The organism is Thioclava arctica, from assembly GCF_040892615.1.
GTDB lineage: Bacteria > Pseudomonadota > Alphaproteobacteria > Rhodobacterales > Rhodobacteraceae > Thioclava > Thioclava arctica.
Window position 1 is genome coordinate 1 of sequence record NZ_JBFRYC010000006.1, and the last position, 55,226, is coordinate 55,226.

Below are 55,226 nucleotides of genomic sequence, written 5' to 3' on the forward strand. Positions count from 1 at the left end.
GCCTCATTATAGGCAGTCCAATTCGTTGTCTTGTAGGTCGGTGCTGTCGGTTTGCTCATGCCCATCAGCTACCACACTGGATTCACGACATGAATCCCTACCGGATTTGTGCAACAGAGCCCCGCGCACCCCAGAACGAAGTTACATAGCGGGCGAAACGCATCTCTATCTTGGCCGACAGTATCGACTGAAAGACCTCCCGAATGTGCGAGAAAGCGTAAAGCTCATTCGCGGCTATATCGTGGTTGAGACACTTCGACCGAACCGAACTGACATTACTCGCGAGCTGGTTGAGGGCTGGTACCGCAACCGAGCCCAAGTCAAGTTCGCAGAGCAGGTCGAACAAAGTCTGCAACGTTTCCCGGAGCCCGAAGCATTCCGGCCGAAAGGGATGATCATCCGCCAGATGAAACAACGCTGGGGGTCAATGTCGCCGGCGCACCGTCTCTTGCTGAACCGCCGTCTCGTCGAGGCCCCGGTTGACGCCATCGACTATGTCATCACCCACGAGCTTTGCCACAGCGCTGAGCCGCACCACGGCACTGCTTTCTTTGACCTGCTGGACCGGGTGATGCCGGATTGGGAGCGCCGGAAGCAACGCCTAGAGAGGATAATGGCCTGAGAAATTCCGACGCTAGTCGCCGCTGAATCAAACGAGACCGCTGTCCAAATGAAACCATGTGACCGGAAAATGATAATAATATAATCCACTTGTGGAACTTCACTAAATCAGCGCAGTCAACAGGTCCGGAGAATATCAGCCCGTAGAGAACGCTTTGGGCCCTCTTCGCACCGGGGCCGGTGAACAGCTCCTCGTGCATAACCCTCGAAAACAACGGAAAAATCCGGCCGAAGCCGGATCGGGAGAACAATTTCGCGAGGGCGAGTGGCGGAGAGACAGGGCGCAGGACAGTTTCAACTGCGTCAATTTTTAAATATATATCAGACAGTTACAAGGGCCAATTTTCCCCTGTGCTTCCTTAGGGGCCATTTTGTGTAACCTCTTGAGGGAAGCCTCTCTTCTCTAAAAGCATTCGACTCTCAAATTTAATTCCTTGCCAGTTTTCCGCCTCCACCAGCTTTGAGATTGAAAGATCACGGGACGAATAGGGCCGATGTTTGCTCGAACGGCTCAAGATAAAAAAGCCCGTGGCGCGCATAAGCCGAAGCCTACAATCTTCCCACGCCACGGGCCTTGTCTACTTACTTCGTTGCTTGCGTCGTGGTGGCAGGTGTTGCGGTTCTTCTAAATTCGATACCGCATTTCTTCTGGATGCTAGCCTGCTCAAGCGCGTCAAGTTCACCCTTCAAGCGACCAAGCTCACCCGCATTCTCGCCGTTACCGTGGATGAAGAACGCTGCTGGCCAGAAGAGAACGAGCGCAACGCCCGTCGCAACAGCGTCATTGCTTGCCTTTTTATCTTGAACGCCGCTCACATTCGCGGCTTGGTTCGTGACCCGTTGTGCCTCGGCAGCAATCTGACTGCACGAGTAGGATTGATATTGCATAGGTGAAATATACTGAGGTGCAATATCCTCAGACTTTTTCGCACACCCTGAAATGGCTGTGCCTGCAATAAGCCCAAGAGCAATAAGTTTAGAACGCATCATTATCTCCCTTCCCGTAATGATGCTCGCATAAACTTTATCGCTTGATAAACTTTCAATCCTCTCGGCACGTCACGCGATTATGTGGCTGCCTTCTATGTGATTGTTATGTCACATGATTTATCGCCTACTCTAGTAAAAACACTAACCATCACGCTTCCGCGAGCACCTAGCGGAGGAAATGTGAGAAATCACGCAAAAGGGATTTGACTTAGTAATTTTCATCAATGCGATCTTGGTGTGTGTTGTTCTACAAACATACTCGGTTAACGAGCTTTTCAGTTCTTGGGCTGGAGGTTTTAAGCTCAGGCTGGCTTGAGTGCCCGATAAACAGACCGCTCTGAGACACCTAGAGCCTCAGCGATGGCTCGTTTGCTCATGCCTTCCGAAGCTAGGCGCTGAGCGTCCTGGCGTTTCATCATCGCGACAGGCTTCCGGCCCGTGTATTTGCCTTCGGCCTTTGCCTTAGCAATACCGTCCCGCTGACGTTCCAGCATCATTTCTCGTTCGAACTGTGCGACAGAGCCGAGGACGTTAAGCATGAGCTTTCCGGTCGCCGTCGAAGTATCCAAGCCCAGGTCGATTATCCTCAAGCCTATCCCCCTTGCTTCGAGGTCTTCTACGATCTCTCCTAGGTGCCTCACCGAACGGGCAAGACGGTCAAGCTTGGTGACGACTATGGTATCCCCTTCGCGGGCGAAGCTCAGAGCCCTGTTCAATTCTTCCCTGACAGCCACAGAGCTCACCTGTTCTTCAAATAACCTTTCGCAGCCGACTTGATTCAAAGCCTTCGTCTGGGCTTCGAGTCCTGCCATTTGCTCCAGGGTCGATGTCCGTGCGTATCCGATCAGCATGTCGACGCCTCCTATGTCTGCCAATAGAATCTTAGGAGTTGAGGCGGGCTGTCTGCCAAAAGCCAAAACCAACTCCACTGGCAGGCAAAAGCTCCACATTCTGTCCCTGACATATGGGCAAGCCCTAGTGGCGGAGAGATGGAAGGGTTCCGAGCAAGAGGCTTAAGATTTTCGGATGAGATCTGAAGGGGGTGGGGGGGAAGAAGAAGCGACTTCAAAAAAGGGGGATTTATTGCTGTTATTATTATGATGATTTGACTGAGCCTCAGCTTTCTAGAAGAGCCACTTGGCTCAGGCTGCCCAGCGCAAAAGCACTGCGGTTAGCGCACAAATAAAAAGTTTCGCAAAGCGTACCGTAGCCACGCCGTAATCAAGGGTTGACTACATCCGTATCTAGGATCACGCTCGGCGGAAAAGAGAACAGCATGATTTTAAAAGAAATTAGCATAAGTGATCTGCTAGTAAATCGAGCCAATGATCGTCACGGCGAGTTGGAAAACGAGACAGCGGCTATTTCATGGCTGTTCAACACTCGTGAGACGCATATGAAAAATCTTGCCAAGGACATCGTCGCTGAGAGCAAGATTTTTGAACCACCGCTTGTGGCGCCAGAGAACGGAAAATTCGTGGTATTCGACGGAAACCGGCGGGTAACCTGTTTGAAGGTGCTTGAAAAATCGGCTCGTGCTCCGACGTTGGAGCTTCAACAGTACTTCACCAAGTTACGTGACGGGTGGACTGGTCCATTTCCAGAGAAGGTTCTCTGCCAAGTCGAAGAGGACCGCGATCACATCGACAATATCCTCTATCGTAGACATACAGGCACCTTGAACGGCGTCGGGCAGTCGAACTGGGACGACCGCATGAAAGACAACTTCGTGGCTAGGTCGGGAAAGGCCGTGGGGTTCAACATAGCTGACGAAATTGAAAACAGACTACGCGAGGCGGGCTTACTCCCAGAAAAGAAGATACCGCGCTCGAACCTAAACAGATTTCTTTCGGCGGAAATCATCCGAAACCGGATTGGATTTAGCGTAAAGAAGAAGACTTTCAGCTATACGCATAAGCCAGAAGTCGTTCTTAGAGCATTCGAAAGGCTGGCAGACGACTTTTCCAATGGGCGCATGGTTCTTGGCGACATCTGGGACAACGCAGGTAAACTTGCGTATGTCGAAAGGCTCGAAGCAGAAGGCGTCCTACCCAATGACACGGACTTGATGGACAAAAAACATGAGCCCGACGAACCTCGGCCACCATCTCCAAAACCCAAGCCCCAACCTAAACCGAAGCCTGCCCCGTCGAAGCGAACGACGCTCATACCACAGAAGGACTTCGGAATTCTTTGGATGGGAAAGCAGCAACGGCATCACGCTATCTGGGAGGAACTCCAGTTTCATCTCAACACCGAAAAGCATCCCAACGCAGTTTCGGTGCTTTTGCGCGTATTGCTTGAGCTCGCTATCGAGCACTATGCTGAAACACATGGAGTTGCTATTCATCAAAACGATAAACTGGCGAAGCGAGTTGAAAAAATAGGGAGCGAGCTTTTTGACCAACGGAAAATCGACAAGAAGCAGCATTTAGCGACCAAGAAATTCTCCCAATTAGATCAGTTGGTGTCAGCAGACACTCTGAATCGATATGTCCATTCCCCTAATTTTGCTCCATCAGCTAAGCATCTAGAGGCTCTATGGGACACAATGGCAGATTTTATTGTCGCGTGCCTAAAGGGTTGACATAGGCTGTCGTAAGTACGGCGAATGTCGGCAGCGACTGGCCGCAATGCAGCAGTCGGTAGTCTAAGCTAATAGCCGGTTTGGGCCGTTCGCACCTCATAGCACTTGCCACGACCACGAATTTGCAAAGCCCGCTATCTGCGCATTGCTGCCGTTTGCAAGGATTTCAGAGAAGGACCGCCAGCCAAGCTGTCTTAAAGCTTCAGGCCCTGGAACGTTGCATGTTGCGTTGCGCTTAAGGAAATCAACGCTGCAACAATGCTGTTGCGTCCCTATGATCCTATGAGGAAGACGAAGTCTCTTCCGAATACCCCTATTTGTTTATTTGAAGGGCCATTAAGCCCTCCAAGTCACTTGTTCCGTCATTCTGATGACATGCTTGGAGCTTGTTCAAAACTCTTCGTCAACATCGGCATATAGCTTCTCATCACGAAGCTTCTTAGCGCTCTGGAAGGCCTCATCTACTTCCCTGTCCTTGAGAACCCCTTGCTCTTTGAGCTTGCTAAGCCGCCTTGAAACAGTTCCTTTATTTATCCCTAGCTTTTCAGCGATTTCGTTTTGATTGACGAAATCAAGTGTCTTCAAGGCGATATACACAGGATCTTCTTCGGGATTATCCGGCTCACTATCAGAGACTTCCCAGCCTTTATCTCCAAGCGTCCACTTGCGTGATTCTAAGCGATGATCTCCCTTGCCCCGAAACTTGGTGAAATTGGTATGAAAGCAGGCTTCTCCTGGTGCCACCACCTTAGGGCGCTGAAGTCCCAGGATGACTTCGAAAGTGGTTTCAAGGGCCGTTGATCCTCTCATGCCCTTGCCTCCCTTATTAGCGTGATGAACCAATATCGTGGCAATTCCAGCCCGCTTCATCTGAAGGAAGAAGTCTTGGACCCGCTTGAACTCCGACGACGCATTCTCGTCCTCTAGCGAGTCTGACAGTGTCGTGAAATTGTCTAGTATGATCAGTTCCACGTCTCCAGCCCTTGCCCTCTTCAGAATGCCATTCTGTGTTTCCTCTTCAGTGATGTCGAAGAACTCTGTCCCGACCTCTTGAGCCTGCCTTGCGATGATCTCGAGATTGCGGAGGGCAATCTTAGGGTCGGGAAGTTCCACGGCCCCGCTACTCACGAGCATTTCGATCCGATCTCGGATGTCTTGTTGGTTCATCTCTCCGTCAATGTAGAGAACTTTGCGAGCTTTGGGGGCTGTCCAGTCGGCCACAGTTCCACCCCCAGCAACGGCCAAGGCTAAGCTTAAGCACAGTAGCGTTTTGCCTACCCCTGAGGGTGCCCAGATAACGGCTGTTTCTTCGGTACGCAGCCACGGCTCAATCACGGGCTCCCTCGGTCGGAATCTCGTGGCCAGCAATTCCTCAGCGGTATAGGTCTTTAGTTTCGATAGGTTATCTGTCGACATTATTGTCTTTCCTATAAATTTTGGATTTCCAACACGCCTAAAAACACCTCACCGGAAGGGGTGAAGCGTCTGGTCCTAACATCATGTAACTAGGGCTCAGCGTGTGAAGGCAGCGGGATGCTTCCTTCTAGTCAGGACGTTTGCTGCAACAAGCTGGCTCTGCCCATCTGTATACGCATAGATCGGCTTAAGCCCTTCCATGAGAGACGAAACGAACGCTGCTCTTATCGACCGCTTAAATGCGGGTCGTTCTTAATGTCTTGATTGCGATTGGTGGCATCAGAGAAACCCTGATGACTTAAGCAACGCTAGGAGCCGCTCTCAGCAAGCTGATCTTTTGGCCTGACTATCTTCAGCATGTAGCGTTGCATTGTCTCAAGGCTGTGGCCCTGGCCGTAGCTCTCGCCAACGCCGTCATTCGTCCATCCTCCGATACGATTGGAAAGATCCGAGGGCGTTTCAACGTCCCGAAGCCGATCTCTCAGCGTATGACGGAAGCTGTGAAGCCCTTGCCCTGGTTTCGCAAGGTTGTTGTCCTTCAGCCATTTGTTGAGTGCTGAGGAAGCTGTGCCAGAATTGAAGGGTTTACTGGTGTCCTTGGGCTGGAAGCAGGGAAAAAGGAAATCCCCCTTGGTTTCCATAGCTCGTTTGGCTGCCCAAAGGGCCTCTCCGACAAGAGGAACTTTCCGCTCAGAGCCTTTGGTTTTCAGACCACGGAGTTCATTGGGGCGGATGTAGATATATGGTAATGCCGCATCTAGGAAGACATCGCCCTTCTTCAGACCTATAACCTCAGCAAGCCTTGCGCCTGTGTCCGAAAGCATCGCGATAGCCCAGCGCCTTTGGTCATCCGTTTGCCGACACTTCTCTTGGATAACGTCCAACTCAGCCATGCTGTAGGTGTCTCGAGGCTTTCTTGGCCCCTCATCCCTGTTGGGAATTGTTAACCCATCGAAGGGGTTTGTCATCGAGAGTTCAAATTCTTGAATGCCCGTCCTGATGACTGGCCGGACTTGCGACAGGTACCGCTTCACCGTCTCAGGCCCAACGCCATTGTCGACCAGACGACGAACGAATTCCCTGGCATGCTCTCGGTTGAGATTGTCGAGTGTGATGTCGCCCGTGATCTCCAAGAGCAAATTCCAAGCACGATCAAATTGCTGCTCACCCACGCGATTCTTCGGCCCTTTCCCTAACTCAAAGTGCAGTTCCTTGGCGTCGGAAAGCGTACGCGGGATCTTCTCACCATACAGAATATCTACAGTAAGCTGCTCCTGGGCTGTCAAAGTTGGACGGGGCTCGTAGGGCTCATGGGAAGGGAGGTAGTAGCTAAGAAAGTTGTCGATGGTGGGATCATCTGGCTGGAGCTTTGCATGACCAGGTTTGAGACTAGCTGCTTCTAGGGTTGCCAGTGCAAGCTGAGCATTGCCTTCGGTCTCATGGCGCTCCCTGTATGCCTTCCAAAGAGCATCAAGCCTACGAGTGTGTGAATCTGCCCGGCGACAAGCTTCGGCCTTGTCTGAAGTTTTCAAGCTGAAGAACAATTGTGCGGGAGTTTTGCGGGTATTCGGAGCTTTGTGCAGCTTACGGACATCGCTCGGCACTCTACGCCGATAATAATAGGTCTTTCCCTTTAACTGTAGGTGCTTGCACATGAGCCTAAAGGACCCCGATTCAAACAGGACAATCATCGCTGTGTAACCTCTTGTGTTACCTGCGACAACGCCGAAACGACACCTAACCCATTGAAATCATATATAATAAGGGGGTTTATGTGGCGGAGAGACAGGGATTCGAACCCTGGGTCGGCTCTCACCGACAACGGTTTTCGAGACCGCCGCATTCGACCACTCTGCCACCTCTCCGCGTCAGGGGTCTTCCTGTGGGGCGGATTTAGCGGTCCGCGCGCGCCCTTGCAACCCGTTTTTCGTACAATTCGAAAACTAAGCGGGACGCGCGCGGAAATGCCTGGCTCAGCGCATCCGCAAGGCGCCGTCCAAACGGATCACTTCGCCGTTCAAGTAGCCGTTTTCAATGATGAAACCGACAAGCCGTGCATATTCTACGGGATCGCCGAGGCGCTTTGGAAATGTGACTTCTGCGGCGAGGCTTTCTTGGACCTCTGAGGGCAGCCCTTTGAGCATCGGAGTGGAAAATATCCCCGGTGCGATGGCGCAGACGCGCACCGCCTGACTGGCCAAATCGCGTGCGAGCGGCAGGGTCATGCCGGCAATGCCCGCCTTTGAGGCGGCATAGGCGGCTTGGCCTTTCTGGCCGTCAAAGGCCGCGATCGAGGCGGTATTGACGATGACGCCGCGCTCAGGTCCTGCGTTTTTTGCCATCTCGGCGGCGACCAGACGAAGCACGTTGAAGGTGCCAATCAGGTTGATGTCGATCGTGCGCTCAAAGCTGGCAAGCTGATGAGGGCCTTCACGACCGACCACGCGTTCGCCCGTCGCAATGCCTGCGCAATTCACCAGCGCGTCGATCCCGCCCATCGCCTGCACGGCTGCGGCGACTCCATCGGCCACGCTTTGCTCGGAGGTGACATCCACCGCGACAGCCTGCGCCCCGATCTGCGCGCTATGAATCTTTGCCCCATCCAGATCACGGTCAAAAATTACCACCTGCGCACCTGATTGCGCCAAGAATTGCGCCGTTGCCGCGCCCAAACCGGATGCGCCCCCGGTCACTACAACGCGTAAGTCTGTCAACTCCATGTGAGCCTCCTCGAAATGAACGTATGTTCAATAATCTGCGGAGAAGGCACTTTTGTCCAGCCTTGTCAGATCATTGTGCAGGCGCAGAAATCGGCGGCCGATCACGTCTTGGCAAGTTCCCGCTGAGGCGTGGAACCAAAGCTATTGTAGAACACTTAAACAGGCGTAGATCAGCGAAACGGATCTATCCGAGTAGATCAACGAGACGGATCTATCCGAAAGCCAAGTGTTGGGGATACATCCCTTCAAAGGAGAGAAAAATGAAACGCATTCTTATGAGCTCGAGCGTCCTTGCAGTTATCGGTGGCGCGGCATTCGCCGGCGGCTACACCGCCCCCGCAGCCGCACCCGTTGTGATGGCGGCCCCCGCACCGGTGATGCCGACCGCAGATTGGACCGGCTTCTATGCTGGTGCGCAATTGGGATATGGCAATGCGGATGACGGCGTGAAAGCGACCGGTGTCACCGGCGGTCTTCATGGCGGCTATTTGTATGACTTTGGCAAATATGTTGCTGGCGCCGAGCTGGCATATTCCGGTGCCGATCTCAAAGACACCGCGAACAACAGCAAGATCGACAACTTCACCGATCTCAAACTGATCGGCGGCGTGAAACAGGACAACTTCCTGTTCTACGGTGGCCTTGGTGCTTCGCATATCAAGGGTGATCTCGCAGGCGGTATTTCGGCCAGCGATACGGTTCCGATGGCCACGCTGGGCGTGCGCTACCAAGTACGTCCGAACATGACCGTGGGTGGTGCGATTGATTATCGCAAAGGGAACAACTTTGACGGCACCAATCAGGATCTGAGCCTGACCACCGTGTCGCTGTCGACCTCGTTCCAGTTCTAAGCGATCTGTCGCAACGCGCAAAATTGGGGGCGTGGGCTATGGCCTGCGCCCCTTTTGCATATCAATAATCGGGACGGATCAGGCCCAGTCCGCGCAGATACACTCCGATCCCACTTTCCAGCAGGTCCTCGGGGGCATAGGGCGCGCGGTTGCCCTCGCGGGCATATAGCTCCACCACGCCATGGCTCATCGCCCAGATATGGGCCGAAACCATCGCCACAGGAGGGCGGCGATCGCGGGGCAAATGCGCCATCAAGGCCTCGGTGGCGCGCTCCATCACGCGATCCGCGCGCTCAGCGACCTTTGACAACTCCGTCGAGCGATTGGGGGAGATGCCGCTTTCAAACATCGCCATGTAGTGACCGGGATATTGGCGCGCAAAAGCAAGATAAGCCCGCCCGGTGGCTGAAAACGCCGCCAGCGCCGTGGGTTTGCCATCGTTCCACGCATTTTCCAGTACATCGCCGAAAATCAGATAGCCTTGGCGCGCGCATTCCACGATCAGGTCTTCGCGCCCCTCGAAGTGGCGATAGACGGCTGCGGGGGTGACGCCTGCGCGTTTGGCCGCCTCAGACAGGGTAAAGCCGGTCGGGCCTTTTTCCTCGATCAGCGCCAGCGCCGATGCCACCAGCGCCTGACGCAAATTGCCGTGGTGATACCCTTGCTTAGACATTCAGTATATCGATGCCGCCGCAGATAGATGTATCAACCTTACCAATCGCTTGCGGGTCTTTCTTCGCGTAATCTACCGCGTCCAGAATGGTCTGGATTGCCGCGATACGGGCGCGTTTTTTGTCGTCCGAGCGGATCACCGTCCACGGCGCGTGCTTGGTATCGGAACGCTCCAACGTGTCCTGAATGGCCTCACTATAGGCGTCCCAGCGCTTCAGCCCCTCAACGTCGATCCAGCTCAGCTTCCACTGTTTGAGCAAATCACCCTCGCGCGCCAGAAATCGGCGCAACTGTTCGGCGCGATCCACATTCAGCCACAGCTTAACGAGAATGATCCCGTCATCAACCAACATCTTTTCAAAATCAGGGAGTTGCGCGAAGAAGTGCATGCGTTGTTGCGGGGTGCAAAAGCCAAAAACATGCTCCACCACACCGCGATTGTACCACGAGCGGTCAAACATCGCGATTTCTCCGGCGGCGGGCAGCCAGTCGACATAGCGCTGAAAATACCATTGCGTCGCTTCGGTCTCGGTGGGCTTGGGCAGCGCCACCACATAGGCCGAGCGCGGATTGAGGTTCTGGCGCAAACGTCCGATCGTGCCGCCTTTTCCCGCCGCGTCGCGCCCCTCAAACACCACCGCCAATCGCTTGCCGGTCTCTTTCATATCCCAAAGCATTTTGACCAGTTCGACCTGCAAGGCCTCCATCTGGCGATCATAGTCTTTTCGCTTTAACTCTTCCTTGTAAGGATATGACTTTGCAAGAATATCATCTTTGCCGGCCTGTTCGATCGCTTTGCGTACAGCCTCTGGGGCCTCGTTGCGCAGATAGTCTGTAATCTCGCCGACAAAGGGGATGTCGAGCGGATCTTTGGGCTTGTCCTTGGCCATGTCAGCCTCCTCGTTTGGCGCAGTATGGGGCGCGGCTGGGACCGGTGCAAGACACAGGAGGTGCGCGCAGGGCCATAGGCCGCGCTTCGCGTCTGTCGAACGCAAGAAATGGGCGCGGTCTTTGCTTTCATCTAGCGCCAAATACTCCCGCCGGAGGCACTCTGTCTGGCGCGCTAGCGTCGTGTGGCGCGCGCCTCGACCCGGTCGACCGCGGCAATCACCTGATCGGTTGCGACTTGGGGCGTCATATGGCCGATACCGGGCAGCGAGATCAACTCGGCACCAGGCACCTCACGGGTAAAGGGGATGGCGTGGATTTTCTCGCCCACAATCGTGTCGGCATCGCCATGCACCGACACGACGGGCAATTTCAGATCGGCGTAATCGGGGATCATCCGTTTGATTTGGGCCTTTAACTCGGCGCGCTGGCGTGCGTTCACGCGCATCGTGCCCTCGCGCAGGGTCATGCCGGGGCCAAACCAGCGCGCATAGCCTTGTGGCATCTCTTGGGGCGCAAAGACCGCCTCGACCTCCGAGGTCAGCACCGCAGGGGGCGTCCAGGCAGAAATCAGCGGCACGGCAAGCGCCTGACCCAAGGGCGGGGCCGTGATTTGATAGAGCATCGGCAGCGGCGTGGACCACATTTGCGAGGGGGACGAGACCGGCACAAGGCCGGACAGTGTATCGGGCAGGGTGACCGCCCAGGCAATCGCCACCGCCCCGCCATAGGAATGCCCCAGCACGATCGGTTTGCGCGCCCCGGCCGCGTAACTGGCCTGTTGCAGCAGCTCCGCCTGATCAAAGATCGTGTCGTGATCGGCAGGAAGCGGATCGGACCAGCCAAATCCGGGACGATCTGGCACGAAAACCCGGTAGCGCTTGGCCAGTTCAGGCGCCAAGGCAAAGGTCAAATCCCGCGCCGAGCCCGACGCTCCATGGATCAGCACCAGATCCGGGCCTTGATCGCCCAGTATCACCATATGCACGCGCCGCCCGCCCACAGTGACGAATTCGCCATCAGGCGGATAGCGCGCCTCGGCGGTGCGCGCGCGCCAAATATCCAGGCCCCAAGTGGCCCCGCTCAGCACGAGCGTCACAAGGATCGCACTAGAGACCAATCTCAGCCATGTCATACGGAGTCCCCTGATAGATCTCGTTTATCCAGTTGCCGTAAAGCAGGTGGGCGTGGCTTTTCCAGCGGTTCGTGGGCGTCTGGCTCGGGTCGTTCTGGGGGTAGTAATTCGCCGGCACGTTGATTGGTTTCCCGGATTCAACATCGCGGTCATATTCTTCCTTCAGCGTGGTGCTGTCATATTCCAGATGGTTGAAGACATAGAGCGCGCGATGGGCGCGGTCTTCGACGAGGCAGGGGCCAGTGTCGTCGGAATGCAGCAGCGTAAGCATGCCCGCCGCTTCCAACTCGGAGCGCTTCATCTCGGTCCAGCGGCTAACCGGGATCAGCAGATCGTCCGAAAAGCCGCGCAAGTAAGGCGAGGCGGGCGCGCAGTTGCGATGGCGAAAACAGCCAAAGGCCTTGTGATCAAGCGGATGTTTCGCGACGCCTTGGAAATGATGCGCCATCGCCATGCCGCCCCAGCACACGCCGAAGGTGGAAAACACATGGCTTTGCGTCCATTCGAAGACCTGTTGCAATTCGCTCCAGTAATCGACCTCCTCAAAGGGGATTTGTTCAATGGGCGCGCCGGTGATGATCAGCCCGTCGAATTTCTCGCCCGTCGCCGCGACCTCGCCGAAGGAGCGGTAGAATTCCTCCATATGCTCGGCGGCGGTGTTGCGCGTGACGTGATCGGACATCTTGATCAACTGAAAGTCGATCTGCAACGGCGTCGCGCCGATCAGCCGGGCGAACTGGTTCTCGGTCTGGATTTTCTTCGGCATCAGATTGAGCAAGCCAATCCGGATCGGTCGAATTTCCTGGGACTGTGCGCGCGTGGGCGACATCACCATCACGCCTTCCCGCGACAAAACGTCAAAGGCGGGGAGATTTTCTGGGAGCGTGATAGGCATTTTTTCAGTCTCTTATCGTTTTAAGTTGCTACGGATTGCGGCCCGTTTCGGATCACTCTGGCAGCGCATCCGCGATCAGGGCGGCAAACCCTTTGGCGTCGCGCACACGATATAGATCTTGCGCACGAATTTTCACGCCCCAATTTCGTGCCATCGCCGCATAGCGCGGCTGGCGATGCGCGAGGGCCTGCGCATAGGTCCAGCGCACGAAGTCATCGGGGTCGACCTTGTCCTCGGCCACGCCCTTGAGCGCGCGATATTCGGCCCATTTGCTGGCCAGAAACGCGGGCTGATAATACATCGGTTTGGGGGCGCGATCGAACCGCTCCACCAGTTCGGCGGTATGCGCGTCTGACCCTTCGATCCAGACCAGCAGCAGGTTTTGCGACAACGCATGCAAGATCGGATCGTTCGGGTCGTCGGGCTCGACCACCTCGCAGATCGAGCCGCCACTGTCGCAGACGAAATTTTCGATCCCGTAAATATCTTGCGCGCGATGGATGAAATGCGCGGTGTCGAGCAGGGCGAATTTCTCGGCCTCGCGATGCTCGCTTTGGCGATACATGTAGTCCTCGAAGGGCAGGCCACCCTTGGTCGGATCGCCCGGTTTGCCCAGATAGGTCGAGAGCGGCGCAAGATTATCAAAGGTGATGTTGGAGGCGATATAGACCGAATCCGTGCGCAAAAGCTCTGCTAGAAACGGGTTTTTCATCGCTTCGCGTTTGAAATTATCCGCGATCCGCTCGCCCATATAGCGCGTGCCGATCCGGTAATCGACCGAGTAGTGAAACCAGCCCGCATCGCGCAGCAAATCTGCAGCCCAAGTCTTGCCCAAGCCCGACATGCCAAATAACAGCACGCGTTTGTCTTTGGCCGCCAGCCACTCGTGGCGATTGGAATAGATCATGCCCGGCCCCTCATACCCGTCCGTGTCTTTGCCCTTCCTTAGCGTGCGCAGGCGGGCGCGTCACGGAGTTTTGGGGGCAGGCGGGCGTTGCGCGGGTTTGGCGTTGAGGATGGCAAGGCCGATTGCAAGCAGGATGAAGCCCAGCATCTCCGCCCAGCCCAGTCGCTCGCCGTAGACTGCCCAGCCCGCGACGATCGCCACCGGCGGGATCAGCAGCGTCACCAGCGCCAGATTAGCCGCGCCAGCCAGCGCCAGAATGCGGTAATAGAGCAGATAGGCCAACGCCGAGCAGCCCACCGCCAGCCAGATCATCGCCGCCCAGACCGAGGGCGCAAAATCCAGCTGCGGCACGCCCTCAAACACCAACATCAGCGGCAAGGTCCAAAGCGCCCCGCCTGTCAGCATGCCTGCCGCGGCGACCTCGGGGCGCATCTTGCGGGTCGCAAAGCGCGCATAAGCGCCCGCAAAGCCATAGCTGGTGGCCGCGCCCAGAATGGCGATCTGGCCCGCCGAGGTCAGATCAAACCCGCCAAGTGCGCCGGGCCCAATCGCCACGATGACCCCGGCGAAACCGATCGCAATGCCAAGCGCCTTGCGCGCGCTCAGACGTTCATCGCGAAACACCAAGGCCGCGATCAGCGCCCCGAATATCGCGGTCGAGGCGTTCAGGATCGACGCCAGGCCGCTATCGATATGTTTCTGCCCCCAAACGATCAGCGTGAAGGGAATGGCGTTATTGAGCAGACCCATCACCGCGAAATGTACGATCATGCGCGCATCGCGCCCCACCGGGATGGCGCGAAACGCCACCCACAACCAAAGCAGAACCGCACCAATGGAGACGCGAATGAACACCACGGTGAACACATCCGCCCCCGCGAGGGCTGCACGGTTGGACAGGAACGATGAGCCCCAGATCAGCGCAAGCGCGGCCAGCAAGGCCCAAACGAGCGGGGAGAGCGAAATCGGGGTGGGGGCGGGGTGGTGTTTCATGTGCCAAGCGATAGGGCGCAATCGCGGCGCGCGCCACCCGGAAGTTGCAACAAAGAAAAGCCCCGCGTTAAGGGCGGGGCTTTTCAAGGTCTATCTCAGATCAGGCGAGGATCAGAAGTTGATCCCAACGCGCACGCCCGCACCCCAACCGGAGTTGCCGGAGAAGTCGCCGCCTGTGCCAGCAACGATCGGGTTGGTTTTAGCATCCCCAATATCAACATAGCGAAGGCCGCCGGTGATCTTGATATTATCGGTTGCCTGATAGCTCGCGGCCAGCGAGACCGACTTGTAGCCATCTGTCGGGCCGAGGTTGCCGGTGGTGCCTGGCTGGGTTTTCTCATAGCCAAACATGACCGCGCCCGACCACTGATCGTTGAAGCGACGGCCGACGCCGAGGGTCCAAGAGGTTGAGTTGTTGTTATAATCCACTAGGGCGCCTAGACCGGCGACCTCGTTGTAAGCCGGGGGGGTGATGTTGAACTGCGTCCAATGCACCCAACGCACCGACCCCATCAGTAGCGTGTCTTTGGCGATGCCGGTCTGGAATTCGAGATTGATCGACTCGGGCACCGTCGTCGTGAACTGATTGGTGCTTGCGCCAAGCAGAGTGGGATCCGTGCCCCATTCCGTCGACGTGAACTTGTGGTCGATCTTGGAGTTGTAAGTCAAAGCCACGCGTGCGGCAATCTCTGGCTTTTCCCATGCAACACCGATGACGTAACCGACATCGGTTTCGTTCGAGGTTTTGAGCGAATAAGCGCCGCCAAAGGCCGGAACATTTACCGCGGGCAAGTATGCTTCGCCCTTGGCCTGTTCGATGCGCAGGCCGCCATAAACCGAAAAGTTCTGCGGCAGTTTGTAGCGAACAAGACCGGTGATAGCATTTGAACTGATTGTCGCAGTTGATCCTGCCAGCGGATAGCCAGTACCGGTCGGATACCCAACATTCGCACCGATCGGTTGATCAAGAACGATTGCGACGTCGATTTTGTCGCTCAGCGCCTGCTTATAGCCAAGGCTATAGGTGCCATATCCCGGCGCCATATCGCCTGACGACGACCCATTCAACGAAAAGCTACCCGACACATCGGGGTTGAACCCACCGATGTTGAATTCTGCGTAATTACCTTTTTCAAACAGAATGCCGGTCGATTGCGTGGACCGCTCCACGCCGCCAGCCTGTGCCATCCCGGCGCTCAGCGCCACGACCGCAGCCGTCGTCATAACACGTTTCATGATGTTCCTCTTCCCTAACGTATGTCTTGGTTCCCTAACTAAAATCCTATCATCCAGATGGCGTAGATCAATTCGGCTTGATAGCTGACGCTACGTCCAAATATCATGCTGCCGCGCAGTTTGTGGCGTGCAGGCCACGCTTTTTGACGTCTACGTCACCTTTCGAACTGACAAGTTTAGAAAATCCCGAAGAATCGGGCCGCAGCCAGCGCGATCAACCAGAACGTGCCCAAGGCGGTCGCAATCAAAACAGTGGCCCAAAGGGTCAGGCGAGGGGCCGGAATATGGGGTTTGTGGCGCATCGCTTTCCTTTTCGCGCTGGGGGCAGGGCCTATTAAGCCATCGTTAGGTGAATCCTGTCTTAACGGGGGCATGAGCACGCGAAAGATTACCTTGCACCCCTTTGCGGGGCCCGATTGGCAAAGCGCGATTGAGGCGCTTGCGGGACCGGGCGCGGGTGGGTTGCAGCAATCGGCGACCTATGGGGCGGTGGTGCGCGCGCTGGGGCGTCAGGTCGCGCAGATCGAGATACGCGCAGCCGGGGTGTGTATCGGGCTGGTGCAGTTGATCGCGCGCAAGCGCCTGTGGCTGATATCGCGCGGCCCGGTCTTTGCGCCCGGTGTTGCGCCCGATATCCAGCGCGCCGCTTTGCGTGCCTTGGCGCGCCGGGTCGGGGTCGTGATTGCCACGCCGGGTGCAGACATGTCGGGGTTTGGCCTGATCCCGTTGATCTCGGCGCGCCATCACGCGATCTGGTCGCTTGATCGAACGCCTCAGGAGTTGCGCGCGGGGCTGGCGGGGAAATGGCGCAATCGATTGGCAGGGGCAGAGCGTGCCGGGTTGCGCCTGCATGTTGAGCACGACATTGACTGGATCTTGCGCGCCGATCAGGCCCAACAAACGGCGCGCGGCTACCGGGCGTTGCCTGCGGGGTTCACGCGGGCATGGGCGGCGCAGGCGCGCGCGGACCTGCGCGCGTGGCGCATTGAGGACGACGCCGGGCTGCGGCTTGCGGGGGTGATTGTTTTGCGCCACGGCGCGGGCGCGAGCTATCATATCGGCTGGAGCGGAGCGCAGGGGCGACGCGTCGGGGCGCATAATGTCGGCCTGTGGCAGGCGGCTCTTTGGTTGCGCGATCAAGGCGTTACCCGGTTCGATCTGGGGGATATGAACTCAGAGGAAGGGGCGGGCCGGATGCATTTCAAACTTGGCACCGGGGCACAGCCGCAGGCCTTGGGTGCGACGTATTGGGTTGTCCCAAATTCAGGGTCGCTTGCCTAAATTTCGCCAAAAGAACGCGCTAGCGCTTTGCCCTGGCGTTGAAATCGGTCATTTTGCTCCGCAACGCCCGATTTCAGGAAGAGACAGACATGCCGAGAGAGGCCCAAGAATGACAATCGCCCCCGCCAAGATAACGCCCAAGGGCTTGTTCCGACGCACGCCACCGGCCGCATTCCCACCCATTCTGGGCTTGATGGGGCTGGGGATCGCATGGCGGCGCGGCGTGGATCAATTCGCCTTGCCGCCCGCTTTGGCCGAGGCGTTCTTGGGGGCGGTGACCTTGCTCACGCTGTTTGCCTTTGTCGGCTATTTTGTGAAATTCCTGCGCCGACCCGGCGTGCTGCGCGAAGATTTGCGCGTTTTGCCAGGGCGCGCGGGCCTCGCAGCAATCGTGCTGTCGCTTTATTTTGTGGCCGCAGCGTTGTCGCCTTATTTGGCGGTGGCGGTTGCCGTGTTTTGGGGCGTGATCGCGCTGCATCTGGTCTTCACCTTGGTGGTCATCTGGGATTTGTTGCGCAGCCCAGCCGAGCAGCGCCGTGTCACTCCGGTGTGGCAGTTGATCTTTTCGGGCTGGATCGTGGGCGCGGTGGCTGCGCAAATTTTGAAACTGGATTTTGTGGCGGTCGTGCTGTTCTGGATTTCGCTGCTTTCCGCGGTCAGCATCTGGGTGGTCTCGCTACAGCAGTTTTCGCGCGAAAGCGTGCCGGCCCCGTTGCGGCCCTTGCTGGCGATCCATTTGGCCCCGGCGGCGCTGCTTGGCACGGCAGGGGCAGGGTTTCATGCCGAGGGTATCGCGCAGGCGATGGCATTGCTGTGCGCCGTCTATCTGGCAGGGCTGGTGGTATCTTCGCGCTGGCTGTTGGCCTCGGGCTTTACGCCGCTTTGGGGCGCGCTCACCTTTCCGCTTGCCGCGACGGCAGGGTGCTGGCTGGCCGTTGGGGGCGCTTGGGCCCTGCCGGGCGCGTTGCTTTTGGTGCTGGACACGATCATTATTATCCCGATCGCGATCAAGGTGATCCAGCTTTGGATGAAGGGGCAGCTTGCGCTCAAGACCAACGCCGCGATTGCCTAGCGCGTCTAAGCTGCTTGCTCGGGGGGGTTGCCTTTGTGGTGATTGCGTGAAACAGGAAACTGCCAAACGCATCTGGACCCGGAGATCCCCCCATGCAGATTCGCGAGGCACTCACCTTTGACGATGTCCTTCTTGTTCCCGCAGCTTCTTCCGTGCTGCCCTCGGACGCAGACGTCGCCACCTATGTGACCCGTTCGATCCATCTCAATATCCCGTTGCTGAGTTCAGCGATGGATACCGTCACCGAGGCGCGCATGGCGATTGCGATGGCGCAGGCGGGCGGCATGGGCGTGATCCACCGCAACCTCACGATTGAGCAACAAGCCAATGATGTGAGCCGGGTGAAGCGCTTTGAAAGCGGGATCGTTTACAACCCGATCACCTTGCGCCCCGATCAGACGCTGGCCGATGCCAAGGCCCTGATGGAGCGTTACAACATCACCGGTTTCCCTGTGGTGGATGGCGATAAGCGGGTGGTTGGCATCGTGACCAATCGCGACATGCGCTTTGCGAGCGACGACAAGACCCCGGTTTCGGCGATGATGAGCCATGATAATCTGGCGATCCTGACCGAACCGGCGGATCGCGATCAGGCGCGCGAGTTGATGAAAGAGCGCCGGATCGAGAAGCTGCTGGTCACCGATGGGGCGGGCAAGCTGACCGGGCTTCTGACGCTGAAGGATACCGAGAAATCGGTGCTGCACCCGTTGGCGTGCAAAGATGACAAGGGCCGTTTGCGAGTCGCTGCGGCCTCGACCGTGGGTGATGCGGGCTATGAGCGTTCCTGTGCGCTGATCGAGGCGGGCTGCGATTTGATCGTGATCGACACCGCTCACGGCCATTCCGAGGGCGTGGCGCGTGCAGTCGAGCGCGTGAAATCCTTCCGCGAGGGCGTGCAGGTGGTGGCGGGCAATGTCGCCACGGCCGAGGCCACGAAGGCGTTGATCGGAGCGGGCGCGGATGCGGTCAAGGTCGGGATCGGCCCGGGCTCGATCTGCACCACGCGGATCGTCGCAGGCGTGGGCGTGCCGCAACTGACCGCGATCATGGATGCCGCGGGCGCGGCGGGCGACATTCCGATCATCGCCGATGGCGGCATCAAGTTCTCGGGCGATTTCGCCAAGGCAATTGCGGCGGGCGCGTCCTGCGCAATGGTCGGCTCGGCAATCGCGGGCACCGATGAATCCCCCGGCGAGGTGATCTTGTATCAGGGCCGCTCGTATAAATCCTATCGTGGCATGGGCAGCCTTGGCGCCATGGCGCGCGGCTCGGCAGATCGCTATTTCCAGAAAGACGCCGCCTCCGACAAGCTGGTGCCCGAGGGCATCGAAGGGCAGGTGCCCTATAAAGGCCCGGCGGGCGCGGTGATACACCAACTCGTGGGCGGCCTGCGCGCCGCAATGGGCTATACCGGCTCGGCCACGGTCGCTGACATGCGCGGCGGGTGCAATTTTGTGCGCATCACCGGCGCAGGGCTGAAGGAAAGCCACGTGCATGACGTTCAAATCACCCGCGAAAGTCCGAACTATCGGATTGGGTAATTACTTGAAGTTGTCTAATGAAATGACGCGCAGCTCGATGGGTTGCGCGTTTTTCGTTGCCGTGAACGCAGTGCGAACTCGACAGGACACATCGTGATCTAAGGGCCAATAACTGAAGCAGACTGAAGCAGGTCTGGCGGGACCGATCAGCTCGCGCTTCAACTCGTCTGTGAATTTCGCGCCGGACATCGCGTCGGCCTTGCTTTCAATATTCCCAAGCAAGGCGTCTACAAATCTAGGGGCTATTCAGAGTGATCTACCCCTTTTCAGGGCCGCTCATAAGTCGATACTATTTTGCTGTTTTCATGGGGCAGCAGTAATCTGCTGCTGCTGCCAGATTTCAACAATTTTTGAAGCCAGGGTCAGTGGGTCAAATGGCTTGGTAATCACTTTTGCTGAGCCCAGACTCATCAGGCGCTCCACGTCATCTGCTTGCGCCTTTGCCGTCATAAAGATCACAGGGGTGTTCTCCAAGCCGGGTATGCGCCGCAGTGCCGCCAAGGTGTCTTCGCCAGTCATTCCTGGCATCATAACATCAAGGAGAAACAGGTCGGGAGTAAATTCAGCGGCAACCAAGAGTGCCTCTTGCCCACTAGCACACTGGTGAACTTCCAATTTACCTACGACCTCTAGCGCGATTTGCGTAATCGCACGAATATCGTCGTCATCATCTACATGGAGGATACGCGGCGTATTGAGCTCGACCTGAGTCATTTCGTAGCTCCAAGCTTTTTACTGAAGTGAATTTATCGACCTTCCATGGTTTGTTTCTAACCTTAAGGTTGCAAAATGGCAATGATATTCGACCACTAGGCTAAGTGAAGTCATGCGATAGAATCAGGCTCTGGCGCATCAATAACGTTGAACAGTGCAGCTTGCGATCTGTCCCCGTCCAGTTCGAATATTGGGCCAACGGCCACTGCGGCCATACCGATCCTTTTCAGCCAGCGCTTAAACACTGCGGGCACAATCCCGATGACGTGGTCCGCGCCCAGCTTCCGGGCAGAGGCCGCCATGTGAAGCATCAGTTGGCGTTGCACCACCACCCGCTGTTGAGCGGGGACGCCATCAACCACGAATAGTCGAGTCGCTTCCCATATCTTGTCGGTCACCGGCGCCTCGAAGAACAGAGGGTCGAGAGGCAAACCTTGAAGCAAACCCAATTGCGCGTCGCGGATCATGTAGCTGTGCAGACCGCAACGCGCTGTTGTCGGGGCGATGCGGATACCTGCGAGCACTTTTCCGTTCTGGTGAACGACAATCCAGCGGGCTTCGGGCGTGTCGTATTGGTCGAATTCCATTCCGTCGGTCTCGGGCAGTTGCCAGCCCTTGGCGACGATAAAAACTTCGCGGCGCGCCTTGAGGTACTTGACGAGAAGACTGCCGTGGTGATGCATGTTCTGCATCGAAAGGGTCGTTGTGCGAATCTGGTCGGAAGCCCCGATTAGATTTTCGAGTGGATTTGGGGCTTGCCTTTCTGTAGTGGACGGGCGTGGAGCGTAATGCTTAACTCTACCAGGCGATGTCAGTTCCGGGAACACACGCTTCGCCTTGGCCAGACTCGATTCTCTAAATTGCTCCATGTGCAGCCCCAACCCTCGGTAGAAAATATTGTTTCTTGATAATGCCCTAGTTGCGCGGATACGCCATATTGTTGCCACATCTTGGGCGCAAACTGGCACAGGGTGTGCTTTGCGCGCATCGGTTTAGTGGTTGGCTGCCGACTCCCGGAAGTACAGAAGATATGGAGACGCGTCATGATCACTCGCCTTCGCAGGGCCTTTGTCACCAAGAATACGTTCTTGCTGGTGCGGCAGATGAAAGACTATGCGGCTGTGGGAAAGAACCTCGCCTGGCAGCGGCGGATTATTTTTACCGCCGCGCTAGTGCTCGCAGGGTATTACTATAACCTCATCCTCGCCCTTACCACAGCGGTCCTGATTGCGCTCTCGGAGATCTACGATTCTTTCATTTTCAACCGAATCCTTGCTTGGGACGGTCGCGATGCGGCTGTCACCCGAAAGCTTCTTAACGGTCTTTATGTAGGAACCGCCCTCAGCGCTTCGGTTATCGTTTTTTATGCGGTCGCCCTCGCTATCGACCAAGGGTCCGGCACGCATTTCATGTCATTGTTCTTCCTATTGGCGGCCGCCCTCTTTGCCGCCATGAACAATCATCAGCTCTTGCTCATCCTCTTCATGCGACTGGTGGTGTACGGCATTGCCTTCATCTTTATCCCATTCTGGGACATCTATATCACCAGCGCCCCAGTCGATTCTGAAGCTTGGGCGCAGATGTTCACCAGTCTGTTCGTGTTGTACTTCGTGATCGATTGTTCGCGGATTTATCTTTCGTTCTACCGCGGCAGCTTAGAGCAAATGGAAGCGCTCAGGGTCGAGAACCGCAAATCACAGGAAGCCTACAAAGCAAAAACAGAGTTTGTCTCGACGATGAGCCACGAGCTTCGTACGCCACTGACATCTATTAAGGGGTCGATCGACCTCGCCTGTGCCGGGCACCTCGGCCCACTCTCGGAACGGGCCGAGCAAGTTATGACAATCGCCCAGCGAAATTGCACCCGGCTGATCAAACTTATCGATGAAATTCTGGATCTCCAGAAGATTGAGGCCGGTCGAATGCACTTTTCAATGACAAAGTTCAATGTCTTGAAAGTGATCGATCAGGCTGTGACTTCAAGTGCGCCCTTCGCTGGGCGGCTTGGAGTCCAGCTCATTTTCGAAGACTCCGATCAACCGATGGTGGTGAATGGTGATCCAGCACGAATAGAGCAGGTTCTGACCAATATGATTTCCAACGCCGCCAAGTTCTCTCCTGAGGGAAGTAGCGTGCGTATCCGCGTGGAACCAATTGAAAACTCTGTCCGCGTTTCGGTGATCGACGAAGGTTCCGGGCTATCCGAAGATGATCGCGATCGGGTTTTCGACAAGTTCAGCCAAGTTGACTCCTCCGATACCCGGAAGATCGGCGGCACCGGTTTGGGTATGAACATCTCGAAGCAGATCATTCAGGCGCACGATGGAAACATCGATTACTCGAAGAATTCCATTCGTGGGACTACATTCTATTTTGAGCTTGCCCTAGAAGAATTGCTCGAGGGTGAAGCCGATACGATCTAGGGGGCCGATCTTATGGTGTGAAGGTGCGATCAACTTTCTCATGGACAGCGCCGGCAACTGGTTTTTCGACGATAACGCCCTCTCGGCCGATTGCTGTGCAAGCGCCTGTCGGATGACAAGTTGCATGCCCGAAAGAATGGCGCCTAGGGGCGTAGTCAGTCACTGTCTGGCAAGCGAATGGCAGCAGTCGCCGAGAGGGGGGGGCAAGGCCCATCTGGCCATAGACGCAGCCACACCAGCATCCTCAGCCTGGAAGTGCATATTTACGTAGATGAGAGAGGTCGAGCGAGATGCCGTCTCTCGACCATATTTTCTTTGAACGATGTGGCGCTTACTGAAGCAGAATGCTGTCGATCTTGAGAAACCATCAATGGCTTTCAGGCTTAGCGTTTTTTCAATGATGGGACCGTCTTCTGCGCCGCAAACGCCCGGATTCTGTGCTTGATCGGCACACACCAGAACACCCGCCTCAGGCAGGTCAGAAGCAACAAAACGTAGTAAGATACTTAGTCCTGACGCACCTTACAAACGCTGTAAGCCTGTCCAAATCGATTGGTCCACCTCTGTCCGCACCCAGGCGAGCTGGACCAATCCCCCTTCAGGCATGAGTTGCGTGATACTGCCCTTTTGATGCAAGCCGTGCTTCCGCATTGCAGATGGCATAAAAGATCGCTTTATCGGCGCGATCGGATACACGAACTTGCGGCTGCACCGACGCACCGACCGAAACACTGAACTTGACGTCAAGTTCAACCCCCAACTCCGACGCGCGGCTGTTCAAAAGGGCCTGAGTCTCACCTTCCAGGTCAACAGGTGCCAAGTTATCATCTTGGTTCGACACCAAAACAAAAACCCCGTTTCCAGAATACGCCATTGCAAATTTGCCGGACGCAAAGACCTCGCCAATCGTATCAGCCATATCTGACAGGAACGAAAAGCATTTCGTCGCCGACGTGCGTTGGGATATCAGATCAAACTGATCGAGCTTGACGGCTCTGACGCGCGCATCAGTGGCGGAGAAGACCGACAGCTGCTGCAGATAGTTGCGAATGGACAGGTGTGAGATCAGGTTCGTCACTGACCCAAGAGCTATATCATCGAACAGTTCGGGTTTGATCGCATCGTCTTGCAGTTGCGGAGTGTCGGGCACAACGTCCAGCTGATCGGTTCGACGAGCTTGGCAAAGTTGCGACAGAGCTGACAGGCGAGTTTCGAACTCAGCAATCTCAAACGGCTTGGTCGCAAAGTCGGTAGCGCCTGCTTTGAAAGCTCGCTCTAGATGATCCATATCTCTCATGCCGGTCAGCATGATGATCGGAACATCCTTGTAGGCAGAGCGTTCACGAACATGAGCACATAGATCAATACCGTCCATTCCCGGCATCCGAATATCCAGCACGAGACAGTCGAACGGAGTTTTTCTCGTGATGATAAGATCAAGCGCGGCCTCCGCGGAAGATGCGACCGTGATATCCGCAAAACCGGCATTGCCCGCAATGATAGGGATAAGGCCAAGGATGAACGGGTCATCGTCCACCGCGAGAATGCGCAACGGTCCTTGATCGAGAACATCTGCCGGAAACGCATCCTGGGCAAAGGTCGCCGCTGAACTCTGACTGTCATTCATGAGCAGTGTTTCAGGCTCACCACCCCAGCCAAACAGTCGCTTCACGCGGGCGACCGTCAGCAGACATAGCGACGACAACATTGAGTTACCGCGCAATAATTTTGAGATGATGGTGACAAGGAGGCCAACGGCAGCCCCTGCGATCATATATACCAAAATCATTCTTCCTCTCCCGCTATCGATTCCATTGCCACTTCTGCTGCGAAAATATGCTTGACCTTCACGCTCGTCTTTTCGCTCTCGCTCACGTTCTTCAAATCTTTGTTAAGATTGAATCTTGTTCGAATTTAGGCAAACACATCACAACCTGAGCGCGTGGTGAAATAATTACAGGATAGTTGAGCGCCCCCAACGGCCGACCGAAAGAGTATCGGAACCCTCTCTGGATCCGCGTAAAATTCTAAACTATCCTATGAAATAAGGATAAATTGACCATGTTCTCGGTGCCAATCTCACCTTCAGGTTGCGGACTGATCATCGGATGATACCTCTCAACGGTCACTTCGAGATTTCGCGGGAGGTCTGAAAATGCAGGTTTGGGTTGTAGAACAGCGATGTTGAGGCTGATTGAAACTCCTCGTGATTCTCGAACGAAATGTTAAGAATTCTCGAGCGCCCCCATGGGGTGATTGACCCGCGCCCCAAGTCCCCTCCTGGTTTGCGCGGAGTCCTTGGGGTTAAATCTGTGGCCTCAGGCGGCCATTTTGTCCATCGTCGCTCTCTGCAAGAATTCCCTGGGTGTCAGGTTGCCTGGGGCTGAATGTGGTCTGCGCCAATTGTAGTCCTCCTGCCATTCTGCAAGCGTTTTGCGGGGGCCACTCAAGGTGGCGTCGCCGTCTCAGCAACCAACGCGGCCAAGTCGCTCATTCTAAGCTTTTGTCAGGTTGTTTTTAGGCAGACGGGTCCAAAACGGAGCGATGGCCCTGAAGCTTGTTGCTCCGCGCCAGACCTATCCAGAAGTCCCCGCGGACTTCAGGGTTGCAATGAAGCGTGCCGTGCGCTCTTGGGTTGGGGCGTCGAACAGCTGGCGGGCCGGGCCCGTTTCCACCACATGCCCGCCATCAAGAACGATCACTGTTTCGGCGATCTGCGAAGCCAGCCGCAGATCATGCGTCGCCATCACCATCGTTGTGCCCTCACGCGCGAGCTGGGCCAGCACGTCTACAACTTCCGACGCCAGCTCGGGATCGAGCGCCGATGTGGGTTCGTCACATAAAAGAACACGCGGCGACGGGGCGAGGGCGCGCGCGATGGCGATCCTTTGCTGCTGCCCGCCCGACAGCGTTGCCGGCCAAGCATCCGCTTTATGTGCCATCCCCACCTTTTCCAACAGCGCCATCGCACGAGAGCGGGCCTTGTCGATTGGCCAGTGCAGGACGGTCACGAGCCCCTCCATCACATTCTCGATGGCAGTGCGATGCGGGAATAGCTGAAAATTCTGAAAGACCAAGCCGGTCTGCTGACGGATCAGCTGAATCTGGGTGCGCGTCAGACGGTGCCCCTCAGAGAAGGTCACTTGCGCCTCCCCAATTTCAAGTGTTCCGCTTGAGGGCATTTCCAGCAGGTTGATGCAGCGCAAAAGCGTGCTTTTCCCGCCCCCCGACGGCCCGATCAGCGCTGTCACCGAGCCTTCTTGCATCCTCAGCGAGACGTCGGACAGGACGGTATTTGCGCCAAATGTCTTGGTGATACCCGATAGCTCGATCATCTGCGCTCCTCCAGAAAGCCGCCATACTGGCCAAGGCGCCGCTCAAGCCATCCCTGCAGCGCGGACAGCACTGAGCACAGCGCGAGATAGATCAGTGCCGCCTCGACATACAGGATCAGGGGCTCATAGGTGGTAGCGACAATGCGTTGCGCCGCCTGAAACAGCTCGGGCACGGTAATGGCGGCGGCAAGCGAGGTATCTTTGACAAGCGAGATGAAGCTGTTCGACAGTGGCGGAACCGCGACGCGGGCCGCCTGAGGCATAATCGTGCGTTTCATCGTTTGACGCCAACTCATGCCGATCGAATAGGACGCCTCCCATTGCCCCTTGGGTACGGAAGAGATCACTGCGCGCAAGATTTCGGATGTATAGGCCCCTACATTCAGCGTGAAACCAATCAACCCGGCAACAAAGGCATCCAAGGTGATGCCCAAGCTTGGCAAGCCGTAAAAGATCAGGAAAAGCTGCACCAGCAGCGGTGTGCCCCGGATGACCCAGATATAGAACCGCACGATCCAGACTAGATGGCGTGGACCGAACAACCGGATGACCGCACAGAGTAGCCCCAACGCAAGGCCCAGCGTGAAGGTGATGAGGGTGAGCGGGATCGTGAATGTCAGCGTCGCACGCAAAAGCGGTGCGAGCGAACTCCACATCAATGGCAACCAATCGGACACGCCGGATCCTTTCCGCGGGGCAGGGGGGCCACGCCCCCCGATGCATCTGTTACTTGGAGACGTCTTCGCCAAAATACTCTTGCGAAATTTTCAGATAGGTTCCGTCAGCCTTCATCGCGTCCAGCGCATCATTGATTGCGGCCAGAAGCTCGGGTTGGTTCTTGGCGATGATGACACCAGAGAAATCCGCATTTGGCAGCGTTGCGGCCAGCTTCACGGGGGCGTCCGGCTTGTGTTTTTTGAAATCGAGGAAAGAGAGGCTGTCATTCACGGTCGCATCCGCGCGATGCTGCAAAACCAGCGCGATCGACTGTGCAAACCCGTCTGTGCCGATAAGCGTGGCACCGTTTCGCGTGGCGATCGCTCCGTAATTGCTTGACAGAGACTGGGCTGCGGTCTTGCCATTCAGGTCGGAGAAACCCTTGATATCGGTATCGTCGGCGCGCACAATCAGCGCCGCCTTAGAGGCGATATAGGGTTGCGAGAAGTCATATTTCTGTTTGCGCGCATCCGTGATGCCCACCTCGTTGATCACCGCGTCATAGCGATTGGCATCGATCCCCGCGATCAGGCCATCCCAGCGCCCCTCGAGGAATTCGACTTTCACGCCAAGCCTGGCCGCGATGGCGCGCGCGATTGCGACATCAAAACCGGTGAGCTTGCCGGATGCGTCGTGATAGGTGAAGGGCGGGTAGGTGCCTTCTGTGCCGACGCGAAACACCCCGGCTTTCTGGATCTCGGCCAGAGTTGCAGCTTGGGGCGCGGTTGCGGATATGATTGCGAGCGTGGCGGTGGCAATGAGCGTGCGAACGAGAGTCATCGGCGATACCTTTGTGATGCGTGACAGCACCGATCCCGAGGGAAGCGGCAGACGAGGTCTATTTAAAGTTTGTGAAGGCAGAGTCGATGCGTCAGCCAGGTATTTGATAACATTAGATTTCTATTCCCTTTGGTGACCCGGTTTCGGAACAGGGATCACGCGGGGAAGTGTGCGGCTGACGTTTTTCCCGCCGAGGCGACGCCAGATGAAACGCCGTGCGTGCCCGATTGCGGTTTTGTGCGCCCTGACGATCCCGCCGCTGCCTAAGTGCCGCTGATTTTTCCTCGGGTGAGGCTCGCCATTTCGACTGCAGAGAAGGAGGTCAGGAAAGGCGCCAGTGGCGTGGCATCCCGACGAACAGATCGTGGTGATTGACGGTGTGACCACCATGGTGAAGGTCAAGCCTGTCCCACTGTGCCACAGCCGAATGCCGTTGTCCGGGCCTGCCCGCATGAGATGCCATTGAGGCCCATGTCTAGGCATTCGCCTTCCTTTGTGGTGCCTGAGCGCGGTTTTTTTACGATAACATGAAGTTTGCGGTGGGCACCCGCGGGCTTGCCTCACAGTCGCACATTCATACCGCCGGGCCGAACTCGGTGAACATGTCGATCGCGCAGTCGGAATAGCGGGCCTGCTTGTCGACCACCTCGACGGTGTCAACACTCTGCGCGGCGCGTGCCAACGCCGCTTCGGCCTTGAACAGGTTGAGATCGCCTCGCCGATCTGGATATGCTTTTGGATCCTGTCGAACTCCCATTGGCAGAGGTGGCGCAAGTTGTGCGCATCACTGCGTCCGATGATCCAACATTCCTTTTTACCGGGTCACTCTTGGCCGCGCTTGAGAAGAGCGCGCCTTGAATTCCATTCATCTTTAAACCTTGGATTGGCAACGATGACGCCGCACGTGATCTGCTCGACGGGGATACAAATACCGCCATTTCGATTCATTCGAACGAGATAGAGGAACTCGAAAAAATCACCTTTTTCGATGAAAGCTACGTCGTCGCAATGCGCCGCGATCACACGGCGGCGCAGGGTTTTGACATGGTCAAGTCGCACACATGGCCCGACACCACGATGTGGGGCAGAGGAGACATGCATACGTCACTGAATGTGCCGCTTGCTAATATGGGCCAGCAGCGACGGATCGAGGCCGTGGTGCCATCCTTTCAACTCATCCCCTCGATGCTCGCCCAGACGGACTATATGGCCATGCTGACAAAACACGGGTTTGATCTGAACGCTCCCCCCTCTTTGATAGGCTTTGCGCCGCCGATCGAGAAAGACGGGTTTCCTCTTCATCTGGTTCATTTGGCTAGCCATACGCGTCAAACAAGCGATTGCGGGGTCGAGCACGTTATTGCTGAAATCCGCCGGATCGCTGCGCCGTAGCCTGCTTGTCAGATGATGCCGCCGTTTGCACGTAGGGTCTGACCATTGACCCATGCGCCGTCTGGACCGGTGAGAAATGCTATGACATTGGCGATGTCCTCAGGTGTGCCAAGCCGCTCCAAAGGTGCCATTTTCGACATGCGATCCACGATTTCCTGCGGCTTCCCATTGAGGAAAAGCTGCGTTGCGGTCGGACCGGGCGCCACCGCGTTGACCGTGATCTGCCGTCCACGGAGCTCTTTGGCCAAGATAGCTGTCATCGTTTCGACGCCAGCCTTGGTCGCAGCATAGATGCCGTAGGTTTCGAGTTTCAAACCAACCACGCTGGTCGAGAGGTTGACGATTGTCCCGCCGTTGCGAAGTCGGTTTGCGGCTTCTCGCAGGGCATTGAACGTGCCCTTGAAGTTGGTCGCGACCTGACTGTCAAAGAGTGCGTCGTCGGTTTGGGACAAAGGGGCCAGCTTCATGATGCCCGCATTGTTGACCAGAACGTCGACTCCTCCAAACTCTGCTTCTGCCGCATCAAACAGCCGTTTCGTGGCTGACACATCGGACAGGTTCGCCTGAACAGCAATGGCCCTGCCGCCAGCGGAGCCGATCTTGTCCACGACCTTAAGTGCCGCAGCTTCACTGCTGGCATAATTGACGACAAGGTTGAAGCCGTCAGCCGCGAGTCGTTCCGCTATCGCCGCCCCGATCCCGCGGGATGCGCCTGTCACGAGAGCTGTTCTGGTTTTGATGTCTTTCATGGATTTTCCTTTCACAACGAACACCTCGCCCGTTGCGATAGGAAATTAGTGATTTCTATTGTCCGTATAAACTGGCATGCATTGACATCACTGTTCTAATTATTCGGATAATCTGGTGGACCGTCTCGACGCTATGAATGTCTTCACCCGTATCGTGGACGCGCGCAGTTTCACGAGGGCTGCGGCGGACCTTGGTTTGCCCCGATCAACGGTTACAGATGCCGTGAAGGCTCTTGAATCCAGATTGGGCGTAAGCCTGCTGCATCGCACGACGCGCGTCGTTCATCCAACACCGGATGGCGAGGCCTATTACCGACGCTGCCTCTCGATCCTGTCTGAGATCGAAGATGCCGAAAGTGCCTTTGATGGCGCAAAAGTCAGGGGCAAACTGCATATCGCAGTGCATGGGGGGCTGGCACGGCATTTCTTGTTGCCGGGGTTGCCGGACTTCCTGCGGCACCATCCAGATATCGAGATCCACTTGCAAGAAGGCGACCGTCTGGTCGATCTGGTCCGCGAAGGTATAGACTGCGCCGTGCGGGTCGGCGATCCGATCGACAGTGATTTGGTGGGGCGCAAGCTGACCGACCTTGACGAGGTGACCTGCGCCTCGCCCGCTTACCTGCACCGACATGGGACGCCGCATTCTATCGCGGACCTTGCGGAGCATCAGATGGTCGGCTTTCGAACATCGGCGACGGGAAAGATCCTGCCGCTTGAATTTCTTCAGAAGGGAGAGGTTCGAAAGGTCTCGCTACCCGCGAGCGTGACAGTCAGCGGCACAGAAACCTTGGCCCATTGCGCCCGTCTCGGTCTGGGGATCATCCAGAAGCCACGCTACTCGGCCGCAGATGACTTGAGGGCAGGGCGCCTTGTCGAACTGCTCGGAGACACGCCGCCACCTTCGTCCCCGGTGACTGTTTTTTATCCCAAAGTTCGATACGTTTCCCCCCGGCTGCGGGTCTTGATCGATTGGGCGGTGCGAGCGTTCAAGAACTGAACTCGTGGAACATAGCTTGGGCCATTCCGAATGCCGCTATACAAGCTGGCTATCTAGTGGAACCGCTATAAACGCTCTTTGAGCGCTTGCGAGAGGGCAGCCACGAAGCGGAAGCTGAACTCTAAGGAGGTCATCGACGCGCTGACGGACCTGTTCATCCTCCGCGGGGTGCCGGCCTACATCCGGTCAGACAACGGCCCGAGTTTATTGCTCTAGCTGTGTGAGACTGGATTGCGGCGGTCGGTGCCAAGACTGCCTATATCGAGCCCGGATCGCCCCGGGAGAACGGCTACTGCAAGAGCTTTAACGCGCGAATGAGGGATAAGTTGCTCAACGGCGAAGTCTTCTACACGCTTCGTGAAGCACAAGCCCTGATCGAACGATGGAGGAAACACTACAATACCAAACGACCACATAGTGCCTTGGGCTACCGCCCACCGGCTCTGGAAACCATCGTCACGATGGAACTCAGGCCAATTATGCACTAACTTTCAAACTGGACCACTCAGGTGGGGCTGATCAGCCCAGATCTGGCGTCTGCATCCCCAAAAGGCAAAACTGAATTTCAGCATATTGAATGCGACAGCTACCAGCTCGATAAACAGCGCGATCGGCGCCAGTTTGGCGATGGTGGTTACAACGTTAATGATTGTCGCCTATCGAACAACCATCAGAACAAGTGCGTGGGTAACCCACAGGACCACTGATGCGCTAATGATGGCCTGCACCGTGTTTCCTTCCTCCCCGGAGGCCGGATAGAAATAAAACTCGGGTGCCATCTGTTCGGCCGTGAACCCGTTATGGATCACGCGTGCGCTGCAAATCCCACTTCGGCCACCGCCCGCCTGATAGGCCTTGAGCAAATCGGTCATCGGCTCGAACGGCCTGCGATGTCCATGCCTTCGCAGGCAAGATTCACGTGGTCGCCCTCAGCGTGCTTTCCATACATTGAAATTCGCTAACAAATTGGCGATTATGGACATATTCCAACAAAAAGATGATCCACGTCAACGTATTGCGCGGCACGCCACTGCAGGGTTGCAGGGTCCATGATCTCTATAATCGAAAGACCCCCCGATGGAATCCAAGCATAAATTCAACGTTGGCTATATTGTTTTTGCGTTTTTTTGCGTGATGTCGATTCAGGCCTGGCTCGCAAGTCGCAGCGTTGCGACACTCGATTACAGCGAGTTTCTAACCTACCTGAAAGACAACAAGATTTCCGAAGTTGTCGTGACTGAAAGCAAAATTCAGGGCGCATTCAAAGCCACCGTGGACGGCAAGCAATATTTCGTCACACAACGGGTTGAGCCAAGCTTCGCCGCGCAACTTGAAGCCGATGGCGTAAAGTTCACAGGCGGCTCTGACGAAACTTGGCTGACGACACTTTTGTCTTGGATCATCCCGGTCTTATTCTTTTTCGGCCTCTGGGCGATCTTTTTCCGGAAGATGGCGGATCGTCAGGGCATGGGCGGGCTTATCAATATCGGCAAATCCAAGGCCAAGGTCTATGTGGAACGCGACACTGGCGTCACGTTCGAGGACGTCGCAGGCGTGGACGAGGCCAAGGCCGAGTTGAAGGAAATCGTGTCGTTTCTTGCGGATAAAGATAAGTACGGCCGACTTGGGGCGCGTATTCCAAAGGGTGTTCTGCTGGTGGGTCCGCCGGGGACCGGTAAAACCTTGCTGGCGCGCGCAGTCGCCGGCGAGGCAGGGGTTGCGTTCTTTTCGATCTCGGGGTCGGAATTCGTCGAGATGTTTGTGGGTGTCGGGGCGGCGCGCGTACGCGACCTCTTCGAGCAAGCCCGCAAGGCTGCGCCCTGTATCATCTTCATCGACGAACTCGACGCGCTGGGGCGTGCGCGTTCGGCAATGTCGGGTATGGGGGGAGGAGATGAGAAAGAGCAAACGTTGAACCAACTTTTATCCGAATTGGATGGGTTCGACCCGAGCGTCGGGATTGTACTGCTTGCGGCGACCAACCGGCCCGAAATTCTGGACCCGGCCTTGTTGCGCGCAGGTCGGTTTGATCGCCAAGTGGTTGTCGATCGCCCCGAACACAAGGGCCGGGTAGATATTCTCAAGGTGCATACGCGCAAGGTCAAACTTGATCCTGCGGTCAATCTTCATGACATCGCCGGGCTGACCACAGGGTTCACCGGGGCCGATCTGGCCAATCTCGTCAACGAGGCCGCAATCATCGCAACCCGGCGCGGCGGTGATCGCGTCACCGAAACTGACATGACCGCCGCCGTCGAGCGGATCGTAGCGGGGTCCGAACGCAAGACCCGGATCCTCAACCCGATAGAGCGCAAGCGCGTAGCCTATCACGAGTTGGGCCATGCCCTCACAGCGACCGCCCTGCCAAGCACCGATCCGATTCACAAAGTGTCGATCATTCCCCGCTCTATCGGGGCGCTTGGATACACGATGCAACGCCCCACAGAGGATCGTTTTCTGATCACCTTTGGAGATCTCAAAGATCGAATGGTCGTGCTTTTGGCGGGTCGAGCCTCAGAAGATATCGTCTTTGGCGAAATCTCGACCGGGGCGTCGGACGATCTGGCCAAAGTGACCGACATCGCGCGCGAATGCGTCACCCGCTTTGGCATGAGTGAGGCACTCGGGCAGGCTGTGTTGGAACAAAAGCATCTTCAATGGCTGGGTAATTCGCAGTTTGAAAACAGCACCAAGGACTATTCTGAAGCGACGGCGCGCGAGGTTGATCTGGCTGTGCGCAGCCTGATTGATGAGGCATATGAACGGGCCAAAGCCATCCTGACTGAACGCCGTGCCGATCTGGATGCAGGTGCTGCGCTTTTGTTGGAACGTGAGACCATTACGCCCGATGATTTCGCTCCGCTGCAGCGCGCGCCAGCTAAGGAAAGCCAAGCTGGCGACCATATTCACGCTTTGCAGCCCGCGCCAACGCATGTCCCGCCTGTTGCTTTGAAATGAACTAGGTGCAGCCAGCGGCGGTGTTACAGTTGGCCACATGCTGGGCTAGGCCGGACGGTGATCCGTTGCTGGATGCCCGTAGGTGGCACAAACGAGATCGTCAATGACTCAGTCTCCGAGCGGGGTGCGACGGCGCGACGGGACCTGCCGTTCACAGCATCTGCCTTTATCGCAAAGCAGATTTCGGGTTGCTGCCATTTTTGTGTCTTGCAGTCGTTCAACTGGGATTGTGGTATTCGACCACGCATCACCGTTCGCGATATCACTCAGGAAGCAACGCTTTTTGAACTGTCTCATCCCAACCCAGGTAAAGCATATGCCGATCACGGATTACCGGACGCGTCATCACCTTGGGTTGGGCCGCGATCTGCGCCTCTGCCTCCGCATTTTTCATCCAAAGATTGAGCCCTCGGTAATCGCTCGAATTGCGATCCACCAAACGATCTCCGAACTCTGCAATCAACTCAGCCAATTCAGCTTCGCTCAGTGGATCTGCCCGGATATCGCGAAAATTGACGTCCTTGCCCGCAGCCTCCAAGGCTTTTCTGGCCTTTTGACAAACTGCGCAGGTGTTCAGTCCATAGATCATCATGTCGCAATCCCCTCTGGCGATGAGTCCGCAATTTCATGCATCCATCCCTTGAGTGCAACTCAGTGCAAGCAATTCGCTACCTGCTGATGCAGATCTATTGGTTCTGCCGCATGAGGATCGACCCGAGCGATTTAACCGGATGATGCATGACACGCTTGCGACCGATCGGGCAACTAATATGCGCTGCTATTTGTAAGTCCGCGCTTCCAGGGTGTTGTCTTTGATTGCCGCTTGGCAGGTGGCTAAGAACACGGTCTCTGCATCGGACAATTTCCGCAGTGGGTTGGTAAGCAAGTAGATATTGACGAGCGGCAGCGCGTCGTAGGGGGGCAATTGTCGCAATAGCCCGCTTTCGATATCACGCTTTGCCACATGGAGGGGCAGCGCGCCAATTCCCACCCCAGCGACGATCATCCGGCGCAGCTCATGCAAGCTCGACGAGACACCGCGCCAGCCGGGGGCCAGCTTGGCGCGGGCCCGCAGATGGGCAACCGGAAAGAGGGGCCCTTCCTCGGTTTCTGTCTGAAAGGAGACCGATGTCTCGCCCTCGATTTCGTCCAGTGCGATTCTCTCTTGCGTGAAAAGAGAGTGGCGGGGGCCGCAGAACAGGCCGAAATACTCCCGATAGAGGATGGATGCTTTCAGATTGGCTGGAATTTTGTGCAAAAGACAGAGTCCGAAGCTCGCACGGTTCTGCTGCACGCGACTTACGACTTCTTCGCTTTCGGCAACTGTGGTCGAAAAGGTTACTTTTGGATGTGCACTGGCGAAGTCGTGCAGCAGGTCATCGTAGTGATCCGAGATCACATGCGAGGTTGTGGCAATTGTGATATGTCCGCGCAATTCTTCGGCACCGCTCTCCAACAGCGACGGCAGTTGTGAGACCGACCCAAAGATCTGCGAGCATTCCTGATATAAAATACTTCCCGCACGCGTTACGCTGAATTCATTGGGTTTTCTGATGATCAACTTATGCCCGGTTGTGTCTTCCAATCGCCTCAGGGCAGCGGAGATCGTTGGCTGTTTCAGCCCCAAATAATATGCTGCGCGCGAGATCCCGCGTTGCTCAACCACAACCATGAAGGTGCGCAGCAGATTCCAGTCGAGGTTCCAAGGAAAGCGTTGTTCGTACGGCTTCACGATAGATCCAATCTATATTCAGAATTTAATATATTTATTTGCGCTATGATGTCGCACATGCAAGCTTTTCTGCAAGGAGGCATTTATACCCCCTCCAGCGCGGGACGTTCCGGGAACAGGGCGACCGTGTATCGCAATCCATCAGGAGAGTTACATGACCAATCGTAGAACCGTTCTCAAATCCCTTGTCGGCGTTAGCGCGCTGGCTGCCGCTGGCGTCTCGTTGCCGGGGATTGCCTTTGCAGATGAGCTGGAAACCCTCAAGAAAAACGGTGTGATGCGCATTGCTATGTCGGGCGCATATCCTCCCTTCAACTTCATCAATGAAGAGAATCAGGTTGTCGGGTTCGATCCGGCTATTGGCGAAGAGATCGCCAAGCGCATGGGCCTCAAAGTTGAGATCATCACGACCGCTTGGGACGGAATTATCGGCGGGTTGTTGGCCAATAAATATGACGCCATCATCGGGTCCATGTCGATCACTCCGGACCGCGAAAAGGTCGTCGATTTCGTTGGCCCGTATTACCGCATGCGTCGCGGTATCTTTGTGACCAAGGATAGCAAAATCAAGACGCTCGACGATCTGAAGACGGCGACCCTTGGCGCCACGTTGGGTGAGACGCATGAGCAATGGGCCCGCGAACAAGGCTACAAGGTGCGCACCTATAAAGGTCTGCCCGAACTCATGTTGGAACTGGAAAACGGCCGCGTCGATGCAATCGTCAACGACGATATTCCGGTGCTGCTGGCCATCACGAAAAACGATGCACCGATCAAACAGCTCGACGTCAAGCTGGGTGGTGTGGCCGATGAGGCCGGGATCGCGATCCGCAAAGGCAATCCCGAATTGCACAAGGCGATGCAGGACGCATTGGACGCGATGCAGGCGGACGGCACCTATCTTGAGCTTGCCAAGAAATGGGTCGGCGGCGACATCCGCTAAATTCAGGTAGCAAACTCCCAGCACCTGCCGCGCATGAGAATGGCGGGTGCTGGGACTTCGATCATCCCAAGAACCGGGGCGAAAACGTATGGACGTGGAACTGATCCTCAAGGTCTATCCCTATTTTCTCAAGGCGGCCTTGGTCACTCTCGAGCTTTCGGTTTTGACAACCGTGCTCGGGCTGATTTGTGGCGCTTTGGGGGCCACGGCGCGGTTCTCGCGCTTTGCAATCGTGCGGTTTTTGGGGGCAGCCTATGTCAGCTTGTTTCGTGGCACGCCCGCGCTTATTCAGTTGTTCTTGCTGTATTTTGGCGGCCCGCAGATCGGCATCCAGTTGGACGCGTTCAGTGCAGGCGTGATTGGTCTGGGGCTCAATATCGGGGCCTATATGACCGAAACGATGCGCGGCGCGATCATCTCGGTCGATGAGGGGCAAGGCGAGGCAGCCCGCACGCTGGGCCTGTCGCGCGCACAGAGCTTTCGCAAGGTGGTTTTGCCCCAAGCAATGCGCCTGATGATCCGCCCGCTTGGTGTCAATATTAACGCGCAGATCAAGGGGACCGCATTGGTCTCGGCGATCTCGGTTGTCGAACTGACCTACACCGCGCAACGCTATATCGGGTCGACCTATAAACCCTTCGAGATGTTCTTCCTCGCAGGCATTCTCTACCTCGTGATCATTACGATCACAGGCAAGGGCGTCGCCTATCTCGATCGCCGGGCGCGCCTGCAATGATCATGCGTCTTTTCCCTCGCAATGCTGTGGAACAGGAGTGAGCTATGGGTCTCGATTTCTCCGTTATCCCGCCCTTTTATGGCACGTTGGCCCTTGGTGTTCTTTGGACCATCGCTATTACCGCCACCTCTGCAGTGCTAAGCTTCTTCGGAGGCATCCTGCTGGCGGTTGTCGCCCTTTATGGGCCGCTTGTGGTGCGCTTGCCGTTCCGTTTCGTCTCGTGGCTGTTTATGGGCACGCCGCTGCTGTTGCAGCTGTTCCTGATTTACTTTGGCCTCGCACAGATTGGGGTCGATCTTCCGGCTTTCGTCGCGGGCGTGATCGGGCTTGGCTTTCACTATGCGGTCTATAATTCTGAATTGATCCAGACCGCGATGGTGGCTGTCGACAAGGGGCAGATGGAGGCCGCACGCACGCTGGGTCTGTCTCGGCGTCAGGCGCTGATGCGTGTCGTCGTGCCGCAAGCGGTGCGCGATGTACTACCGCCCATCGGCAACAACATGATCGCACTGCTTAAAGATAGCGCGTTGGTGTCGGTGATCGGCGTGAGCGAATTGACCCTGTCTGCTCAGCTTGCCATCGGGCGCACCTATCGTCCGTTTGAATTCTACGCAGCTGCTGCGGTGCTTTATTACGTCATCAACCTGGGAATGGAGGCGGTGCTGCGCGGGTTCGAAAAGCGCAACCGTCTCTCTCGCTGAAGCCAGAGGAAGCGACATGACACAGACACATCCTTTCGTTGAGATCCGCCATGCTCAGAAGTCCTATGGCAAGCTAGAGGTTCTCAAGGACATCTCTCTCACGGTCGAGCGCGGTCAGATCGTTGCGATTATCGGCCCCTCGGGATCGGGGAAATCCACGCTGTTGCGCGCGATCAACGACCTTGATCCGCTGACTGCTGGTGAGGTCTGGCTGGACGGGCTGCAGGTCAACAAAGCCCTGCCGCATCGCCAATATGAAAATCATATCAACGAGATGCGTCAGCAGATCGGGATGGTGTTTCAGCATTTCAACCTGTTTCCCCATCTCACCGTGCGCGAGAATGTCACGATGGCGCCCAAGCTGCTCAAGAAGATTTCTGACAAAGAGGCCGATACGCTGGCCGAAGAACAGCTTGATCATGTCGGGATGCTTGAGCGGATCGACTACTACCCCTCGCAGCTTTCGGGCGGGCAGAAGCAGCGCGTGGCAATTGCGCGAGCCTTGGCGATGAAGCCCAAGCTGATGCTGTTTGACGAAGCGACCTCTGCGCTCGATCCCGAGTTGGTGGAGGAGGTGAACCTCGTGATGAAAAAGCTCGCTGAGGAGCATATGACGATGATCATCGTCACCCATGAAATGGATTTCGCGGCCTCGGTCTGCGACCGCGTGATCTTCATGGACAAAGGTCTGGTTGTTGAAGAAGGCCCACCTGAACTGGTCTTCAAAAACCCGACGCAAGAGCGAACCCAAAATTTCCTGCGCAAACATCTTGAAGGTGCGAAATGAAGACCGAGCAGTCTCACCTGTTCTACCAATCCCGCCAGCCGCGCCCGTTTCTGGATTATGGCGAGGGGATCTATCTCTATGATGTGTCGGGTAAGCGCTATATTGACGGCTCGTCCGGGGCGATGGTGTCCAATATCGGCCATTCCAACCCCAATGTTCTGGCCAAGATGAAGGCGCAGATGGACCGTGCGACGTTCGGGTATCGCCTGCATTTCCGCACCGAACCCTCTGAAAAGCTAGCCGCCAAAGTCGCGGGGCTTATGCCCGAGGGGCTGGATCGGGTGTTTTTTGTGTCCGGCGGCTCTGAGGCGGTGGAAACGGCGATCAAGCTTGCGCGCCAATATGCGGTCACTCAGGGGCAGGGAAGCCGCTGGAAGGTGATCTCGCGCATGCCCTCTTATCATGGCGCCACGATGGGGTCGCTTGGGGTGACGGGCAGCCCGCTATTCACCGGTGCTTTCGCGCCGATGTTTGAGGAGATGCCGAAAATCCCCGCGCCGACCTGCTATCTTGATCGCGACAATCTGAGCGAGGAGCAACGCGGTATCAAATATGCCGAAATGCTGCGCGAGAAAATCTTGGCCGAGGGGCCCGATAGCGTGTTGGCATTTCTTATGGAGCCCGTTGGCGGGGCCTCGACCGGTGCGCTGGTCGCGCCCGACAGCTATTATGCCCGCGTGGCCGAGATCTGCCGAGAATACGGCGTCTTGCTGATCTATGATGAAGTCATGACCGGGGCAGGGCGCACCGGGAAATTTCTTGCCGCCGAGCACTGGGGGATCACCCCCGATATTGTCGCGATGTCGAAAGGGTTTGGCGCGGGCTATGCGCCGCTTGGCGCTGTGGTCGCACGCAACGATATGGTCGAGGCGCTTCTGGACTCAGGCGGGTTTCAGCATGGCTTTACCTATGCAGGAAATCCGCTGGCCTGCGCGGCGGGTCTGGCCGTTCTGGAAGAGATGGAAGAGCACGACATCATTGGCAATGCCGCGCGGATGGGCGACGTGCTCAAAGCCCGCCTGACCGGGTTGATGGAGCGGTATCCCTTTATCGGCGACGTGCGCGGCAAGGGGCTTTTGCTGGCCTTTGAGCTGGTTTCGGACCGCGAGACGATGGCGGTGTTGCCCAAGGATTGGAACGCCCATGTCGAGCTGGTTGAACTGGCGTATGAACGCGGGCTGATCATCTATTCTCGGCGCACACGCGGGGGCAAAGAGGGAGATCATTTCCTGGTTTGCCCACCTCTCATCGTGACCGAAGCGCAGATCGACGAAATTATGGAAATACTGTGCGATGCACTGGATGCGTTCGCCGAAAAACACGCCTTGCCCGTGTTGGAAGGGGCGGCGGAATGAAGCTCCCTGACAAATCCACGGAACTCCACGATGTGATCGCCGCAATCCCCAATGGCGCGACAGTTTTGGTCGGCGGGTTTGGCGTTCCCGGAACACCTTTCACGCTCCTGAACGAGTTGGCTCGCCAAGGCCAGCGCGATTTGGTGTTGGTCAAGAACGACGCCAACGAGGCGGGAATGGGGATCGACCACCTGATTAAAAACGGTCAGGTGCGCAAACTGATCGTGACCCATCTGGGCCTTAACGCAAATGCAATCGCGGCCATGAATTCGGGTGATCTTGAGGTCGAATTCTGCGCTCAGGGCATCTTGGCAGAACGTATCCGCGCAGGTGGGGCCGGTTTGGGCGCAATCTTGACCGATATTGGCATTGAGACCGAACTGGCCAATGGCAAACAGGTGGTTGAGATGAATGGGCGCGCAATGTTGGTTGAACCCGCGCTGCGCGCCGATGTGGCGCTGATCCACGCAGCCATCGCAGATCCGTTTGGCAATCTCGCCTACGCTGCCACTGCGCGCAATTTCAACCCGTTGATGGCGATGGCGGCTGCGCGCGTCATCGTCGAGGCCGAAGCCCTTGTGCCGCTAGGAGGCCTTGCGCCGGACGCGGTCGAGACCACCGGCGCTTTCGTCGATCACGTCGTTGAAATAAAAGAACTTTCTCAGGAGTATGGCATTGTCAGACGCTAGATCCCGCATGGTGGCGCGCGCGGCGCAAGAAATTGCTCCGGGTATGGTGGTCAATCTGGGAATTGGCTTGCCAACACAGGTCGTCAACCATTTGCCTGCCGATTTCCCGGTCTGTCTGCATTCCGAAAATGGCCTGACGGGCATTGGTGCGATGCTGCCGTATGATGAGGCAGATCGTAATCTGATCGACGCGGGCGGGGCCTATGTTTCGACCATTCCCGGCTCGGCGTTTTTCGACAGTGCGGTGTCTTTTGCGCTGGTGCGCTCGGGGCGGCTTGATCTGACGCTGCTGGGCGCTTTCGAGGTGGCGCGCAATGGTGATCTGGCGAACTGGAAGATTCCGGGTAAGTTTTCTCCGGGGGCAGGCGGCGCGATCGAGCTGGCGCAAAAAGCGCGCCGCGTGGTGGTGATGACCACCCATTGCGACCGCAAGGGCAATCCGAAACTGCTGGACGCCTGCACGCTGCCGTTGACGGCACGAGGCCGAGTGGCGCGGATTTATACGGATATGGCGGTGGTGGATGTGACGCCAAATGGCTTTGCGCTGCGCGAACTGGCCACCGGCGTCAGCGTGGCAGAGCTTCGTGCCGCGACGGGCGCCCCGATCGCCATCCCGCAATCCGACATTCCAACCTTTTGAGGCCGATGATGGACCAAGACCTGCAAACCCGGCTTCTCAGCGCGGTCGATGACCTGTTTGATAGCGAAGTCGCGTTCCTGAGCGAGCTGACCGCGCATCCCTCGACGCGCGGGAATGAGCAAAGCGCACAGGATTTCATGGCCAGCGCGCTGGCCGAGCGTGGCCTTGAGGTGGACCGCTGGCAGATTGAGTTGGACAAAATCCGCGATCTGCCCGGTTTTTCGCCGGTGATCGGGGAGTATGAAGATGCCATGAATGTGGTGGGCAGCCATCGCAGCACGACCCGCAAGGGCCGTTCGCTGATCCTGAACGGCCATATAGATGTCGTGCCCGCGGGGCCGCTGGATATGTGGGACAGCCCACCTTTCTCGCCCCATGTCGATGACGGTTGGCTCTATGGGCGCGGGGCAGGGGATATGAAGGCGGGGCTGGTCTCTAACCTCTTTGCGCTGGATGCGCTGCGCCATCTCAATCTCGCGCCCGCAGCAGATGTTTTCTATCAATCGGTGGTCGAAGAGGAATGCACTGGCAACGGTGCCTTGGCCTGTCTCGAGCGCGGCTATCGAGCCGAGGCCGCGCTGATCCCCGAACCGTTCGAAGAAAAACTGGTCAGCGCCCAACTTGGCGTGATCTGGGCGCAGGTGCATCTGAAGGGCCTGCCGACCCATGTGGCCTATGCTGGCAGTGGCGCGAACGCGATCGAAGCCGCTATTCCGCTGATTGCCGCACTTCACACGCTTGAAGAGCGCTGGAACGCGCCGGGGTGTCGCCATGGCGACTATGCGCATGCCCATCATCCGATAAACCTTAATATCGGCAAGATTGAAGGGGGCGATTGGGCCAGTTCCGTGCCTGCTTGGTGTGTTTTTGACATGCGGATCGCGATCTATCCGGGGCAGGACATCGACGCTGCGAAAGCGCAGATTGAAGAGGTACTGATGGCGGCCGCACGCGAGAACGCCTTCTTGAAGAATTCCCTGCCTGAAATCGTCTGGCACGGTTTTCTCGCCGAGGGCTATGCGCTGAGCGACGACACATCCGCTACGGCAAAAGCCGCAATTGGCGCATTGGATGCCGCGCATTTCGCGGTCAATGATCGCGCCCTTGATCGGATGGCGATCACTGCGACGACAGATGCGCGTTTCTTTGGTCTGTATGCCGACACGCCAGCGCTGGTCTATGGCCCGCGCGCCGAGGCCATTCACGGTTTCAACGAGCGGGTGGAGCTGGAAAGCCTCCGCCGCATCACACAAAGCACCGCCCTGTTCATCGCGAACTGGTGCGGCACCGAAACGATCTGAGGTTCAACATGCGCGAAGCTGTCATCGTCTCCACCGCGCGCACCCCTATAGGCAAGGCCTATCGTGGCGCGTTCAACAATCTCGAAGGGCCAGCGTTGGCAGCCCATGCAGTCAAGGCGGCCGTGACGCGCGCCGGGCTGGAAGGGGGCGAGATTGAAGATGCCGTCTTCGGTTGTGCTCTCACGCAGGGCACGACAGGTGTCAACGTCGCGCGCCATATTGCGCAGGCCGCTCATCTGCCCGACAGCGTGGCCGGGGTGACGCTGGATCGGCAATGCGCATCGGGGCTGAATGCGATCGCGTTGGCGGCGCATATGGTGACAAGCGAAGGCGCTGATGTCGCCCTGGCAGGCGGGCTCGAATCCATTTCGCTGGTTCAGAACGCAGAATGGAACGGGTCTCACTACCGCGCGCCGGGCGTTCGCGATGCCTATTACCTGTCGATGATCGAAACGGCAGAAATCGTCGCGCAGCGCTACGGTGTCAGCCGTGCCGCACAAGATGCCTATGCGCTGCAAAGTCAGCAACGCATGGCGCGTGCTCAGGCAGCGGGCCTTTTCGCAGATGAGATCGTTCCCGTCGACGCGATGAAAATCGTCACCGATAAGGCGAGCGGCGAGACCAGTATGAAGCCGGTCAGGTTGGAGGCAGATGAGTGCAATCGTCCGACGACAGAGTTAGAGGGGCTCGCAAGCCTCAAACCCGTTCTGGGGCCTGATAAATGTGTCACTGCTGGCAATGCCAGTCAGCTTTCCGACGGGGCATCGGCCTGCGTGATCATGGAGAGCGCCGAGGCGACCCGGCGTGGTTTGACCCCGCTTGGGGCATTCCGGGGCTTTGCGGTGGCAGGCTGCGCCCCCGAGGAAATGGGGATAGGTCCGGTCTTTGCGATCCCACGCCTTCTGGACCGGGCGGGACTGTCGATGGATGATATCGATCTCTGGGAAATCAACGAAGCCTTTGCTGCCCAGCTTCTGTATTGCCGCTATAAACTGGGGATTCCGGACGAGAGGCTGAACGTGAATGGCGGGGCGATTTCGATCGGCCATCCTTACGGCATGTCGGGGGCGCGTATGGCGGGACATATATTACTGGAAGGCAAGCGCCGCGGCGCACGCTACGGCGTTGTGTCGATGTGTATCGGCGGTGGTCAGGGGGCTGCAGGGTTGTTCGAAATCTTCTGACGTTCTTGGTGCGTGCCTGTATCCGCCAATTTCGGGCCCAATCAGAAGTGAACAACTGACCATTTGTTGGACAGTATCTGGCGTAAATTTGTAAGGTGCGGCGGCTCGCGGAACATCGAGTTTGGTGAGTATAGCTTTTCTCTGAGGGCGTCGTAAGGCGTTTTGCCGCTGTGAACTTCATGGGGCCTGTGGAAGTTGTAGAACCGTTCCCATTCCGCCCGTTTTGCCTCGAGATCGACGTCACCTTTATAGCTGAGAAACTGGTATAATTCCAGGCTGTCAGATCTGTGCAATCGCTCGACTTTGCCGTTCAGTTGCGGTGTTCCGCATCTGATATAGGCGTAGCGGATACCAATATCCTCGACGTGCCAGTGAAACTTTGCTTGGAACTCGTGACCGTTATCAGTGCGGAGTTCCTTTATGCCGAAGGGGAACTTCTCAATGATGTGGTCGACAAAATCGATCGCATTGGCTTGAGTATGCTTGATATTTTCAGGGCGCGAACCCGGGTGACGTCGCCAATAGCTGTATACTGGAAGCGATGGTTTTTCTCACCCTATTGTCCATTGGATGTCAGGAACTTGACGTCCACTGGATGTGATGCTCTGGAACTTGTTTGTTGTAGCGCTTGGCATGACGGGAGCCGCGCGGAAGCCGGTTCATACCGTTGCGACGAAGGATGCGCAGAATCTCGCGTTGATCCTTGGTCATTGAACATCTCCTTCGCTCGAAACCTACGCGCTAAATGAAAATGTTCCGCGAGCAGCCGCACCTTACAATTTGCTGCGGCGTGCTCTCAAGGCGCCTCAAGGGGCTATTCAGAGAGACGCACGCCTGAACGCCGAAATCCATGTCCGCATCGCGATCATGAAAGTTCCTCCGACCTCGGCCTGCCACAATCGCTCGCATCGCAGGACGTCAGTGGGGAAAGGGGATGTCACGCCTCAAGCGTGAGTTCTGCAAAAGTGCCGTTCCCGATCCATAAAACCGCATACGTCTTGTAGTTGATTTAGGGAGTTAGAACTAAAGTTGCAGAGCCTAAGATTCAGTCGAAAATTCTCTAAAGCTCTTTTTTTTCAATCCGTTGCTGACCAGCTTCAGGTTCGTGCAATGAATATCACGCAAGCGGGATTTGCGAGCGGCTGGTTTGCCTCTGACAGTCAACTTATCTGCGACATGCCTTCGCAAAAGGCGTCGTCCCCAAGAAAAGTCATGAGGTTAAAATGCAAACCACTATTACCATTCGCACTCTCGCAGCCACTGCACTTGTCGTGATCTGGAGCGCTGGCAGCGCATCTGCGGGTCTGTTCTGGGCGCCCTCTGCCGCGACAAAAACGTCAAGCAGCGCGCTGCATTATCACGATGGCACCTATCGCGGCCCCTCAGTGCGCCAGTATTACGGATATGTTCAGGCCCAAGCCCATATCAAAAACGGAAAGATTGTCGCAATTGATATCCTGCGCTCTCCTACTGATCGGCGGACAAGCCGATACATCAATTCGATCGCCCTTCCGCGTCTCAAATCCGAAATTGTTCAGGCACAGAATACCCATGTCTCGAATGTCTCGGGCGCGACCTTGACGAGCGATGCCTTCCTCGCCTCCACGCACGCGGCTCTTCTGCAATCTTTGAACTGATCTGAGGGGATATGACCAAAATCACCCGGCTCATGATGGGAATGCCAATTTCCATAGACCTGCCTGATCTTGAAGAGACCGACCTGATCGATGAGGTCTTTTCCGAGTTCGCCAGAGTGGATGCGCGCTTTAGCCCCTATCGCGATGACAGCGAGTTGAGCCGTCTCAATGCGGGGACTTTGCGCGCCGATGAAATCAGCGCGCAGATGCGCGAAGTTCTCGAGATTGCCCGCGACATATCGGCTGAGACGGGCGGCTATTTTAACCCGCTGCGCCCGGATGGAGATCTCGATCCATCCGGGGTGGTCAAAGGTTGGGCGATCTTGCGTGCCGCACGCCAGATTGCCGCGGCAGGACAGACGAATTTCTGCGTGAATGCGGGGGGTGATATCCAATGTGCCGGCAGGGATGCGCATGGCATGGACTGGCGGATAGGCATTCAAAGTCCGTTCAATCCAGATCACGTCGTCAAGGTGGTGACGCCGAAAGGGGGCGGCATGGCGACTTCTGGCAGCTATGTGCGCGGGAACCACATCTACAACCCGCATCAACCGTCCGAGCCTATAACCGAAGTCGTCTCATTGACTGTTATTGCTCCAGACGTTCTCACCGCCGACCTGCACGCGACCGCAGGTTTTGCAATGGGCGCACGCGGTATCTATCACATCGAGGCCATGGCTGGCCTCGAAGGCTATGCAATTGCCCCCGATGGCACTGCGCTGGCAACAACCGGTTTCAAGGAGTTTGTAGCCTGATGATGACCCTGATTTCACGCGTGCTGAACGGCACGACCATGTATCGCTTGATGATCTACTATCTCGGCGCATTGTTTGTCGCAGGTCTTGGCCTTGCTGTGGCCGGCGCCACGTTCATGAGCCCGTCCTCGTTGCTATTCTCACTTGTCGTCACCTTTGTCAGTGCTTGGGGAACCAATCGTCTTTTCGGCTATGTCCTCAGGCTGCCGCTTAACGCGGAATCGGTGCATATCACGGCGCTGATCCTGGTGTTGATCATGCCGCCAGCGGTGCCGAGCGAACCGATGTCCATCCTTGGAGTTGTTGTGGCCTCAGTTGTGGCGATCGGGTCGAAATTCGTGCTGACCATCGGGCATAAGCATATCTTCAACCCGGTGGCGATCGGGGCTGTGGCGGCGGGCCTTTTGGTCAATCAGCCGGCGGTCTGGTGGGTTGGCGGCAGTCCGACCTTGTTGCCTTTGGTCGTGATCGGAGGGCTTCTGGTGACCCATAAGGTCCAGCGCCTCGGCATGATCGCCAGCTACCTTTTGGCAAACCTCGCAGCCGTTGTGCTGACGACCCCGCCCGAGATGCTGGGGATGGGGCTGCAGCAGGGCCTGATCTATTCGCCGCTGTTCTTTGCCGGTTTTGCGATGCTGACCGAGCCGCTGACCGCTGCGCATGGGCGCTGGTCGCGCCATATCTACGCGATCCTCGTTGGGGCGTTGTCCTCGCCCAATATTCACATCGCCAACTTTTACTTCTCGCCCGAGCTCGCCTTCCTTGTGGCCAATCTCTACGCATGGGCGGCCAGCCCCAAGGGACGGTTCCGCCTTGAGCTTCTTCATGTCGAGCGTATCGCGGCTGATTGCTATGACTACGTCTTTCGGTCAGATCGGCGTTTGAACTTCCGCGCCGGGCAATATCTGGATTGGACGTTGGGCGTGCGCAAACCCGACAATCGCGGCAATCGGCGGACCTTCACCATTGCCTCGTCCCCGTCGGAAGATCACGTTCGTCTGGGGGTGAAATTCTACTCCGGTCCCAGCGCCTTCAAGCAACATCTGTGCGAGATGTCGCCCGGCGATGCTATTTACGGCTCACAAATCGCGGGAACGTTCACCTTGCCACGCAATCCGCGCCGCAAAATTCTGCTAATCGCCGGCGGGATCGGGATCACCCCGTTCCGCAGCATGATTCAGGATTTGCTCGACCGTGGCGAGCAGCGTGACATCATCTTGCTCTATGGCAATCGGCAGGCCGAGGATATTGCCTACATGCCGCTGCTTGCGCGTGCCGAGCGCGAGTTGGGGCTGCGAGTCATTCATGCTGTGTCACAAGCCGAGGCAAGGTTGGACAATCTTCATCCCGGTCGGATTGATGCGCAATTGATGGCGCGGGAAGTGCCCGATATCGCGGAACGCTATATCTATGTGTCGGGGCCCACCTCCATGGTATCGACCTTTCGCAAGGCCTTGCGCAGTTGTGGGGCATCGCGCCGCCGGATACACACCGACCTGTTCCCGGGGTTTGGCTGACGGCGCACGCTTAGAACAGCCGGTCGGTACGGATGCGCACCCGCTCGCGCAGATGCGGCTGGCAGCAGATTGATGCAGCAGTGCACCCAAGTGGAAGGCGGTTAAGGGAAAATTCTGCATAAAATCAGGCTCAGGACTTTGGTAACGGGGCCGTCCCAGTCAAGTGATTTTGTACATGGGCGGCCAGCCGCTGATGTGCAGTTTTTACTTTGGTTCTTTCTAGGCCGCCCTGCTGTCACCACCGCCTTCGTTTGATATCCTCCCGGGTGCATGCTTCGGTCCGTTGGCAGCGCCTGGCTGCCAACATGATGCTGGTTCAATGCAATTCCGACGTGCCCATCTCATTGGCGTGCTCGATTTGGATCGGCAACAGTCCTGACCACGGCATCATCGGAACCGCGTCCCTGGGGGGACCTCGATGGCCTGCTGTTCGGCAGACAACGGTTGGAAACTCAAGTCTTCAGGCTGCATGTGGCACGATCATGTCAGACTGGAAGTGGGTATCATCGAACCACATCCGATGAAGGATCACACCGATACGCCTGGCCAAGGCGATCATTCCCTGCTGGACGGCCTTGCGGGCACCGAGCAAGGCACGGACTTCTTGCGCCGAAACGGATTTGCAGTGAACGGGCCGGAACCCGGCAAGGGAAGGGTTCCTTGTAGGCCATGGCGATCAAGACGGACCGGCGGGACGCCGAGGGCATTGCGCGCCTGCTTTACCTTGGCTTGTTTCTATCCCCACAGCATCAATCCCGGCTACAGTCAGGTCACGATGCAGCCACTGTGATAACGGATCGGTTGAAGACCGACCGCCGCAATTGTGCCGTCCAAGTCATCCAGCCAAGCCGCCAAAGCCGCAGGTTCACTCGGAGCCTCGGCTAACTTGATGATTTTGCCATGCTCGCGGATCACGCAGATCGAGGTTTTGGCCAGTGATACGTCCAGTCCTACAAACCGTCTTATCCCGTAGTCCTCCGTGTGGATCCAATACGGGAACGGCGACAGCTTGCCTCTTATCTTGCAAGCGGCAACGGGCATTACGCGACGCAGGCCCCGTTATAGCATCTCATCGCCAATAAATGAGGGTTGCAGCGAGGGCGATAACCGAAAGGAAGACCTTTGGGCAGCGATCATACCGCGTTGCAACGCGGCGCCAGTCCTAGAGCCTGCGAAACATGATCTCGATGTGGTTACGGTGTTTGTATCGCCGCTTGTCGTATTTCACGGGCGTCTTGCGTTGTCTGCGACCCTACATACAAGCGAGTATGCCCTTGTCTTTCAATGCTTCTCTAAACCAGTCGGCGTAGTATACGCGATCCGCTGTCCGGCAGCCGAGTCGCAGTTTCGATGAGAGGGCCCGAGAAGCCACTCGACCTTTGGCGAATTGCTCAGTAATGCCCGCGCTCCGATGTAATCACTGACCTGGCCAGCAGTGACGCATAGACTGAGGGGCCGGCCCTGGCCGTCACGCACAGCATGCAGCTTGGTCCCTCTCGGGCCATTGCAGTGCATTGCTCTTCTGGGCAATGGAACAGTCGCCCACGCCCCCCTTTTTCTCGCCTATATTTTTCGCGGTGCGGTGCATCTTGCACCGTCTCGTGATTTGCATGCAAACAACTGCCGGGCAGTGGATAGCGCTCGTCCGTTGCCCTCTCATTGATTGCGCAGCAGTTAATGAGAGGGAGCATGATCGGCCCCGGCACTGTCGCCTCGACAGCCAATCCTTCGAAGTTCTTGGCGAATACGCCCGTCCCGCTCTAGCGCTTGGTGAGCCTCTTGCGCAAGCTATTTTCCCGGGGCGCATTGCGCCACTTCAACCCATTGGGCTTGACGAATACTATCTCGCTCAAAACACGCCTGTCATCAACCCGTGGCTTGCCGTTGCTGTTCGGAAAATACGGTCCACGCCGCTCCATCTGCTCGTCGATCAGCCGGAAAAAAGCTCATTGAACTCCCCTCTAGATGGAGAGAGTGAAACACCTCGCAAAGGTCATCGCAAGCCGAGGAATGGAGCTTGAGCCTAAAGCCATATGATCTCACCATCATCTTCGCGTGGCATCACTTTTTTTTCGTGAGCCGGATTAAGGCTGTCAACCAACTCATGTAGACGCAGTCGCGACAATATTGGCTCTGCTTGCAGCGGTATGCCTTTGGGGATCTCGACCGCAACATCTGACATTAACCGCCCCAAATCCTCAAGAGATTGCGTGATACGGTCGATGCCTTGCAGGCCACGGATGACTTGTGCATCGGTATCAGCAGGCAAGGAGCAATTTGAAAGCGCTCGCTGCACATCCGTTGAAAGGCGCGCCAGTGTCTCAAGTTCTTCACCAACGCGCGCAGCCAGCGTATCAAGCGCCATTGCGTGATGCGACATTTGATCTTTTTTTTGGCGTGATTCCATTTTTTACAAACGCCCCACAACTGCTTCAATACAGGCTTTGAGCTCTTGTGGAGTGAACGGTTTTTTGAGGAAGTTATTCATTCCTAGTTTTCGTCCAGTCTCGATAATTTCACGATCTGCGCGACCAGTGATCAAGATAAATCCTACCGATTTCGATTTTGGGTGGGTGCGAAGAGCGTGTAGTAGTTGTAGCCCGTCCATACCCGGCATGTTGTAATCTGAGATAACCAAATGAACGGGCGATTTTTCGAGGATTTGCATTGCGCCGTGGCCGTCGGTTGCAGAGCCAACCTGGCGAACCCCCATCGCATCCAACGCTTGGGTGATCAGTCCCCGACTGGTGGACATGTCATCAACGACCATAATACGTATCTGGTCTCTTAGGGCCATGTTGTGTCTCCGGACTTGGGGCCCGACTCGGGCAAGCGGTATGTAGTCACTCCGGCAGAGGTCAGTTGACTGCCAGGAACGGGTGTGATGCGTTCAGAATGCCCTAGGAAAAGCCAACCTCCTGGGGCAAGTTGGTTTTCAAATCTTTGCCAAAGTTTCGCTTGTGCTGGGGGATCGAAATAGATCACCACATTGCGACAAAAAATTACGTCGAATTTACCCGACATTGGCCATGGATTGTGCAAGTTCAATTCTTTGAACGACACCAGTTTCCGCAATGGCGCGATCACCTCGGCGCCGGCATCGCAGGCGCTGAAATACTTTCGTTGCAAGTCGGTCGGGATCGGTTCAATCGCCGTTTCGGGATAGATGCCTGAGCGCCCGCGTGCGATCATCATGGGGTCAATATCCGAGGCAAGGATGCGGATGTCGAGGCGGTCGAAATCAGGCGCCAACTCCGCCAGAACCATCGCGATTGTATAGGCCTCTTGACCGTTCGAACTTCCCGCCGACCAGATGCGCACCCGACCACCTGCACGCGCCCGCGCAATCAGCGGAGGCAGAGCATTAGTGCGCAACGTGTCAAAATGGTGCTTTTCGCGGAAAAAATGTGTCACATTTGTCGTTAGCGCTGAGATCATTTCACGACGTTCCGCGATACCCTCACTTGAGCGCACGAGCGCGATATAACTCGCATAATCATTAAGTTGCAGCGCGCGAAGCCGTTTGGCGAGGCGCGATTGCACCATTGACGTTTTTCCCGGCGCAATGACGATCCCGGCCGCTTCGTGCAAGATCGTGGCAATAGTATTCAGTTCTGCTTCGCTTGGTACAATCTGCCTGAGCGATCCGGGAGGGAGAGGAGTTTGCGTATTCATGCCGCCTCGACAGCGTCTTCGGGCAGAACCGATGCAAGATCAAGAACGCGGATCATCCGGCCTTCGACAATGGTGAGTGCCGAAATATAGCTATGTGCGGAGTCGGCGGCGAGATCGGGGGGGGGCTGCAAATCCGTGCGCGGCAAATTCAAAATGTCGGATACAGCATCAACAAGGAGCCCAGCGGTTTGTGCCCCCATCTGCACGACGATGATGACGTTGCGCGCATCCCCCATGACCGGAGCCATCCCAAGGCGGACAGAGAGATCCACAACCGGCAATACCGTGCCGCGCAAGTTAATTACTCCGCGTACAAAGTCGGGGGCGTGCGGCAACGGCGTTGCACGCGTCCAGCCGCGAATTTCGCGTACGGACATGATATCGACGCTGTATTCCTCTTCGCCAAGTCGGAAAGAAAGTAGTTCGACTTCAGAGGCGCTGGTTTTTTTGTTTGTGTTTTCAGTCATGGTCCTATCCTGCAAGGGCGATATCAAAGCCGCGGGTGCGGCCCGATGCGTTTTGGACGAGGTCGGCGGGGTCGAGGATCAGGGCGATTTGCCCATCGCCAAGAATTGTGGCGGCAGCGACGCCTGGAATATGGCCGTAGGACTGTTGCAGCCCTTTGATGACCACTTGGCGCTGTTCCATGATCGCATCAACGACCAGGGCCGAGCGTTCGCCATCGTCTTGTGCTGTGAGCAAGACAATGCCGCCTTCATAGGATGATTTCGGTGCCCGGTAGCCCAGTTCTGCCCCTAGATCGTAGAGAGGGACGAAATCGCCGCGTACATGAATGACATTGGTTTGTGGCCCGAGCGATCGAATGTCGTCGCTCGTCAGTGTCGCAGTTTCGATAATGGCAGAAAGTGGGACAACCAGCGTCTCTCCTGCGACATTGATCACCATCCCATCAAGCACAGCGAGAGTAAGGGGCAGCGATATTGAGAAGCGGGTGCCTTTGCCGGGCTCGGACGTGATCGCAATCCGCCCGCCCAGCGCCTGAATGGAGCTGCGCACAACATCCATGCCGACCCCACGACCCGAAAGGGCAGAGATTTGATCCGCTGTTGAAAACCCGGGCAAGAAGAGAAGATTGTCGATTTCGCCATCAGACAGGTTTGCTTCGGGCGGTACCAATCCTTTGGAAATTGCTTTTTCCAAAACCTTTTTGCGATTGATTCCTGCACCGTCATCGGTGATCTCGATGACCACGCGGCCCGATCGGTGCTGCGCAGAGAGGGTGATGACCCCTTCACGCGGTTTACCGGCAGCTTCACGAATGTCAGGGGTCTCGAGCCCATGATCAACGGCATTGCGGATCATGTGGGTCAGCGTGTCTGCCAGCCGTTCAATAACCGTCTTATCGACCTCGGTCGCCTCACCTTCAGTGCGCAGGCGCACCTCTTTTGCCACGGCGGCAGATGCCTCGCGCACGATCCGGCCCATGCGCTGGAACAGAGGTTTCACGGGTTGGGCGCGGATCATCATGACGCTGTCTTGGATGTCGCGCGTGAGCATCATGAAGGCTTCGAGACCGGTCATCACCTTTGAATTTTGCGGCAATCCGGCCTCGGCGACGGATTGTGCCAGCATTGCCTGGTTGATCACCAATTCGCCCACAAGGTTCACCAGCCTGTCGATGCGTTCGAGATCGACACGCACCGTAGCCCCCGGTTCAGCGGTTGCATTGGCTTGAGGGGCGCCCTTGAGTGGGGGGGCGACGGGGGCAGGGGCCGCGGCCGGCTTATCTGCGGGCGCAGTGTTGTTTGGCTCGGATTCAGGCGGCTCTGTTGGGACAACATCTGTAGGCGCGACGGAATTTGGGGCGGCTTCGATCTGTGGCGCTAGGTCCGCAAGGGGCAAATTATCATCTGCTTCGGGCGTTGTCTGCGTTTCACGCGTCAGCTCAAGACTGCAGACGTCCTCGACGAAATCGAAAACTTCGCGAATATCGCTTTCGTCCAACTCGCCCGGGAGGGTTGCGTGCCAGCTTAGATAGGACTGCTGCGTATCGAGAGCGTCGAATTCCGGTAGCGCCGTCAAGTCGCATCGTACCGTTACATCACCCAATTCTCGCAAAGTGCGCAACAAATGCGCCGGATCATTGCCCGAAGCATAGAGAGCATCGCTGGGCGTAAAGGTCAGTGACCATGCGGCATCGTGTTCTGAAGCGCCGTCATCGAGCGAGGGCAGCCCAAAATCGCCGAAGTCGGCATCGGTGATCCCCAGATCAAGGCTTAGCCCCATCGGTTGGAAATCGCTTACGTCCTCTTCGACCGGCGCGGGGAGCGCATCTCCCATCAACGCCTCTAGTTCTTGCAAGCAAGCCTCGGAGCCGTCGGGTTCGGGTAAACCATCGCGCGCGGCCGAAACTTGATCGGCTAGAAAATCGGCGGTGTGAAAAAACAATTTGAGCGAGCCATGGTCGATCTCGAGCCGCCCCGAACGCACCTCATCCATGACGGTTTCGTAGCGATGTGCAAAGGCGACCAGCGCATCAAGACCAAACGCGCCCGCGCCGCCCTTGATTGAATGCACAGCCCGAAAGACCACGTTGATCGTTTCACTGTCATAGTTACCCTCATCCATATCGGTGAGCGCATCTTGCAAGCTTTCGAGCAGCTCATCGCATTCAACAAAGAATGAGGCCTTGATTTCTGCCATCGGGTCCGTGGACATCGCTCTCTCCTTAGCCAGCGACCATATTGAGCGCTTTTACAAGTTTGCTTGGATCAAAGGGTTTTACGATCCAGCCCGTGGCCCCGGCAGCGCGTGCGCGAGCCTTCAACTCGGGGGCAGATTCGGTGGTGAGCACGAGGATCGGGGTTGCGCGATGTTTGTCCTGCCCGCGCACCGCCTCGATAAAGCCAAAGCCATCAAGGCGCGGCATATTTATATCGGAGATGATGGCGTCAGGCTCGATCCCCTCGAGAACCTCAAGCCCGTGCAGCCCGTCTTCGGCAAGATACAGTTCAAACCCCGCATCATTGAGCGCGAGCTTGAGCATATCACGAATTGTGCGGCTGTCATCGACCGCGAGAACTTTCAGGCTCATGCGGCCTCCGTGGATTGCAAATCGTTGAGGGACACGCCGAGATGATCGAGCGCGGCGTTGAAAGACTCTGATCTCGGGGTGATGCAGAACGAATGGCCCGATTGGCGCCATTGTGCCGCGGCCGCCGCCAGCACTTGCAAGCCAAGCCCGCCGAGCAGCGTCACGCCCCCTGCGTCCAGCTCAAGATCGCCGCCTTTGCGCGCGCTGATGGTTGCGCCAAGGTCTGCGACAGTGGACAGGTCGAGCTTGGCCGGAAGCACGAGCGCACTCATCGGCTGACCTCGACAGTCTTTGTGAAATGTTGACGCACGAGCATCCCCTTTCATACGGTGATGAAAGAGGTTTAGCGCCCAGCGGTTAAAATAGGCTTGACGGAATTGGAATTATTGCGCGGCGATCCGCGATTGGCAAAAAGCGGCGCAGCCATGCAGCGCTGCGTAGTCATCCTCGATCACATAGATCGGGAAAGCCCGCAGAAAGTCCGAGAACCGACCCTTGGCATGCATCGCCGCGCGAAAGCCGAACTCTTCAAGCCATGGCACTACGCCGCGTGCAGCACCACCGATCAAGTAAATGCCGCCAAAGGGAAGATGCGTCAGCGCCAGATCCCCGACCACACGGCCCAAGGTCTGCACGAACATCTGAC

The 55,226-nt window shown here is 56.8% G+C and carries 57 protein-coding genes, 1 tRNA gene and 3 pseudogenes (1 of these 61 running past the window's edge); 23 read left to right on the top strand and 38 right to left on the bottom strand.

Features of this window, described 5'->3' with window-relative positions:
- The first annotated feature begins 40 nt into the window (after positions 1–40).
- Positions 41–622, top strand: a complete 582-nt coding sequence (locus AB4874_RS11175) for a M48 family metallopeptidase (RefSeq protein ID WP_368392199.1) — start codon at positions 41–43, stop codon at positions 620–622.
- A 581-nt stretch (positions 623–1,203) separates the two neighbouring features.
- Here AB4874_RS11175 and AB4874_RS11180 read toward each other — a convergent pair.
- Positions 1,204–1,608: a hypothetical protein gene (locus AB4874_RS11180; protein WP_368392047.1), complete on the bottom strand. Its 405-nt coding sequence runs from the start codon at positions 1,606–1,608 to the stop codon at positions 1,204–1,206.
- 305 nt (positions 1,609–1,913) lie between these two features.
- Positions 1,914–2,462 carry a recombinase family protein gene (locus AB4874_RS11185; protein WP_368392048.1) on the bottom strand — a complete coding sequence of 183 codons (549 nt, stop codon included), beginning with the start codon at positions 2,460–2,462 and terminating at the stop codon, positions 1,914–1,916.
- A gap of 425 nt (positions 2,463–2,887) precedes the next feature.
- Between AB4874_RS11185 and AB4874_RS11190 the strand changes: the two genes are divergently transcribed.
- Positions 2,888–4,198, top strand: coding sequence for a ParB N-terminal domain-containing protein (locus tag AB4874_RS11190; RefSeq protein ID WP_368392049.1), 1,311 nt, complete (start codon positions 2,888–2,890; stop codon positions 4,196–4,198).
- A 390-nt stretch (positions 4,199–4,588) separates the two neighbouring features.
- On the opposite strand, the gene AB4874_RS11195 is transcribed toward AB4874_RS11190, so the two are convergent.
- The 4 genes from AB4874_RS11195 to AB4874_RS11210 all read right to left on the bottom strand — a co-directional run bounded on the left by AB4874_RS11195 (position 4,589) and on the right by AB4874_RS11210 (position 8,334).
- A complete protein-coding gene (locus AB4874_RS11195; protein ID WP_368392050.1) occupies positions 4,589–5,614 on the bottom strand; it encodes an AAA family ATPase in 1,026 nt (341 codons plus the stop codon).
- A gap of 308 nt (positions 5,615–5,922) precedes the next feature.
- A complete protein-coding gene (locus AB4874_RS11200) occupies positions 5,923–7,305 on the bottom strand; it encodes a DUF6538 domain-containing protein (RefSeq protein WP_368392051.1) in 1,383 nt (460 codons plus the stop codon).
- A gap of 84 nt (positions 7,306–7,389) precedes the next feature.
- A tRNA-Ser gene (locus AB4874_RS11205) sits at positions 7,390–7,479 on the bottom strand.
- 108 nt (positions 7,480–7,587) lie between these two features.
- A complete protein-coding gene (locus AB4874_RS11210; protein WP_368392052.1) occupies positions 7,588–8,334 on the bottom strand; it encodes an SDR family NAD(P)-dependent oxidoreductase in 747 nt (248 codons plus the stop codon).
- A 260-nt stretch (positions 8,335–8,594) separates the two neighbouring features.
- Here AB4874_RS11210 and AB4874_RS11215 point away from each other — a divergent pair, with 260 nt between their 5' ends.
- Positions 8,595–9,185, top strand: coding sequence for an outer membrane protein (locus AB4874_RS11215; RefSeq protein WP_368392053.1), 591 nt, complete (start codon positions 8,595–8,597; stop codon positions 9,183–9,185).
- A 61-nt stretch (positions 9,186–9,246) separates the two neighbouring features.
- On the opposite strand, the gene AB4874_RS11220 is transcribed toward AB4874_RS11215, so the two are convergent.
- The 8 genes from AB4874_RS11220 to AB4874_RS11255 form a co-directional block, all read right to left on the bottom strand.
- A complete protein-coding gene (locus tag AB4874_RS11220) occupies positions 9,247–9,858 on the bottom strand; it encodes a TetR/AcrR family transcriptional regulator (RefSeq protein ID WP_368392054.1) in 612 nt (203 codons plus the stop codon).
- Entirely contained in the window at positions 9,851–10,747 is an 897-nt protein-coding gene (gene ppk2 / locus AB4874_RS11225; protein ID WP_368392055.1) for a polyphosphate kinase 2, read from the bottom strand. Before ppk2 ends, AB4874_RS11220 begins: the two co-directional genes overlap by 8 nt.
- Positions 10,748–10,920: 173 nt before the next feature.
- A complete protein-coding gene (locus AB4874_RS11230; RefSeq protein ID WP_368392056.1) occupies positions 10,921–11,880 on the bottom strand; it encodes an alpha/beta fold hydrolase in 960 nt (319 codons plus the stop codon).
- Entirely contained in the window at positions 11,855–12,775 is a 921-nt protein-coding gene (locus tag AB4874_RS11235; protein ID WP_368392057.1) for a homoserine O-succinyltransferase, read from the bottom strand. The genes AB4874_RS11230 and AB4874_RS11235 overlap by 26 nt, the downstream gene beginning before the upstream one ends.
- Before the next feature lie 52 nt (positions 12,776–12,827).
- Entirely contained in the window at positions 12,828–13,682 is an 855-nt protein-coding gene (locus AB4874_RS11240; RefSeq protein ID WP_368392058.1) for an ATPase, read from the bottom strand.
- Between the two features lie 60 nt (positions 13,683–13,742).
- On the bottom strand, positions 13,743–14,675 hold the full coding sequence (locus tag AB4874_RS11245) for a DMT family transporter (protein ID WP_368392059.1): 933 nt from the start codon (positions 14,673–14,675) through the stop codon (positions 13,743–13,745).
- Positions 14,676–14,786: 111 nt separating this feature from the next.
- On the bottom strand, positions 14,787–15,911 hold the full coding sequence (locus AB4874_RS11250) for an OmpP1/FadL family transporter (protein ID WP_368392060.1): 1,125 nt from the start codon (positions 15,909–15,911) through the stop codon (positions 14,787–14,789).
- Positions 15,912–16,087: 176 nt separating this feature from the next.
- A complete protein-coding gene (locus tag AB4874_RS11255; RefSeq protein ID WP_368392061.1) occupies positions 16,088–16,213 on the bottom strand; it encodes a hypothetical protein in 126 nt (41 codons plus the stop codon).
- Between the two features lie 70 nt (positions 16,214–16,283).
- Here AB4874_RS11255 and AB4874_RS11260 point away from each other — a divergent pair, with 70 nt between their 5' ends.
- The 3 genes from AB4874_RS11260 (at position 16,284) to guaB (ending at position 19,805) form a co-directional block, all read left to right on the top strand.
- Complete coding sequence (locus AB4874_RS11260) at positions 16,284–17,192, top strand: GNAT family N-acetyltransferase (protein WP_368392062.1); 909 nt, start codon at positions 16,284–16,286, stop codon at positions 17,190–17,192.
- A gap of 109 nt (positions 17,193–17,301) precedes the next feature.
- A complete protein-coding gene (locus AB4874_RS11265; RefSeq protein WP_368392063.1) occupies positions 17,302–18,264 on the top strand; it encodes a TDT family transporter in 963 nt (320 codons plus the stop codon).
- Between the two features lie 92 nt (positions 18,265–18,356).
- Positions 18,357–19,805 carry an IMP dehydrogenase gene (gene guaB / locus AB4874_RS11270; RefSeq protein WP_295536705.1) on the top strand — a complete coding sequence of 483 codons (1,449 nt, stop codon included), beginning with the start codon at positions 18,357–18,359 and terminating at the stop codon, positions 19,803–19,805.
- Between the two features lie 303 nt (positions 19,806–20,108).
- On the opposite strand, the gene AB4874_RS11275 is transcribed toward guaB, so the two are convergent.
- Together AB4874_RS11275 and AB4874_RS11280 are read right to left on the bottom strand one after the other, a co-directional pair.
- Positions 20,109–20,519 (bottom strand): response regulator, encoded by a 411-nt coding sequence (locus AB4874_RS11275; RefSeq protein ID WP_368392064.1) that lies wholly within the window; start codon positions 20,517–20,519, stop codon positions 20,109–20,111.
- A 110-nt stretch (positions 20,520–20,629) separates the two neighbouring features.
- On the bottom strand, positions 20,630–21,211 hold the full coding sequence (locus AB4874_RS11280; RefSeq protein ID WP_368392065.1) for an acyl-homoserine-lactone synthase: 582 nt from the start codon (positions 21,209–21,211) through the stop codon (positions 20,630–20,632).
- Positions 21,212–21,562: 351 nt separating this feature from the next.
- Between AB4874_RS11280 and AB4874_RS11285 the strand changes: the two genes are divergently transcribed.
- A complete protein-coding gene (locus AB4874_RS11285; RefSeq protein ID WP_368392066.1) occupies positions 21,563–22,942 on the top strand; it encodes a sensor histidine kinase in 1,380 nt (459 codons plus the stop codon).
- Between the two features lie 598 nt (positions 22,943–23,540).
- On the opposite strand, the gene AB4874_RS11290 is transcribed toward AB4874_RS11285, so the two are convergent.
- The 7 genes from AB4874_RS11290 to AB4874_RS11320 all read right to left on the bottom strand — a co-directional run bounded on the left by AB4874_RS11290 (position 23,541) and on the right by AB4874_RS11320 (position 28,833).
- Positions 23,541–24,731, bottom strand: coding sequence for a response regulator (locus tag AB4874_RS11290; RefSeq protein ID WP_368392067.1), 1,191 nt, complete (start codon positions 24,729–24,731; stop codon positions 23,541–23,543).
- 529 nt (positions 24,732–25,260) lie between these two features.
- Entirely contained in the window at positions 25,261–25,392 is a 132-nt protein-coding gene (locus AB4874_RS11295; RefSeq protein ID WP_438273473.1) for an integrase core domain-containing protein, read from the bottom strand.
- Between the two features lie 126 nt (positions 25,393–25,518).
- Positions 25,519–26,277, bottom strand: a complete 759-nt coding sequence (locus AB4874_RS11300; protein ID WP_368392068.1) for an amino acid ABC transporter ATP-binding protein — start codon at positions 26,275–26,277, stop codon at positions 25,519–25,521.
- Positions 26,274–26,954 (bottom strand): amino acid ABC transporter permease, encoded by a 681-nt coding sequence (locus AB4874_RS11305; protein WP_368392069.1) that lies wholly within the window; start codon positions 26,952–26,954, stop codon positions 26,274–26,276. Before AB4874_RS11305 ends, AB4874_RS11300 begins: the two co-directional genes overlap by 4 nt.
- 49 nt (positions 26,955–27,003) lie before the next feature.
- Positions 27,004–27,774: an amino acid ABC transporter substrate-binding protein gene (locus AB4874_RS11310; protein ID WP_368392070.1), complete on the bottom strand. Its 771-nt coding sequence runs from the start codon at positions 27,772–27,774 to the stop codon at positions 27,004–27,006.
- A gap of 574 nt (positions 27,775–28,348) precedes the next feature.
- The gene (locus tag AB4874_RS11315) at positions 28,349–28,531 is read right to left on the bottom strand and encodes a hypothetical protein (RefSeq protein WP_368392071.1); all 183 of its coding nucleotides are present in this window, start codon (positions 28,529–28,531) and stop codon (positions 28,349–28,351) included.
- A gap of 65 nt (positions 28,532–28,596) precedes the next feature.
- Positions 28,597–28,833, bottom strand: coding sequence for a hypothetical protein (locus AB4874_RS11320; RefSeq protein ID WP_368392072.1), 237 nt, complete (start codon positions 28,831–28,833; stop codon positions 28,597–28,599).
- Between AB4874_RS11320 and AB4874_RS11325 the strand changes: the two genes are divergently transcribed.
- Positions 28,717–29,166: a type 2 periplasmic-binding domain-containing protein gene (locus AB4874_RS11325; RefSeq protein WP_368392200.1), complete on the top strand. Its 450-nt coding sequence runs from the start codon at positions 28,717–28,719 to the stop codon at positions 29,164–29,166. The genes AB4874_RS11320 and AB4874_RS11325 overlap by 117 nt on opposite strands.
- Before the next feature lie 8 nt (positions 29,167–29,174).
- Here AB4874_RS11325 and AB4874_RS11330 read toward each other — a convergent pair whose 3' ends face one another.
- Positions 29,175–29,915, bottom strand: a complete 741-nt coding sequence (locus tag AB4874_RS11330) for an SDR family oxidoreductase (RefSeq protein WP_368392073.1) — start codon at positions 29,913–29,915, stop codon at positions 29,175–29,177.
- A 115-nt stretch (positions 29,916–30,030) separates the two neighbouring features.
- Between AB4874_RS11330 and AB4874_RS11335 the strand changes: the two genes are divergently transcribed.
- Together AB4874_RS11335 and AB4874_RS11340 are read left to right on the top strand one after the other, a co-directional pair.
- Complete coding sequence (locus AB4874_RS11335; RefSeq protein ID WP_368392074.1) at positions 30,031–30,915, top strand: LysR family transcriptional regulator; 885 nt, start codon at positions 30,031–30,033, stop codon at positions 30,913–30,915.
- A 105-nt stretch (positions 30,916–31,020) separates the two neighbouring features.
- Positions 31,021–31,403 (top strand): annotated as a pseudogene (locus AB4874_RS11340) (integrase core domain-containing protein); the annotation flags it as partial.
- Positions 31,404–31,571: 168 nt separating this feature from the next.
- Here the strand turns inward: AB4874_RS11340 and AB4874_RS11345 are convergent.
- Positions 31,572–31,787, bottom strand: a complete 216-nt coding sequence (locus AB4874_RS11345; protein ID WP_368392075.1) for a hypothetical protein — start codon at positions 31,785–31,787, stop codon at positions 31,572–31,574.
- A 205-nt stretch (positions 31,788–31,992) separates the two neighbouring features.
- Between AB4874_RS11345 and ftsH the strand changes: the two genes are divergently transcribed.
- Positions 31,993–33,873: an ATP-dependent zinc metalloprotease FtsH gene (ftsH, locus tag AB4874_RS11350; RefSeq protein ID WP_368392076.1), complete on the top strand. Its 1,881-nt coding sequence runs from the start codon at positions 31,993–31,995 to the stop codon at positions 33,871–33,873.
- Between the two features lie 262 nt (positions 33,874–34,135).
- On the opposite strand, the gene AB4874_RS11355 is transcribed toward ftsH, so the two are convergent.
- Positions 34,136–34,465: an arsenate reductase family protein gene (locus tag AB4874_RS11355; protein ID WP_368392077.1), complete on the bottom strand. Its 330-nt coding sequence runs from the start codon at positions 34,463–34,465 to the stop codon at positions 34,136–34,138.
- A 186-nt stretch (positions 34,466–34,651) separates the two neighbouring features.
- Positions 34,652–35,605 carry a LysR family transcriptional regulator gene (locus tag AB4874_RS11360; RefSeq protein WP_368392078.1) on the bottom strand — a complete coding sequence of 318 codons (954 nt, stop codon included), beginning with the start codon at positions 35,603–35,605 and terminating at the stop codon, positions 34,652–34,654.
- Positions 35,606–35,759: 154 nt separating this feature from the next.
- Between AB4874_RS11360 and AB4874_RS11365 the strand changes: the two genes are divergently transcribed.
- The 9 genes from AB4874_RS11365 to AB4874_RS11405 all read left to right on the top strand — a co-directional run bounded on the left by AB4874_RS11365 (position 35,760) and on the right by AB4874_RS11405 (position 43,941).
- Complete coding sequence (locus AB4874_RS11365; RefSeq protein ID WP_295536983.1) at positions 35,760–36,548, top strand: transporter substrate-binding domain-containing protein; 789 nt, start codon at positions 35,760–35,762, stop codon at positions 36,546–36,548.
- Positions 36,549–36,636: 88 nt separating this feature from the next.
- Positions 36,637–37,284, top strand: coding sequence for an amino acid ABC transporter permease (locus AB4874_RS11370; protein WP_368392079.1), 648 nt, complete (start codon positions 36,637–36,639; stop codon positions 37,282–37,284).
- A gap of 44 nt (positions 37,285–37,328) precedes the next feature.
- Positions 37,329–37,985 carry an amino acid ABC transporter permease gene (locus tag AB4874_RS11375; RefSeq protein ID WP_295536979.1) on the top strand — a complete coding sequence of 219 codons (657 nt, stop codon included), beginning with the start codon at positions 37,329–37,331 and terminating at the stop codon, positions 37,983–37,985.
- A 16-nt stretch (positions 37,986–38,001) separates the two neighbouring features.
- Positions 38,002–38,772, top strand: a complete 771-nt coding sequence (locus AB4874_RS11380) for an amino acid ABC transporter ATP-binding protein (protein ID WP_368392080.1) — start codon at positions 38,002–38,004, stop codon at positions 38,770–38,772.
- Positions 38,769–40,127: an aminotransferase family protein gene (locus AB4874_RS11385; RefSeq protein ID WP_368392081.1), complete on the top strand. Its 1,359-nt coding sequence runs from the start codon at positions 38,769–38,771 to the stop codon at positions 40,125–40,127. The genes AB4874_RS11380 and AB4874_RS11385 overlap by 4 nt, the downstream gene beginning before the upstream one ends.
- Positions 40,124–40,816 carry a CoA transferase subunit A gene (locus AB4874_RS11390; RefSeq protein ID WP_295536974.1) on the top strand — a complete coding sequence of 231 codons (693 nt, stop codon included), beginning with the start codon at positions 40,124–40,126 and terminating at the stop codon, positions 40,814–40,816. Before AB4874_RS11385 ends, AB4874_RS11390 begins: the two co-directional genes overlap by 4 nt.
- 7 nt (positions 40,817–40,823) lie before the next feature.
- On the top strand, positions 40,824–41,456 hold the full coding sequence (locus tag AB4874_RS11395) for a 3-oxoacid CoA-transferase subunit B (RefSeq protein ID WP_438273474.1): 633 nt from the start codon (positions 40,824–40,826) through the stop codon (positions 41,454–41,456).
- 8 nt (positions 41,457–41,464) lie between these two features.
- Positions 41,465–42,757, top strand: a complete 1,293-nt coding sequence (locus AB4874_RS11400; protein WP_368392083.1) for an ArgE/DapE family deacylase — start codon at positions 41,465–41,467, stop codon at positions 42,755–42,757.
- Between the two features lie 8 nt (positions 42,758–42,765).
- Positions 42,766–43,941, top strand: a complete 1,176-nt coding sequence (locus AB4874_RS11405; protein WP_368392084.1) for an acetyl-CoA C-acyltransferase — start codon at positions 42,766–42,768, stop codon at positions 43,939–43,941.
- 131 nt (positions 43,942–44,072) lie between these two features.
- Here the strand turns inward: AB4874_RS11405 and AB4874_RS11410 are convergent.
- Positions 44,073–44,631 (bottom strand): annotated as a pseudogene (locus AB4874_RS11410) (integrase core domain-containing protein); the annotation flags it as partial.
- A 533-nt stretch (positions 44,632–45,164) separates the two neighbouring features.
- Here AB4874_RS11410 and AB4874_RS11415 point away from each other — a divergent pair.
- From AB4874_RS11415 to AB4874_RS11425, 3 genes are read left to right on the top strand one after another with little or no spacing between them, the layout of a single operon-like run.
- Positions 45,165–45,578 carry an FMN-binding protein gene (locus AB4874_RS11415; protein ID WP_295535857.1) on the top strand — a complete coding sequence of 138 codons (414 nt, stop codon included), beginning with the start codon at positions 45,165–45,167 and terminating at the stop codon, positions 45,576–45,578.
- A gap of 11 nt (positions 45,579–45,589) precedes the next feature.
- Positions 45,590–46,333: an FAD:protein FMN transferase gene (locus AB4874_RS11420; protein WP_368392085.1), complete on the top strand. Its 744-nt coding sequence runs from the start codon at positions 45,590–45,592 to the stop codon at positions 46,331–46,333.
- On the top strand, positions 46,333–47,850 hold the full coding sequence (locus AB4874_RS11425; RefSeq protein ID WP_368392086.1) for a hypothetical protein: 1,518 nt from the start codon (positions 46,333–46,335) through the stop codon (positions 47,848–47,850). Before AB4874_RS11420 ends, AB4874_RS11425 begins: the two co-directional genes overlap by 1 nt.
- A 765-nt stretch (positions 47,851–48,615) precedes the next feature.
- Here the strand turns inward: AB4874_RS11425 and AB4874_RS11430 are convergent.
- From AB4874_RS11430 to AB4874_RS11480, 10 genes and pseudogenes are all read right to left on the bottom strand, one after another.
- Positions 48,616–48,891: a hypothetical protein gene (locus AB4874_RS11430; RefSeq protein WP_368392087.1), complete on the bottom strand. Its 276-nt coding sequence runs from the start codon at positions 48,889–48,891 to the stop codon at positions 48,616–48,618.
- Between the two features lie 28 nt (positions 48,892–48,919).
- Positions 48,920–49,769 (bottom strand): annotated as a pseudogene (locus tag AB4874_RS20065) (IS5 family transposase).
- 104 nt (positions 49,770–49,873) lie between these two features.
- A complete protein-coding gene (locus AB4874_RS11445; protein ID WP_368392088.1) occupies positions 49,874–50,257 on the bottom strand; it encodes a DUF8776 family protein in 384 nt (127 codons plus the stop codon).
- A 3-nt stretch (positions 50,258–50,260) separates the two neighbouring features.
- Positions 50,261–50,647 carry a response regulator gene (locus AB4874_RS11450; RefSeq protein WP_295535846.1) on the bottom strand — a complete coding sequence of 129 codons (387 nt, stop codon included), beginning with the start codon at positions 50,645–50,647 and terminating at the stop codon, positions 50,261–50,263.
- Positions 50,638–51,525, bottom strand: coding sequence for a CheR family methyltransferase (locus tag AB4874_RS11455; protein WP_368392089.1), 888 nt, complete (start codon positions 51,523–51,525; stop codon positions 50,638–50,640). Before AB4874_RS11455 ends, AB4874_RS11450 begins: the two co-directional genes overlap by 10 nt.
- Positions 51,522–51,992: a chemotaxis protein CheW gene (locus AB4874_RS11460; RefSeq protein WP_295535842.1), complete on the bottom strand. Its 471-nt coding sequence runs from the start codon at positions 51,990–51,992 to the stop codon at positions 51,522–51,524. The genes AB4874_RS11455 and AB4874_RS11460 overlap by 4 nt, the downstream gene beginning before the upstream one ends.
- A 4-nt stretch (positions 51,993–51,996) precedes the next feature.
- Positions 51,997–54,204, bottom strand: a complete 2,208-nt coding sequence (locus AB4874_RS11465; protein WP_368392090.1) for a chemotaxis protein CheA — start codon at positions 54,202–54,204, stop codon at positions 51,997–51,999.
- Positions 54,205–54,214: 10 nt separating this feature from the next.
- Positions 54,215–54,580 carry a response regulator gene (locus AB4874_RS11470; RefSeq protein WP_295535837.1) on the bottom strand — a complete coding sequence of 122 codons (366 nt, stop codon included), beginning with the start codon at positions 54,578–54,580 and terminating at the stop codon, positions 54,215–54,217.
- The gene (locus AB4874_RS11475) at positions 54,577–54,852 is read right to left on the bottom strand and encodes an STAS domain-containing protein (protein ID WP_295535812.1); all 276 of its coding nucleotides are present in this window, start codon (positions 54,850–54,852) and stop codon (positions 54,577–54,579) included. The genes AB4874_RS11470 and AB4874_RS11475 overlap by 4 nt, the downstream gene beginning before the upstream one ends.
- Positions 54,853–54,963: 111 nt before the next feature.
- Positions 54,964–55,226, bottom strand: partial view of a glucokinase gene (locus AB4874_RS11480; RefSeq protein WP_368392091.1) — the 3' end only. Its footprint extends 703 nt past the window's final position; 263 of the gene's 966 nt are visible here — the last part of the coding sequence; its start codon lies off the right edge, out of view — the gene reads right to left on this strand; the stop codon is at positions 54,964–54,966.

Excerpts from the sequence above, each read along its gene's own strand:
- AB4874_RS11200 (WP_368392051.1), bottom strand. The coding sequence starts at position 7,305 with ATGATTGTCCTGTTTGAATCGGGGTCCTTTAGGCTCATGTGCAAGCAC.
- AB4874_RS11365 (WP_295536983.1), top strand. The coding sequence starts at position 35,760 with ATGACCAATCGTAGAACCGTTCTCAAATCCCTTGTCGGCGTTAGCGCG.
- AB4874_RS11465 (WP_368392090.1), bottom strand. The coding sequence starts at position 54,204 with ATGTCCACGGACCCGATGGCAGAAATCAAGGCCTCATTCTTTGTTGAA.
- AB4874_RS11450 (WP_295535846.1), bottom strand. The coding sequence starts at position 50,647 with ATGGCCCTAAGAGACCAGATACGTATTATGGTCGTTGATGACATGTCC.
- AB4874_RS11330 (WP_368392073.1), bottom strand. The coding sequence starts at position 29,915 with ATGAAAGACATCAAAACCAGAACAGCTCTCGTGACAGGCGCATCCCGC.
- AB4874_RS11215 (WP_368392053.1), top strand. The coding sequence starts at position 8,595 with ATGAAACGCATTCTTATGAGCTCGAGCGTCCTTGCAGTTATCGGTGGC.
- AB4874_RS11475 (WP_295535812.1), bottom strand. The coding sequence starts at position 54,852 with ATGAGTGCGCTCGTGCTTCCGGCCAAGCTCGACCTGTCCACTGTCGCA.
- AB4874_RS11290 (WP_368392067.1), bottom strand. The coding sequence starts at position 24,731 with ATGATTTTGGTATATATGATCGCAGGGGCTGCCGTTGGCCTCCTTGTC.
- AB4874_RS11470 (WP_295535837.1), bottom strand. The coding sequence starts at position 54,580 with ATGAGCCTGAAAGTTCTCGCGGTCGATGACAGCCGCACAATTCGTGAT.
- guaB (WP_295536705.1), top strand. The coding sequence starts at position 18,357 with ATGCAGATTCGCGAGGCACTCACCTTTGACGATGTCCTTCTTGTTCCC.
- AB4874_RS11230 (WP_368392056.1), bottom strand. The coding sequence starts at position 11,880 with ATGACATGGCTGAGATTGGTCTCTAGTGCGATCCTTGTGACGCTCGTG.
- AB4874_RS11240 (WP_368392058.1), bottom strand. The coding sequence starts at position 13,682 with ATGATCTATTCCAATCGCCACGAGTGGCTGGCGGCCAAAGACAAACGC.
- AB4874_RS11375 (WP_295536979.1), top strand. The coding sequence starts at position 37,329 with ATGGGTCTCGATTTCTCCGTTATCCCGCCCTTTTATGGCACGTTGGCC.
- AB4874_RS11260 (WP_368392062.1), top strand. The coding sequence starts at position 16,284 with ATGAGCACGCGAAAGATTACCTTGCACCCCTTTGCGGGGCCCGATTGG.
- AB4874_RS11185 (WP_368392048.1), bottom strand. The coding sequence starts at position 2,462 with ATGCTGATCGGATACGCACGGACATCGACCCTGGAGCAAATGGCAGGA.
- ftsH (WP_368392076.1), top strand. The coding sequence starts at position 31,993 with ATGGAATCCAAGCATAAATTCAACGTTGGCTATATTGTTTTTGCGTTT.
- AB4874_RS11190 (WP_368392049.1), top strand. The coding sequence starts at position 2,888 with ATGATTTTAAAAGAAATTAGCATAAGTGATCTGCTAGTAAATCGAGCC.
- AB4874_RS11395 (WP_438273474.1), top strand. The coding sequence starts at position 40,824 with ATGGTGGCGCGCGCGGCGCAAGAAATTGCTCCGGGTATGGTGGTCAAT.
- AB4874_RS11460 (WP_295535842.1), bottom strand. The coding sequence starts at position 51,992 with ATGACTGAAAACACAAACAAAAAAACCAGCGCCTCTGAAGTCGAACTA.
- AB4874_RS11265 (WP_368392063.1), top strand. The coding sequence starts at position 17,302 with ATGACAATCGCCCCCGCCAAGATAACGCCCAAGGGCTTGTTCCGACGC.
- AB4874_RS11380 (WP_368392080.1), top strand. The coding sequence starts at position 38,002 with ATGACACAGACACATCCTTTCGTTGAGATCCGCCATGCTCAGAAGTCC.
- AB4874_RS11275 (WP_368392064.1), bottom strand. The coding sequence starts at position 20,519 with ATGACTCAGGTCGAGCTCAATACGCCGCGTATCCTCCATGTAGATGAT.
- AB4874_RS11180 (WP_368392047.1), bottom strand. The coding sequence starts at position 1,608 with ATGCGTTCTAAACTTATTGCTCTTGGGCTTATTGCAGGCACAGCCATT.
- AB4874_RS11285 (WP_368392066.1), top strand. The coding sequence starts at position 21,563 with ATGATCACTCGCCTTCGCAGGGCCTTTGTCACCAAGAATACGTTCTTG.
- AB4874_RS11315 (WP_368392071.1), bottom strand. The coding sequence starts at position 28,531 with ATGGGAGTTCGACAGGATCCAAAAGCATATCCAGATCGGCGAGGCGAT.
- AB4874_RS11415 (WP_295535857.1), top strand. The coding sequence starts at position 45,165 with ATGCAAACCACTATTACCATTCGCACTCTCGCAGCCACTGCACTTGTC.
- AB4874_RS11425 (WP_368392086.1), top strand. The coding sequence starts at position 46,333 with ATGATGACCCTGATTTCACGCGTGCTGAACGGCACGACCATGTATCGC.
- AB4874_RS11210 (WP_368392052.1), bottom strand. The coding sequence starts at position 8,334 with ATGGAGTTGACAGACTTACGCGTTGTAGTGACCGGGGGCGCATCCGGT.
- AB4874_RS11235 (WP_368392057.1), bottom strand. The coding sequence starts at position 12,775 with ATGCCTATCACGCTCCCAGAAAATCTCCCCGCCTTTGACGTTTTGTCG.
- AB4874_RS11405 (WP_368392084.1), top strand. The coding sequence starts at position 42,766 with ATGCGCGAAGCTGTCATCGTCTCCACCGCGCGCACCCCTATAGGCAAG.
- AB4874_RS11310 (WP_368392070.1), bottom strand. The coding sequence starts at position 27,774 with ATGACTCTCGTTCGCACGCTCATTGCCACCGCCACGCTCGCAATCATA.
- AB4874_RS11430 (WP_368392087.1), bottom strand. The coding sequence starts at position 48,891 with ATGCCCGTTGCCGCTTGCAAGATAAGAGGCAAGCTGTCGCCGTTCCCG.
- AB4874_RS11455 (WP_368392089.1), bottom strand. The coding sequence starts at position 51,525 with ATGAATACGCAAACTCCTCTCCCTCCCGGATCGCTCAGGCAGATTGTA.
- AB4874_RS11400 (WP_368392083.1), top strand. The coding sequence starts at position 41,465 with ATGGACCAAGACCTGCAAACCCGGCTTCTCAGCGCGGTCGATGACCTG.
- ppk2 (WP_368392055.1), bottom strand. The coding sequence starts at position 10,747 with ATGGCCAAGGACAAGCCCAAAGATCCGCTCGACATCCCCTTTGTCGGC.
- AB4874_RS11445 (WP_368392088.1), bottom strand. The coding sequence starts at position 50,257 with ATGGAATCACGCCAAAAAAAAGATCAAATGTCGCATCACGCAATGGCG.
- AB4874_RS11255 (WP_368392061.1), bottom strand. The coding sequence starts at position 16,213 with ATGCGCCACAAACCCCATATTCCGGCCCCTCGCCTGACCCTTTGGGCC.
- AB4874_RS11300 (WP_368392068.1), bottom strand. The coding sequence starts at position 26,277 with ATGATCGAGCTATCGGGTATCACCAAGACATTTGGCGCAAATACCGTC.
- AB4874_RS11355 (WP_368392077.1), bottom strand. The coding sequence starts at position 34,465 with ATGATGATCTATGGACTGAACACCTGCGCAGTTTGTCAAAAGGCCAGA.
- AB4874_RS11280 (WP_368392065.1), bottom strand. The coding sequence starts at position 21,211 with ATGCAGAACATGCATCACCACGGCAGTCTTCTCGTCAAGTACCTCAAG.
- AB4874_RS11385 (WP_368392081.1), top strand. The coding sequence starts at position 38,769 with ATGAAGACCGAGCAGTCTCACCTGTTCTACCAATCCCGCCAGCCGCGC.
- AB4874_RS11345 (WP_368392075.1), bottom strand. The coding sequence starts at position 31,787 with ATGACCGATTTGCTCAAGGCCTATCAGGCGGGCGGTGGCCGAAGTGGG.
- AB4874_RS11250 (WP_368392060.1), bottom strand. The coding sequence starts at position 15,911 with ATGAAACGTGTTATGACGACGGCTGCGGTCGTGGCGCTGAGCGCCGGG.
- AB4874_RS11370 (WP_368392079.1), top strand. The coding sequence starts at position 36,637 with ATGGACGTGGAACTGATCCTCAAGGTCTATCCCTATTTTCTCAAGGCG.
- AB4874_RS11220 (WP_368392054.1), bottom strand. The coding sequence starts at position 9,858 with ATGTCTAAGCAAGGGTATCACCACGGCAATTTGCGTCAGGCGCTGGTG.
- AB4874_RS11390 (WP_295536974.1), top strand. The coding sequence starts at position 40,124 with ATGAAGCTCCCTGACAAATCCACGGAACTCCACGATGTGATCGCCGCA.
- AB4874_RS11195 (WP_368392050.1), bottom strand. The coding sequence starts at position 5,614 with ATGTCGACAGATAACCTATCGAAACTAAAGACCTATACCGCTGAGGAA.
- AB4874_RS11245 (WP_368392059.1), bottom strand. The coding sequence starts at position 14,675 with ATGAAACACCACCCCGCCCCCACCCCGATTTCGCTCTCCCCGCTCGTT.
- AB4874_RS11420 (WP_368392085.1), top strand. The coding sequence starts at position 45,590 with ATGACCAAAATCACCCGGCTCATGATGGGAATGCCAATTTCCATAGAC.